Origin of the sequence: Hyphomicrobium sp. (assembly GCF_019753045.1) — a bacterium.
Taxonomy (GTDB): domain Bacteria; phylum Pseudomonadota; class Alphaproteobacteria; order Rhizobiales; family Hyphomicrobiaceae; genus Hyphomicrobium_B.
The window spans coordinates 56,652-111,896 of the sequence record NZ_JAIELN010000020.1 but is presented as its reverse complement, the minus strand read 5'-3'; the positions used below and the strand labels follow the sequence as shown (position 1 = coordinate 111,896).

At 58.3% G+C, this 55,245-nt stretch carries 62 protein-coding genes (1 of these 62 cut by a window edge); 46 read left to right on the top strand and 16 right to left on the bottom strand.

Annotated elements, in window-relative coordinates; translation table 11 throughout:
• The 3 genes from K2Q04_RS19680 to K2Q04_RS19670 form a co-directional block, all read left to right on the top strand.
• A protein-coding gene (locus tag K2Q04_RS19680; protein WP_291166732.1) for a LysR family transcriptional regulator crosses the window boundary here: on the top strand, window positions 1–637 show its 3' portion. The gene continues 332 nt to the left of window position 1, outside the view; 637 of the gene's 969 nt are visible here — the last part of the coding sequence; the start codon falls outside the window, past its left edge; its stop codon occupies window positions 635–637.
• A 206-nt stretch (window positions 638–843) separates the two neighbouring features.
• Window positions 844–2,076: a CBS domain-containing protein gene (locus K2Q04_RS19675; protein ID WP_291166730.1), complete on the top strand. Its 1,233-nt coding sequence runs from the start codon at window positions 844–846 to the stop codon at window positions 2,074–2,076.
• A 67-nt stretch (window positions 2,077–2,143) separates the two neighbouring features.
• Window positions 2,144–2,887, top strand: a complete 744-nt coding sequence (locus tag K2Q04_RS19670; RefSeq protein ID WP_291166728.1) for a lysozyme — start codon at window positions 2,144–2,146, stop codon at window positions 2,885–2,887.
• 11 nt (window positions 2,888–2,898) lie between these two features.
• On the opposite strand, the gene K2Q04_RS19665 is transcribed toward K2Q04_RS19670, so the two are convergent.
• From K2Q04_RS19665 to flgF, 3 genes are all read right to left on the bottom strand, one after another.
• Window positions 2,899–3,486, bottom strand: a complete 588-nt coding sequence (locus tag K2Q04_RS19665; protein ID WP_291166726.1) for a hypothetical protein — start codon at window positions 3,484–3,486, stop codon at window positions 2,899–2,901.
• A 62-nt stretch (window positions 3,487–3,548) separates the two neighbouring features.
• Window positions 3,549–4,919 (bottom strand): FliI/YscN family ATPase, encoded by a 1,371-nt coding sequence (locus K2Q04_RS19660; RefSeq protein ID WP_291166724.1) that lies wholly within the window; start codon window positions 4,917–4,919, stop codon window positions 3,549–3,551.
• A gap of 22 nt (window positions 4,920–4,941) precedes the next feature.
• Window positions 4,942–5,664: a flagellar basal-body rod protein FlgF gene (gene flgF / locus K2Q04_RS19655; RefSeq protein WP_291166722.1), complete on the bottom strand. Its 723-nt coding sequence runs from the start codon at window positions 5,662–5,664 to the stop codon at window positions 4,942–4,944.
• Window positions 5,665–5,822: 158 nt separating this feature from the next.
• Here flgF and motA point away from each other — a divergent pair, with 158 nt between their 5' ends.
• From motA to K2Q04_RS19545, 22 genes are all read left to right on the top strand, one after another.
• Window positions 5,823–6,710 (top strand): flagellar motor stator protein MotA, encoded by an 888-nt coding sequence (motA, locus tag K2Q04_RS19650; protein ID WP_291166700.1) that lies wholly within the window; start codon window positions 5,823–5,825, stop codon window positions 6,708–6,710.
• A 72-nt stretch (window positions 6,711–6,782) separates the two neighbouring features.
• The gene (locus K2Q04_RS19645) at window positions 6,783–7,760 is read left to right on the top strand and encodes a FliM/FliN family flagellar motor switch protein (protein ID WP_291166698.1); all 978 of its coding nucleotides are present in this window, start codon (window positions 6,783–6,785) and stop codon (window positions 7,758–7,760) included.
• An 80-nt stretch (window positions 7,761–7,840) separates the two neighbouring features.
• Entirely contained in the window at window positions 7,841–8,272 is a 432-nt protein-coding gene (gene fliN / locus K2Q04_RS19640) for a flagellar motor switch protein FliN (RefSeq protein ID WP_291166696.1), read from the top strand.
• Window positions 8,273–8,280: 8 nt separating this feature from the next.
• Complete coding sequence (locus tag K2Q04_RS19635) at window positions 8,281–9,294, top strand: FliG C-terminal domain-containing protein (RefSeq protein ID WP_291166694.1); 1,014 nt, start codon at window positions 8,281–8,283, stop codon at window positions 9,292–9,294.
• A 24-nt stretch (window positions 9,295–9,318) separates the two neighbouring features.
• A complete protein-coding gene (locus K2Q04_RS19630; protein ID WP_291166692.1) occupies window positions 9,319–10,404 on the top strand; it encodes a flagellar type III secretion system protein FlhB in 1,086 nt (361 codons plus the stop codon).
• A 15-nt stretch (window positions 10,405–10,419) separates the two neighbouring features.
• The gene (locus K2Q04_RS19625) at window positions 10,420–10,839 is read left to right on the top strand and encodes a hypothetical protein (RefSeq protein ID WP_291166690.1); all 420 of its coding nucleotides are present in this window, start codon (window positions 10,420–10,422) and stop codon (window positions 10,837–10,839) included.
• 112 nt (window positions 10,840–10,951) lie between these two features.
• Window positions 10,952–11,329, top strand: coding sequence for a flagellar basal body rod protein FlgB (flgB, locus tag K2Q04_RS19620; RefSeq protein WP_291166688.1), 378 nt, complete (start codon window positions 10,952–10,954; stop codon window positions 11,327–11,329).
• Between the two features lie 3 nt (window positions 11,330–11,332).
• On the top strand, window positions 11,333–11,755 hold the full coding sequence (gene flgC / locus K2Q04_RS19615; protein WP_291166687.1) for a flagellar basal body rod protein FlgC: 423 nt from the start codon (window positions 11,333–11,335) through the stop codon (window positions 11,753–11,755).
• Window positions 11,752–12,078 carry a flagellar hook-basal body complex protein FliE gene (locus K2Q04_RS19610; protein WP_291166685.1) on the top strand — a complete coding sequence of 109 codons (327 nt, stop codon included), beginning with the start codon at window positions 11,752–11,754 and terminating at the stop codon, window positions 12,076–12,078. Before flgC ends, K2Q04_RS19610 begins: the two co-directional genes overlap by 4 nt.
• An 11-nt stretch (window positions 12,079–12,089) precedes the next feature.
• Window positions 12,090–12,878, top strand: coding sequence for a flagellar basal-body rod protein FlgG (gene flgG / locus K2Q04_RS19605; RefSeq protein WP_291166683.1), 789 nt, complete (start codon window positions 12,090–12,092; stop codon window positions 12,876–12,878).
• On the top strand, window positions 12,878–13,366 hold the full coding sequence (gene flgA / locus K2Q04_RS19600) for a flagellar basal body P-ring formation chaperone FlgA (protein WP_291166681.1): 489 nt from the start codon (window positions 12,878–12,880) through the stop codon (window positions 13,364–13,366). Before flgG ends, flgA begins: the two co-directional genes overlap by 1 nt.
• Window positions 13,367–13,368: 2 nt before the next feature.
• The gene (locus tag K2Q04_RS19595) at window positions 13,369–14,472 is read left to right on the top strand and encodes a flagellar basal body P-ring protein FlgI (RefSeq protein WP_291166678.1); all 1,104 of its coding nucleotides are present in this window, start codon (window positions 13,369–13,371) and stop codon (window positions 14,470–14,472) included.
• Entirely contained in the window at window positions 14,469–15,020 is a 552-nt protein-coding gene (locus K2Q04_RS19590) for a hypothetical protein (protein ID WP_291166676.1), read from the top strand. The genes K2Q04_RS19595 and K2Q04_RS19590 overlap by 4 nt, the downstream gene beginning before the upstream one ends.
• A complete protein-coding gene (gene flgH, locus K2Q04_RS19585) occupies window positions 15,010–15,741 on the top strand; it encodes a flagellar basal body L-ring protein FlgH (RefSeq protein WP_291166673.1) in 732 nt (243 codons plus the stop codon). The genes K2Q04_RS19590 and flgH overlap by 11 nt, the downstream gene beginning before the upstream one ends.
• Window positions 15,742–15,765: 24 nt before the next feature.
• Window positions 15,766–16,251 carry a flagellar basal body protein FliL gene (locus K2Q04_RS19580; RefSeq protein ID WP_291166670.1) on the top strand — a complete coding sequence of 162 codons (486 nt, stop codon included), beginning with the start codon at window positions 15,766–15,768 and terminating at the stop codon, window positions 16,249–16,251.
• Window positions 16,248–16,991, top strand: a complete 744-nt coding sequence (gene fliP, locus K2Q04_RS19575; RefSeq protein WP_291166668.1) for a flagellar type III secretion system pore protein FliP — start codon at window positions 16,248–16,250, stop codon at window positions 16,989–16,991. The genes K2Q04_RS19580 and fliP overlap by 4 nt, the downstream gene beginning before the upstream one ends.
• Window positions 16,992–17,209: 218 nt before the next feature.
• The gene (locus K2Q04_RS19570; protein WP_291166666.1) at window positions 17,210–18,166 is read left to right on the top strand and encodes a flagellin; all 957 of its coding nucleotides are present in this window, start codon (window positions 17,210–17,212) and stop codon (window positions 18,164–18,166) included.
• Window positions 18,167–18,357: 191 nt separating this feature from the next.
• Window positions 18,358–20,052, top strand: coding sequence for a flagellar basal-body MS-ring/collar protein FliF (gene fliF, locus K2Q04_RS19565; RefSeq protein WP_291166664.1), 1,695 nt, complete (start codon window positions 18,358–18,360; stop codon window positions 20,050–20,052).
• The gene (locus K2Q04_RS19560) at window positions 20,049–20,636 is read left to right on the top strand and encodes a hypothetical protein (RefSeq protein ID WP_291166662.1); all 588 of its coding nucleotides are present in this window, start codon (window positions 20,049–20,051) and stop codon (window positions 20,634–20,636) included. The genes fliF and K2Q04_RS19560 overlap by 4 nt, the downstream gene beginning before the upstream one ends.
• The gene (locus tag K2Q04_RS19555; RefSeq protein WP_291166660.1) at window positions 20,633–21,931 is read left to right on the top strand and encodes a MotB family protein; all 1,299 of its coding nucleotides are present in this window, start codon (window positions 20,633–20,635) and stop codon (window positions 21,929–21,931) included. The genes K2Q04_RS19560 and K2Q04_RS19555 overlap by 4 nt, the downstream gene beginning before the upstream one ends.
• Window positions 21,928–23,205 (top strand): hypothetical protein, encoded by a 1,278-nt coding sequence (locus K2Q04_RS19550; RefSeq protein ID WP_291166658.1) that lies wholly within the window; start codon window positions 21,928–21,930, stop codon window positions 23,203–23,205. The genes K2Q04_RS19555 and K2Q04_RS19550 overlap by 4 nt, the downstream gene beginning before the upstream one ends.
• Window positions 23,202–24,728, top strand: coding sequence for a flagellar hook-length control protein FliK (locus tag K2Q04_RS19545; protein ID WP_291166656.1), 1,527 nt, complete (start codon window positions 23,202–23,204; stop codon window positions 24,726–24,728). The genes K2Q04_RS19550 and K2Q04_RS19545 overlap by 4 nt, the downstream gene beginning before the upstream one ends.
• Window positions 24,729–25,042: 314 nt before the next feature.
• Here K2Q04_RS19545 and K2Q04_RS19540 read toward each other — a convergent pair whose 3' ends face one another.
• From K2Q04_RS19540 to K2Q04_RS19530, 3 genes are all read right to left on the bottom strand, one after another.
• On the bottom strand, window positions 25,043–25,288 hold the full coding sequence (locus tag K2Q04_RS19540) for a hypothetical protein (protein ID WP_291166654.1): 246 nt from the start codon (window positions 25,286–25,288) through the stop codon (window positions 25,043–25,045).
• A 112-nt stretch (window positions 25,289–25,400) separates the two neighbouring features.
• Window positions 25,401–25,769 (bottom strand): molecular chaperone DnaJ, encoded by a 369-nt coding sequence (locus K2Q04_RS19535; protein ID WP_291166651.1) that lies wholly within the window; start codon window positions 25,767–25,769, stop codon window positions 25,401–25,403.
• A gap of 158 nt (window positions 25,770–25,927) precedes the next feature.
• Complete coding sequence (locus K2Q04_RS19530; RefSeq protein ID WP_291166649.1) at window positions 25,928–26,308, bottom strand: PilZ domain-containing protein; 381 nt, start codon at window positions 26,306–26,308, stop codon at window positions 25,928–25,930.
• A gap of 387 nt (window positions 26,309–26,695) precedes the next feature.
• Between K2Q04_RS19530 and K2Q04_RS19525 the strand changes: the two genes are divergently transcribed.
• From K2Q04_RS19525 to K2Q04_RS19485, 9 genes are all read left to right on the top strand, one after another.
• On the top strand, window positions 26,696–27,529 hold the full coding sequence (locus tag K2Q04_RS19525) for a response regulator transcription factor (RefSeq protein ID WP_291166647.1): 834 nt from the start codon (window positions 26,696–26,698) through the stop codon (window positions 27,527–27,529).
• Window positions 27,474–28,748 carry a flagellar hook protein FlgE gene (locus K2Q04_RS19520; protein ID WP_291166645.1) on the top strand — a complete coding sequence of 425 codons (1,275 nt, stop codon included), beginning with the start codon at window positions 27,474–27,476 and terminating at the stop codon, window positions 28,746–28,748. Before K2Q04_RS19525 ends, K2Q04_RS19520 begins: the two co-directional genes overlap by 56 nt.
• Window positions 28,749–28,778: 30 nt before the next feature.
• On the top strand, window positions 28,779–30,248 hold the full coding sequence (flgK, locus tag K2Q04_RS19515; RefSeq protein ID WP_291166642.1) for a flagellar hook-associated protein FlgK: 1,470 nt from the start codon (window positions 28,779–28,781) through the stop codon (window positions 30,246–30,248).
• A gap of 4 nt (window positions 30,249–30,252) precedes the next feature.
• Entirely contained in the window at window positions 30,253–31,308 is a 1,056-nt protein-coding gene (locus tag K2Q04_RS19510; protein ID WP_291166640.1) for a flagellar hook-associated family protein, read from the top strand.
• Window positions 31,309–31,349: 41 nt separating this feature from the next.
• Window positions 31,350–31,694, top strand: coding sequence for a flagellar biosynthesis regulator FlaF (gene flaF, locus K2Q04_RS19505; RefSeq protein WP_291166637.1), 345 nt, complete (start codon window positions 31,350–31,352; stop codon window positions 31,692–31,694).
• The gene (gene flbT / locus K2Q04_RS19500) at window positions 31,694–32,110 is read left to right on the top strand and encodes a flagellar biosynthesis repressor FlbT (protein WP_291166635.1); all 417 of its coding nucleotides are present in this window, start codon (window positions 31,694–31,696) and stop codon (window positions 32,108–32,110) included. Before flaF ends, flbT begins: the two co-directional genes overlap by 1 nt.
• On the top strand, window positions 32,107–32,514 hold the full coding sequence (gene flgD / locus K2Q04_RS19495; protein ID WP_291166632.1) for a flagellar hook assembly protein FlgD: 408 nt from the start codon (window positions 32,107–32,109) through the stop codon (window positions 32,512–32,514). Before flbT ends, flgD begins: the two co-directional genes overlap by 4 nt.
• Window positions 32,511–32,780 (top strand): flagellar biosynthesis protein FliQ, encoded by a 270-nt coding sequence (gene fliQ / locus K2Q04_RS19490; RefSeq protein ID WP_092868568.1) that lies wholly within the window; start codon window positions 32,511–32,513, stop codon window positions 32,778–32,780. The genes flgD and fliQ overlap by 4 nt, the downstream gene beginning before the upstream one ends.
• Before the next feature lie 560 nt (window positions 32,781–33,340).
• Complete coding sequence (locus K2Q04_RS19485) at window positions 33,341–34,204, top strand: GGDEF domain-containing protein (RefSeq protein WP_291166629.1); 864 nt, start codon at window positions 33,341–33,343, stop codon at window positions 34,202–34,204.
• A 32-nt stretch (window positions 34,205–34,236) separates the two neighbouring features.
• Here the strand turns inward: K2Q04_RS19485 and K2Q04_RS19480 are convergent, their stop codons facing one another.
• Window positions 34,237–35,103: a PilZ domain-containing protein gene (locus tag K2Q04_RS19480; RefSeq protein ID WP_291166627.1), complete on the bottom strand. Its 867-nt coding sequence runs from the start codon at window positions 35,101–35,103 to the stop codon at window positions 34,237–34,239.
• Between the two features lie 56 nt (window positions 35,104–35,159).
• Window positions 35,160–37,307, bottom strand: coding sequence for an EAL domain-containing protein (locus tag K2Q04_RS19475; protein WP_291166625.1), 2,148 nt, complete (start codon window positions 37,305–37,307; stop codon window positions 35,160–35,162).
• A gap of 250 nt (window positions 37,308–37,557) precedes the next feature.
• On the opposite strand from K2Q04_RS19475, the gene K2Q04_RS19470 reads away from it, so the two are divergent.
• The 11 genes from K2Q04_RS19470 (at window position 37,558) to K2Q04_RS19420 (ending at window position 47,605) form a co-directional block, all read left to right on the top strand.
• Window positions 37,558–37,992 carry a PilZ domain-containing protein gene (locus tag K2Q04_RS19470; protein ID WP_366935772.1) on the top strand — a complete coding sequence of 145 codons (435 nt, stop codon included), beginning with the start codon at window positions 37,558–37,560 and terminating at the stop codon, window positions 37,990–37,992.
• Between the two features lie 705 nt (window positions 37,993–38,697).
• Window positions 38,698–40,845 (top strand): methyl-accepting chemotaxis protein, encoded by a 2,148-nt coding sequence (locus K2Q04_RS19465; RefSeq protein WP_291166623.1) that lies wholly within the window; start codon window positions 38,698–38,700, stop codon window positions 40,843–40,845.
• Window positions 40,845–41,267, top strand: coding sequence for an STAS domain-containing protein (locus tag K2Q04_RS19460; protein ID WP_291166621.1), 423 nt, complete (start codon window positions 40,845–40,847; stop codon window positions 41,265–41,267). Before K2Q04_RS19465 ends, K2Q04_RS19460 begins: the two co-directional genes overlap by 1 nt.
• Window positions 41,264–41,629 (top strand): response regulator, encoded by a 366-nt coding sequence (locus tag K2Q04_RS19455; protein ID WP_291166619.1) that lies wholly within the window; start codon window positions 41,264–41,266, stop codon window positions 41,627–41,629. The genes K2Q04_RS19460 and K2Q04_RS19455 overlap by 4 nt, the downstream gene beginning before the upstream one ends.
• Before the next feature lie 23 nt (window positions 41,630–41,652).
• Window positions 41,653–43,821 (top strand): chemotaxis protein CheA, encoded by a 2,169-nt coding sequence (locus tag K2Q04_RS19450; protein WP_291166617.1) that lies wholly within the window; start codon window positions 41,653–41,655, stop codon window positions 43,819–43,821.
• 5 nt (window positions 43,822–43,826) lie between these two features.
• Entirely contained in the window at window positions 43,827–44,294 is a 468-nt protein-coding gene (locus K2Q04_RS19445) for a chemotaxis protein CheW (RefSeq protein WP_291166615.1), read from the top strand.
• The gene (locus K2Q04_RS19440; protein WP_291166613.1) at window positions 44,291–45,184 is read left to right on the top strand and encodes a protein-glutamate O-methyltransferase CheR; all 894 of its coding nucleotides are present in this window, start codon (window positions 44,291–44,293) and stop codon (window positions 45,182–45,184) included. The genes K2Q04_RS19445 and K2Q04_RS19440 overlap by 4 nt, the downstream gene beginning before the upstream one ends.
• Window positions 45,181–46,224 (top strand): chemotaxis response regulator protein-glutamate methylesterase, encoded by a 1,044-nt coding sequence (locus tag K2Q04_RS19435; protein ID WP_291166611.1) that lies wholly within the window; start codon window positions 45,181–45,183, stop codon window positions 46,222–46,224. Before K2Q04_RS19440 ends, K2Q04_RS19435 begins: the two co-directional genes overlap by 4 nt.
• Window positions 46,225–46,236: 12 nt before the next feature.
• The gene (locus K2Q04_RS19430) at window positions 46,237–46,626 is read left to right on the top strand and encodes a response regulator (protein WP_092868557.1); all 390 of its coding nucleotides are present in this window, start codon (window positions 46,237–46,239) and stop codon (window positions 46,624–46,626) included.
• Entirely contained in the window at window positions 46,623–47,168 is a 546-nt protein-coding gene (locus K2Q04_RS19425) for a chemotaxis protein CheD (RefSeq protein ID WP_291166608.1), read from the top strand. The genes K2Q04_RS19430 and K2Q04_RS19425 overlap by 4 nt, the downstream gene beginning before the upstream one ends.
• A gap of 26 nt (window positions 47,169–47,194) precedes the next feature.
• Window positions 47,195–47,605: a hypothetical protein gene (locus K2Q04_RS19420; protein WP_291166606.1), complete on the top strand. Its 411-nt coding sequence runs from the start codon at window positions 47,195–47,197 to the stop codon at window positions 47,603–47,605.
• Window positions 47,606–47,610: 5 nt separating this feature from the next.
• Here K2Q04_RS19420 and K2Q04_RS19415 read toward each other — a convergent pair whose 3' ends face one another.
• The 8 genes from K2Q04_RS19415 to K2Q04_RS19380 all read right to left on the bottom strand — a co-directional run bounded on the left by K2Q04_RS19415 (window position 47,611) and on the right by K2Q04_RS19380 (window position 54,346).
• Window positions 47,611–48,174 (bottom strand): hypothetical protein, encoded by a 564-nt coding sequence (locus K2Q04_RS19415; protein ID WP_291166603.1) that lies wholly within the window; start codon window positions 48,172–48,174, stop codon window positions 47,611–47,613.
• Complete coding sequence (locus K2Q04_RS19410) at window positions 48,158–48,625, bottom strand: flagellar basal body-associated protein FliL (RefSeq protein WP_291166601.1); 468 nt, start codon at window positions 48,623–48,625, stop codon at window positions 48,158–48,160. Before K2Q04_RS19410 ends, K2Q04_RS19415 begins: the two co-directional genes overlap by 17 nt.
• Window positions 48,622–49,119, bottom strand: a complete 498-nt coding sequence (locus tag K2Q04_RS19405) for a hypothetical protein (RefSeq protein ID WP_291166599.1) — start codon at window positions 49,117–49,119, stop codon at window positions 48,622–48,624. Before K2Q04_RS19405 ends, K2Q04_RS19410 begins: the two co-directional genes overlap by 4 nt.
• Window position 49,120: 1 nt before the next feature.
• A complete protein-coding gene (locus K2Q04_RS19400) occupies window positions 49,121–49,486 on the bottom strand; it encodes a rod-binding protein (RefSeq protein WP_291166597.1) in 366 nt (121 codons plus the stop codon).
• 29 nt (window positions 49,487–49,515) lie between these two features.
• Window positions 49,516–49,932 (bottom strand): hypothetical protein, encoded by a 417-nt coding sequence (locus tag K2Q04_RS19395; RefSeq protein ID WP_291166596.1) that lies wholly within the window; start codon window positions 49,930–49,932, stop codon window positions 49,516–49,518.
• Window positions 49,925–50,689: a flagellar biosynthetic protein FliR gene (locus K2Q04_RS19390; protein WP_291166594.1), complete on the bottom strand. Its 765-nt coding sequence runs from the start codon at window positions 50,687–50,689 to the stop codon at window positions 49,925–49,927. The genes K2Q04_RS19395 and K2Q04_RS19390 overlap by 8 nt, the downstream gene beginning before the upstream one ends.
• Window positions 50,686–52,779 carry a flagellar biosynthesis protein FlhA gene (gene flhA / locus K2Q04_RS19385; protein ID WP_291166592.1) on the bottom strand — a complete coding sequence of 698 codons (2,094 nt, stop codon included), beginning with the start codon at window positions 52,777–52,779 and terminating at the stop codon, window positions 50,686–50,688. The genes K2Q04_RS19390 and flhA overlap by 4 nt, the downstream gene beginning before the upstream one ends.
• A 187-nt stretch (window positions 52,780–52,966) precedes the next feature.
• Window positions 52,967–54,346: a UDP-glucose/GDP-mannose dehydrogenase family protein gene (locus tag K2Q04_RS19380; protein WP_291166589.1), complete on the bottom strand. Its 1,380-nt coding sequence runs from the start codon at window positions 54,344–54,346 to the stop codon at window positions 52,967–52,969.
• 557 nt (window positions 54,347–54,903) lie between these two features.
• On the opposite strand from K2Q04_RS19380, the gene K2Q04_RS19375 reads away from it, so the two are divergent.
• Window positions 54,904–55,131, top strand: coding sequence for a hypothetical protein (locus K2Q04_RS19375; RefSeq protein WP_092869124.1), 228 nt, complete (start codon window positions 54,904–54,906; stop codon window positions 55,129–55,131).
• Window positions 55,132–55,245: the final 114 nt, after the last annotated feature.

Below are 55,245 nucleotides of genomic sequence, written 5' to 3'. Positions count from 1 at the left end.
GCGGGCGCTAACCGGGCCGCTTGCGTCGTTTCTCGTCACCCACGCCGATCACGTGTCTGTGCAATCCGGACTGACGTCTGCGCACGCCGGCGCGCTGCTGACGCGAAACCTCGACCTTTTCATCGGCGTCGACGATATGAGCGACGTCGAAGGGTTCGACCGTCATGAGATCGTTACCGAGCCCTACATTCTTGTGCTGCCGCCGAGGCACAAAATCCCGCGCTCCGTGGCAGACCTCGAGGCCTGCGCGGAGAAGCTGCCCTTTATTCGCTACAGCGCCCGTTCGAAGACCGGCATCGATATCGAGCGCCATCTCCGTCGTCTCAATATCGACTTCCCGCAAGGTCTTGAATTCGATACGCCGTTTGGCGTGAGCGACATGGTCGCGCGAGGCAAAGGCTTCGCGATAACGACGCCGATATGTCTCGCCGAAGCAGACCTCGATAACGGCGATGTTCGGACCGTCCCGTTGCCCGGTCCAACACTTAAACGGACCTTAACGCTAGTGAGCCGACGGCATGAACTCGGGACCCTTCCCCGCGACTTGACCAAGGCCTGCAAGTCGTCGCTCGAAGCATCCACCCTTGCTCCGCTCCGAAGCGCCATGCCGTGGCTGGACGAAGATCTCCGAGCTTAACGAGTTAAGCTAACCGAGAGCCCTCTGAGCAACCGGCGAGGCATACGCGTCGCTGTTGCACTGCAATGCGGTAGATCAATATTTCCGCGGTGCAATTGGGCCGAGTTAATGGCCGATCTCCCTGACTTTACGTCGCGTTGGCGCGGTTCGAAACCAGGAGTACCTTTCTCGAATACTTGAAATCCAGATTGGATAACGACTGGCAGATGACGCTGCGGTCTATCATCATTCGAGCAGACGGTGCTCTTGCTGAAACGGAAGACGTTCGCCGGCGAGCGTTCGCACAAACGTTTTCCGAGGCTGGCTTTGATTGGTCATGCGACCGCGAGGGATTTGCCCTCACCGCAAAGCTTGGCGGCGGCGAGGCGCGAATGGCGTACTACGTACGCTCCATCCTTCGCGGTAAGCCCGAGACTGAGGATTTTTCGCTCCTCATTCAGGCCATGCATCGCCGCGCTTCGAAAATCTTCGGCGAGATGCTTTCCACGACGGCGGTCGAGCCCCGCCCCGGCATTCGCGACTTGATCATCGCAGGGCGCAGCGACGGGCTGCGCCTTGTCCTTGTTTCGCTTCTCGAACCCAAAGATACCGAGCGCCTGCTCACCACGCTTCTCGGCGATCGTGGACGGACGCTGTTCGATGCCGTCGTCTCCGGCGATAAATCCGGAAAGGGCGAGTGCGAGCGGCTTTACGCCGAAGCGCGCACGACGCTGGGAATCGATCCCAAACACGCCCTCGTCATCGAAGGCGGACGCCGCGGCACATTGGCTGCGAAGGCGGCGGGATACGATGTCATCACGACCAGAAGCGCCTTCTGTCGGGAAAGTCCGGCCTTCAGCGAGGACACGGTCATTGTGGACGATCTCACGAGCCTTTTGGCGGCGCGTGATCGCAACCCGCACGATCCGCTGACCGCGGAGGACCGGGAAGATCTTTTAGCGGCTATATACCGTCTGCACGCAAGCAAATGCGAAGGGCTGACGGGACTTGATTGGAGCGATCAGATGAAGGTCTCAGACATTCTGAAGACCAAGGGGTCTGCAGTTAAAACCATCGAGGCAAACGCCACGATGCGCGCCTTGGCGCATAGCTTCAGAAAAGAATCCGTTGGCGCGATGCTTGTTCTCGACAACAAGGGCAGTCTCGAGGGAATCATTTCCGAAAGAGATTTGGCGCGCGGCATCGACGAGTTCGGCATCGACTTGCCCCAGATGCGCGTCGCCAATCTGATGACCCGTTCTGTCATCACCTGTGCACCCGACGATCGCGTGGCAGCTGTCGCCAGCATAATGACCCAGCGGCGCATCCGTCATTTGCCCGTGGTGGTCGAAGGCAAGGTCGTCGGCCTCATCAGTATCGGTGACGTGCTGAAGCACCGGTTGGACGAGGTGCAACTCGAAGCGAGCGTGCTGAGAGACGTCGCACGGTCGCGGCGCTAGATCGTCGTCCTCAGGAAAAACCCTCGACACCAGCTTGCCGCAAGGTATCCATGCCAAAGCAACGGGTATGGTCGACCCAAGCTATCTTGACGCAATAAAGCAGTTCGAAGGCTACACAGCCAAGGCCCGTTGGGATTACGCCCAGAACTCCAACGGCTATGGCACGCGTGCGCGCTTCGCGGGCGAAGTCATCGATCAGGCCGAGGCCGACCGGCGCTTCTCGGACGAGATAAAAAAGGCCGCAGACTTCGTCGATAAATTTGCGCCCGGTCTCGACGACGGCAGCAGAGCCGCATTGACGTCTCTGACGTACAACGCAGGCACCGCTTGGTCGAAAAGCGGGCTTGGCCAAGCCGTCGCGAGTGGCGATCTCGATACCGCGCGCTCGCTCTTCCTCCAATATAATAAGGCTGGCGGCAACGTCTTGGACGGTCTCGTGCAGCGGCGGCTGCAGGAAGTAGCCTGGTTCGGCCAGGGTGGGCCGACCGCGCAAGTCGCCAATGCAAGTCTTGCAGCGATGGCCGCAGCAGCAAGCGGCGCAGCGTCCGTACTGAGCGCGGTTACCGATGCGCCTTCCGCGGCAACAGTCGTGGCAACGCCACGGCCTGTGGTTCAGTCGACGGCATCATCGTCGATCGATTCCGCGCCCACGTCCTTCGCCAGCCTCACCAGCGACCAGGTTCTCCTGTCGCTGCTGTCGCAAATGTCGACCGCGTCAGCGAGAGGCGGGAATGACGACGACACCAAGAAGTCGGAACACCGGGCCGATCAGAAATCCCGGGAAAATGATATTCGGGTCAGCACCGGCTGAGGTAAGGCCAGCTAGCCGAAGAATCTGATCCCAATGGCAATCGCCGCCATCACCGCGACGACAGCAATCGCGGCGTACTTGACCGCGGCTAGGTTTGGCTGCGACGCGTCGTCGGACTTGGATCCGCGCCCGCCGTTGGCGGCGCCCCTGCCATCGGCGGGAAGGCTGCCCGCCTTGCCCATCAGAAACCGCTGCATGAACGTCTGAAGATCGAGCGACGATACCGTTTGGGCGGTCAGCGGGTAGCTTTGGCCGAGCGGCAACGCCGTTCCGTTGGCCGGCAGATCCGCCCGGAAAACCGAATCGTCTTCGACGTAACGGGCGGCAATACGGTTCGGCGTGGATGGAACGTCTCCGCCCCTCGCGGCAGCCCGGGTTGCGTCAGGAGGGACCGAGGCGCCGAGCTGCTCGTCGAGCAACGTCAGCAATACGGGCGCCATGGTTTTGTCGTTGTGCGAGATCGGCGGAGCGATGTTACGCGCCGCGTCGTTGCCCGGCTCCTGCGGCGAGGGGTTCTGATTGCGAAGGAGTTGGCGATCGCCTCGCATCAGCGTGTCTGTCGCAATCAGACGGGCGATGGTATCCGTATTCGTCGCCATGTTTGTTCCGCCTCGGGTGTCAGATCCCTTTTTCGACGCCTACGAGCAAGCCGCGTGAACTCCTAGCGTGGTGGTGCGGAGTTGGGCCGCTGCCCGCCTGGCAACGTCTCGGAAAGATAGGCGAACACATCCGCGACGGGCTCTTCATCGAGATCCTGCTTCACCGCTTCGTAAACGCGCGGAACGATTTCCATCGCGCGATCGAGTGTCGGGTCGGTTCCGGGCCGATAGCCGCTGATGGCGCGGAGATCGCGCGTGTCCTCGTAACGGGAAATGACCTCGATCAGTTGAGTCACGAACTGTGCTTGGTTTTTCGTTCTGATCTTCGGTGCCAAGCGCGATAGCGACGCTAGCGGATCGACGGCCGGAAGCCGGCCCTGGCTCGCGATGCTGCGATCGAGAACGATATGCCCGTCGAGGATGCCTCTCGCGGCGTCGGCGATCGGATCGTTGTGATCGTCGCCGTCGACGAGAACGGACAGGATCGCGGTGATCGTTCCGGCACCTTCTTCGCCAGGTCCGGCCCGTTCGAGCAAGCGCGGCAGGTTGCTGAAGACGCTCGGCGGATACCCGCGAGCGACGGGCGGCTCGTCGGCAGCGAGCGCCAGCTCGCGCATGGCATGAGCGTAACGCGTCAGGGAATCGATAATGAGAAGAACGTTTTTTCCGCGATCCCGGTAATATTCGGCGATGCACATCGCGGTACTCGGCGCTAAGCGCCGCATCATCGGGCTCTCGTCAGATGTGGCGACGACCGAAACGACCCGCGAGCGTGAGGCTGCAAGCGTATCGTCTAGAAAGTCCCTCACTTCCCGGCTTCGTTCGCCGACGAGCGCCAGAACCGTGACGTCGCTCGATGGCGCCCGGCTCAGCATGGCAAGCAACGTCGATTTGCCGACGCCGGAGCCCGCGAAGATGCCAAGTCTCTGGCCCGCGCAGATGGGAGTGAAAAGATCGATCGCCTTGACGCCGGTCGTCAGCGGCGTGCCGAGCCTGTTCCGGCGGAGCGGCGAAGGCGGCGTGCCTTGGATCGTGAACGCCCGGTCGCCGATGATGAGAGGATCGCCGTCGTCGATCGGCTGTCCCAACGCGTTGAGCGTTCTGCCGAGCCAGGATTCGTGAGGCGAAAGCGTCAATTGCCCGGACAACGCAGTGACCCGCGCGCCAAGTTCGATCCTATGATCGGCGATGAACGGCGTGACGTTGATCGCTTCGGCTTCGATCGTCGCGACCTCCGCGAGCACTGGGCCGCCGAGGCCAGCGATCGAAACCGCATCACCGATTGAAACGAATTTTGAAAGGCCGGATACGACCAGGAACGTCGTGCTGATCCGAACGACGCGTCCGGACACCCGGTGCGCCGGTGTTCGCGATGCCGTCGCCATCAGCTCGTCCAACCGGTCGAACGGCGTCGCTGTTGCCTCGGCGGTCAACAATCCCCCCTCCGGCTAGACATCACGAGCCCGCGAGAGTTTTCAGAGAATCGTCGAGCGAGTTTTCGGTGGCGCTCAGCATATTGGTGACGGCCTGGAAATTCCGTTGAATGGTAATGAGGTGCGTCATTTCCAGGATCGGATTGACGTTCGATTTCTCGACGTATCCTTGCACGACGCCATTGTTGAGGAAGTCGATCTCGGGCGTTGGTGCAATGTCGGACACGACCGACGCGCCCTCGGCTCTCGTCAGAATTGCTCCGCGCGGCATCCGGTAAAGCCCGAGCGCGCCGAGATTGTTGCCCGACTGCTCGATCGTGCCAGCTTTGTTGATGGTCGGTGCCGGATCATTGGGATTGAGCTGCACCGGCGATCCGCCGGCGTCGAGAATTGGGTAGCCCGCAAGCGTCGTCAGAACGCCTTCGCTCGTCATCTGCATGCGCCCGTCGCGCGTATAGGCAACTCCGTTCGGAGTTTGGATAGCCAGGAACGAATCGCCTCTCACCGCGACATCGAGGGGGTTTCCGGTCTGCGTAACTTCGCCGGTCTTCATCGAAAGATGGTTCTTGCCTTTCGAAACGAAGCTAACGGGTTCCTTGCCCGCCGGTGTCAGGAGCTCCTCGAACGACATTTCTTCGCCACGGAATCCCACAGTGTTGGTGTTCGCGACGTTGTTCGCGACCGTATCGAGGCGTCGTTGCAGCGCCATCTGAGCAGAGAGGGCGACGTAGATATTCGATGGCATGCGTTGCAATCCGTCTTCGTGGATCTCGTCCTGTCGCCGAAACGTAACAACGCGAACTTGTGGGTGGCTGACACCCCGCGCGCTGGGACGAGCAAGTCCCACGCAAGCCAAAGCGCCCTTTATGGGTTTTCGCCTAAATTGGCATTTGGGATACCCTCGTGACCATTCTGCTCGGCCTGATTATCACACTGGTCTGCATGCTCGGCGGCTTCACCGCTATGGGTGGCCACGTCTGGGTTATCTGGCAACCCTGGGAATACGTCATCATTTGCGGCTCGGCCTTGGGCGCGTTTGTCGTCGCCAATCCGATGAAAACGATCAAGGACACGGGTAAAGCCACGCTTGAGGCTATCAAGAACGGTACGCCGACGAAGGCCGAGAATATCGAGCTTCTTGCGCTGCTCTTTTTCATGATGCGCGAGCTTCGCGATAAATCCCGCGCCGAAATGGAAATGATCATCGATGCGCCCCAGGACGCAGAAGTGTTCAAGCGGTCGCCGACCGTCACTGCGAACGAAGAACTGACGACCTTCATCTGCGACTATTTCCGTCTCATCATTATGGGGAATGCCCGGACCCACGAGATCGAATCGTTGATGGACGAGGAAATCGAAACCGTGCGGCACGATAAGCTAAAGGCCTATCACGCGCTCATTGCCGTCAGTGACGGTCTGCCGGCTCTCGGCATCATCGCTGCGGTTCTTGGTGTCGTGAAAGCCATGGGCGCGATCGACCAGTCCCCGGAGATCCTCGGTCACCTCATCGCCTCCGCTCTTGTCGGAACGTTCGCGGGTATCTTCTTTTCCTACGCGGTCGTCGGCCCCCTTGCGACGAAGGTGAAGCTCATCCGTGAAAAGAATTTGCGATCCTACGTAATCGTCAAGCAATCGCTGTTGGCGTTCATGAACGGCGCTATGCCTCAGGTTGCTATCGAACACGGCCGCAAAGCGATTTCGGCGTACGAACGCCCGACGATCAACGAGGTTGAGACGGCGACGATGGGCGGCGGTCTCGATCGCCGCGGTCAAGAAAGAAAGGCAGCCTGATGTTCCGGCAAGCGCTTTGCGTTTTCTCCGGGCCATCTGCAAACGCGGCGATGACATCGCGAGGCGGCCGATATGTCGAATAGCGCGCTGAACGAAGTCGCAGCCAAGAAGCGGATGGAAACGGAAAGATCGCTCGAGCGCGCGCTTTCGACCGGTCAAAACAGTCCCGATCGCCTGCCGGGCCTGCAGATGATATTTGGTCAGCTGCCGCGCGTGATGACCGAGGAGATCGGCAATCTCTCGCTTTTGCCGCTGAAAGTGCGCCTTCTCGATCTCTCGGCCTCGACCATTGGCGATACCTGCGCACTGCCGCAGGGCGCGTTCGCCGGTGTGGTGCGCGCCGAAAGATGGAGAAGCTGGCTCTATTTTCTCGCCGATCCGGCCGCGACCACACTTTTCGTTGAGGCGGCGACAGGCTGCGAGGGCTTTCCGCCGGGTGGTCTGCGAGCGAGGAAGCCGACCCGAACCGACGCGAACGTCCTGCGTGTTCTGTTCCGGCGCGTTGCGCGTGCCATGACGAGCGCATTCTCGATTCTCGTCGATGTCGGCTTCGACATCGGAGCCGTTGTCGAAAAGATCGAGCTCGAACCGCAGCTGACGACTTCATCGCCCGTCATCGCCGCGCGGCTGTCTCTGGACTACGGCGGCCATATCGGCATCGTAACGATCGTCATCCCACAGGCGGCGCTTGATCCCATCCGCCATGTGCTCGCAGGCCCAACCCCGAGCGAGGCCCTGAACGTCGCGGCGCACCGCACTCGCGACGACCCTGCGTGGTCGAAGCAGCTATCCGAGGAAATCGCTCGTTCCTTCATCGAGCTCAACGGCGTTCTCGAGGAACGCCCCATTTCCCTCGGTGAAGTCCAACGATTCGCCGTCGGCTCGGTCGTCGAGCTGCAGTTGTCGTCGATGTCGCGTGTTCGGCTCGATGCCGACGAAAGCCCGGTGTTCTGGTGCGAATTGGGTAAGCGCGACAACGCGCTGATACTGCGTGTCGATGACGAATTCGATCAGCAGAGGGAAGCCGTGGATGAATACTACGGGCTTTAGCGCGCCCCGCCACAAGGCTGCGGCATGCTTCGAATGTCAGAATTTGAGTCGGAATACCTTAGCACGAGGAAATAGCCGGAATGACGCCGAGTAATGCAGTAGAAGCGGAAGTCGCTTCGGAAGCGACAGAAGCCGGCTTCGATCAAGCGCTGGCCGGTATGGGCGATTTCAGCGAAGCAATGGCCGCGGGCTTGGCGGAAAGTCCGCACAACGCCGCCCATGTCGACGCGCACGCCGATGCGACGGACTTCGGCGGCAACAGCGCCTTGATCATGGGCCTGCCGGTGATGATGAAAGTCGTCCTCGGCTCGACCAAGATGCCCGTCGCGAGCCTGGCGAAGTTGGCAAAGGGCTCGGTGGTCAAGCTCGACAAGATGGTCGGCGATCCGGTCGATATTCTCGTCAATGGCCGCTTAATAGCGCGCGGAGAGGTCGTCGTTCTGAACGAAGGAACCTCGCGCTTCGGTGTCGTGCTGACTCAGGTCGGCGCCCTGCCCACCGCCGGAAAATAGTGACCTACATGCAGTCCATGCGCGACCCGTTGTCAGATTCCGGACGAACGCTGACGGGACCCGAGAAAGTCGGAGTGCTTCTTCTTGCGCTCGGCAAGCAACGCGCAAGCGGTCTCCTCAAAAAATTCAATCCTGAAGAACTGAACATTCTCGTTCGCTCCGCCGAGATCATGCCGACGATTTCAGCGGCCGAGCTCGAAGAGATCGTCCAGGAATTTGAAAGCCAGTTCGGTCAAGGTACGCCGTTTCTCGGTCGCGCCGAAGATGTCAAACGTCTGGTGACGGACGTCATTTCCGAGAACAAATCGACCGGCGATCCCAATGATCAATTCATTGCGCGCCAGGATATTTGGAGCCAGCTCGCCGGACTTCCCGACGATGTGCTGCAGGCGCATTTCCATCAACAATCGCCGCAAGTCGCCGCGTATTATCTCGACCGCCTTGGTAGCGAACGGGCATCTGTAGTTCTAAAGGGCTTTCCGGTCGCTGAGCGCAACGATCTTCTCTACCGCATACTCGGACTCGGCCAGGTCGCACCTCAGGTCGTGGAAGCTCTCGAAAGCGGTTTGAACGAAGAACTGTTCGATAATGATCGGCGCTCTTCCGATAAGCATTTGTCGCTCGCAGGCATCCTGAACAATCTCGACCGCGAGGATTCGGCCCAGGCCCTGCAATACCTTGCCAGCATCAAACCGAAGGACGCCGAAGCGATCCGCAAGATGCTGTTCAAGTTCGAGGATTTGTTGAAACTGCCTGCGCGTGCACTGACAGTGTTGATGGATGGCATTCCGGTGGAGCGCACGGTTCTCGCGCTTCAAGGCGCCGATGCGGAACTGCAGAGCAAGGTTCTTTCCGCGCTGTCGCCGCGGGCTCGCCGCATGGCGGAAGCGGAATTGCAAAGCCCCGCCAACGTTCCCGCGCGCGACATTTCCGATGCGCGGCGAGCGATGGTTGATTCGGTTCTGCGGCTTTCAGCCGAAGGCGCAATCGATATCTCGAGCACGTCCTTAGAAACCGCCTAGTCGGCAGGACGCGGGAGCTCGATCGTGGCCGAAGGGCAGGATAAAGAAAGCCGCACAGAAGAAGCGACAGACAAGCGAATGTCTGACGCTCGCGGAGAGGGCAACATCCCGATCTCGCAGGAGGCCACCAATTTCGCGTATCTTCTCGCGGCGCTTCTGGTCATCTCGGTCCTCGGCCAAGTTTTTCTGACCAACTTCGCTGAGCTTCTGATGGGGTTGCTAACCAACGCCGGCTCCATTCGCCTGGAGAGTGCGGGCGATCTCGGCATGGTTTTCGACGTGGTGGGAAGAAACGCCGCGCTTATGACGGCTCCCATCATACTCTGCTTTTCCGCGGCCGGCGTATTGGCATCGGTGCTCCAGACACCGCCACTTCCAATCTTCAAGCGGGTGACGCCGGAGCTTTCTCGGTTATCTCTGGCGACGGGCTGGAAGCGCATCTTCAGCGCGAACGGATCGTTCGAGTTTCTCAAGCTCACGCTCAGATTGATCATCGTCGCTGCAACGTCCGGCGCGGTCCTGATGCTGCTGTGGAACGAGTTCGCCAATTCGATTTGGAGCGATCCAGCAGCCATTCTCAGGCTGTCGCAAAAGAGCGTCACCCTGTTGCTCACGTCGCTGGCGGTCCTTTCGTTTTGTCTTCTGATTTTCGATCTGCCTGTCACGCACGTGCTTTGGCGCCGTCAGCTCCGAATGGCGCCGCAGGAAGTCAAAGACGAACGAAAGCAGTCGGAAGGCGATCCGCTCATCAAGGCGCGGCGGCGTTCCATCGCCCGATCCCGCGCACGCCAGCGCATGCTTCACGCGGTGCCGCGTGCAACCTTGGTCATCGCCAACCCGACTCACTTTGCCGTGGCGCTCCGCTACGTCCGTTCAGAAGGCGGCGCACCGCGTGTCGTCGCCAAGGGGCAGGATCTCGTAGCGCTCTCGATTCGCAGAATTGCCGAAGAAAATGACATTCCAGTCATAGAAGACAAGGCCCTCGCAAGGTCCCTCTATGCAAAAGTGAGTGTGGATCAAATGATCCCGGTCGAATTCTACAAGGCGGTCGCCGCGATTCTCCTTCGCCTTCAGGCGGGGCGAAACCGGTCCGGTCCGGTACGTGCTTAAAGGGAAAAGGCGTTGATGATTCCATTTCGCATCGATCATTCGGAAGTTCGAGAGAAGATTCTCGGCGAGAGCATCCGTTGCGTCGCATCCGACTTGCGCTTGATCGACCTTCCCGACCTCGTCAGCTATTTGAAAACCGGTCAGATCGCGAGCATTGGCTCGCTTGTGCAGTCCTCGATCGAGCTGTCGTTCAAGCCGGAAACGTTGACCTTCGGCCACGCGGGCGATGTCTACCTGGAGTGGGGATCGCTGCCCCGCGTATTACTCGATATGGAATTTCACCATCAGTCCGTCCACGTTTATTTCAGGCTGATCCTCGAGGCCGAGGAGGCGGGCGTCGAAATCACCTACATCTCTTTCGAAGGCGAATCCGTCAGCCCAGGCCGAAACACGACGAGGTTGCACGATGCGCTCGGAGAAGCCCGCCTCAATTGAGGACGCTTAAGGCGTGCCGCGCGAGAAGTTGCGGCCGCACAGCCGACTGTTCAGGCCGACGCAAGGGAGCGGGTGCACATAGGAAAGTGGGGCCACCTAAGGATCGCTTTTCATGCAGCCCATGCAACTTTTCAATCTGGCGTTTCGCCAAAATGAGTGGCTCGCGCAGCGCCAGTCGGTGATTTCGTCGAACATCGCCAACGCCAATACGCCCGGCTACAAGGCGAAAGACGTCGAAAGTTTCGAAGACGTGATGAGCAAATCCGTATCGATGACGGTGACCGACGGACAGCACATGGCCTCGGCCGATATCGGTAATTTGCGCCAGCAGGAGAGCGGTTTCGGTGAGGCCGAGATTCTCGTTTCTGGCAACGACGTCAATCTCGAACAGGAATTTCTCAAGTCTAACGAGGTCATGCGCAGTTACACGATGAACACGCAGATCATGCGGACGTTCGACGGGATGCTGCGATCCGTGACGAAAGGCTAATCCATGAGTGATCCGCTTATCGCCGCCAGCAGGGCCGCGTCGAACGGCCTCTTCGCTCAGTCGACCCGTATGCGGGTGCTGTCGGAAAACATCGCCAACGCCGAAACGACCGGAAAGACCGCGGGGTCCGATCCCTATCAGCGCAAGACGGTCAGTTTCCAGTCCGTCACCGACGATATGGACGGCATCGACATGGTGCAGGTCGACAATATCGACCGGGATACGGCGCCGTTTCGCACTGAATACATGCCCGGGCATCCGGCTGCCGACGGAAAAGGCTTCGTCAAGTTACCTAACGTCGACATGCTCGTCGAGCTGGCCGACATGCGCGAGGCGTCGCGTTCGTATACCGCCAACACACAAGTCATCAAACGGGTCCGCGAGATTGTCTCGATGACCCTCGATCTATTGAGGCCGAACTCATGAGCCTGAGCATCGCAATGCTATCGCCCGATATCAACCGCATCGGCGGCGCTGCGGCGTCGAAGGGCATCGGCGGGGCGCCGAACGTTTCATCGGGAGCCGCGCCGCAAAGCGATTTTGCGCAAACCTTGGCGAGCATGGCAGCCGACGCCATCGGAACGGTGAAGACAGGCGAAACAACAGCTATCGCCGGCATGCAAGGTAAGGCACCGCTGCAGCAAGTCGTTCAAGCCGTCATGGAGGCTGAGGAGGCACTCCGCACTGTTGTTGCCGTTCGCGACAAGGTCGTGAGCGCCTACCAAGAAATCAGTCGTATGCAAATTTGAGGTCGTAAGTCATGAGAGCGCTTTCAATTGCTGCGACGGGCATGTCGGCGCAGCAGACCAACGTCGAAGTGATCGCCAACAACGTTGCGAACATCAACACGACAGGCTTCAAGCGCTCGCGCGCTGAATTCGCCGATCTGCTCTATCAGACGGACCGCGCCGCCGGCACGGCTGCGCGCGATGACGATACCATCATTCCGGAAGGCAATACGATCGGCCTCGGGGTACGGACCGTCGCCATCCGCAATCTTTCCATGCAGGGTGCGCTGGCATCGACGAACAACAAGCTCGATCTCGCGTTGAACGGGCGCGGTTACTTCCAGGTCCAGGGCGAGAACAACGAAATTCTGTATACGCGCGCCGGTGCTTTCAATAAGAATGGGACGGGGCAGCTCGTCACGCTCGAGGGCAACCTCGTCATCCCGAATATCACGATCCCGAACACCGCGACGGACGTGGTGGTCAACGCTGCCGGCCAAGTTTATGCGGTCATCGGCGCGACCGGAACGCAGCAGCTTCTCGGGCAATTGTCTCTCGCGAATTTCGCAAACGAGACCGGCCTTGCGCCACTCGGCGGCAACCTCATGCGGGAAACGCTGGCATCCGGGAGCCCCGTGATCGGAAGCCCCGGCGACGAAGGCTTTGCGACGATCCAACAAGGCTATCTCGAAAGCTCCAACGTCGACCCCGTAAAGGAAATCACCGAGCTGATTTCCGCGCAGCGCGCCTATGAAATGAATTCAAAGGTCATTTCTGCTGCCGACGACATGTACAACGTCATCACCAAGGATATTCGCTGATGATTGGGTTGCGCAGCATGCGGAACACGGGCGGCTTCGCGGCAGCGGCGCTGCTGGCGATTTTCGCCGCCTCTGCTGTTGTGCACGCGACGGAAGGCGGCCGCACGGTTTTCGTTCCGCGCGCTGTCATTTATCCGGGCGACGTCATCACGTCGGAAGCACTCATGGAGCGCAAATTGCTGGTTGCCCCAAATAACCCGCCGGTTTTTGGGGAACGTTCGGAAGAGCTGCTGGGCAAGGTTGCTCGCCGCACGTTGTTGCCGAATGAGCTGATCCCAGGAACGGCCGTCAAAACGCCGGACCTCATAAAGCAGGGCAAGACCTACAAGCTCACCTATGAGTCCCAGTTCGTATCGATCATTGGTGTCGGCGTGCCGCTGCAATCCGGATCCGTCGGCGAAATCATAAACGTTCGCAACCCAGACACGGGCCTCATCATCAAGGCTCGCATCAAGGCCGATCAAACATTGACGGTGGACGATCAATGAGATTGGCCGCTGCACTATTCTTTTTTTTTCTCAGCCTGGCGCACGTTGCCGAGGCCGGCACGCGCATCAAGGACATAACCGACCTCAAAGGTGTCCGAGTTAATCAGATCGTCGGCTACGGCCTTGTCGTCGGCCTGAACGGAACGGGCGATACCCTCAGAAATTCGCCGTTCACGCAGCAGTCGGTTCAGGCGATGCTGGATCGCATGGGCGTCAACATTCGCGGATCGCAGTACGAGCCGCGGACGCGAAACGTCGCCGCCGTTATGGTCACGGCGGAACTCCCGCCGTTTGCTTCCAAAGGCTCGCGTTTCGATGTAACCGTTTCATCGATTGGCGACGCCAAGTCGTTGGCCGGCGGCTCGCTCGTGCTGACGCCGCTCGCCGGCGCCGACCAGAAGATCTACGCGGCCGCACAGGGCCAAGTGACGATTTCGGGATTCCTCGCGAAGGGCGCGGCCGAGTCGATAACATCGGGAATTCCGACACGCGGCAGAATTCCGAATGGTGCCATCGTCGAGCAGGACGCTCCGGGCGCCTTCAATGAGGACATGCCGCTCGAATTCGAGCTCCGCAATCCCGACTTCACGACGGCTGTCCGCATCATGGACGTCATCAATGACTTCGCAAAAGACCGCTACGGTATGCCGATAGCGCGCGCGAAAGATCAGCAATCGGTAATGATACGCAAACCGCCACGCATGCTGTCTTCTCGGCTGCTTGCGGAAATAGGCGAGCTTGAGGTTGACCCGGATCAGTCGGCACGCGTCGTCATAGACGAGCGCACCGGCACGATCGTGATCGGCAGCGAAGTGCGCATTTCAACCGTTGCGGTTGCTCATGGCACCATCACCGTCCGTGTTACGGAAACGCCCAAGGTCTCTCAACCGGCTCCATTCTCCAATCGAGGAGAGACGGTCGTTGTTCCCGATACGGAGGTCGATGTGCACGAAGCGGGCGGGGCCGTGCAGATCACGCGCGGAGCCAATCTGCGTGAACTCGTCACGGCCCTCAACAGAATGGGTCTGAAGCCCCTTGGAATTATCGCAATCCTGCAGGCCATGAAAACAGCGGGTGCGCTGCAAGCCGAGCTGGTGGTGCAATGAGATTGTTCACTCGCCTGATCTCGGCCTCTCTCGCTCTGATGTTGCTTGCGCCGGGCGTCGGCGCGGAAGACGCAAAGCCGGACGACAAGGAATTGGAAGTTCTGCAAGTGCCGCCGCCGTCGACCCCCGAGTTGAGCCCGGCTCAGCAGTACTGCTCAAACGTTCTGGACGAAGCGACCGCCGCACAAATCGCGCAGCAGACCCGCAATCTGGAAAAGGCGCAGAAGCAGCTTGATGAGCGTATCGGTCTGCTCGCAGAGAAAGCGGAAGTTCTGAAGAGCTGGATCAAGATGCGCGAGGATTTCACCGTGCGCGCGACGGAATCGCTGGTCCAAATTTATAGCAAGATGAAGCCCGACGCCGCCGCCGCGCAACTTGCGGCAATGGATGAGATGGTCGCCGCCGCGGTCGTGTCGAAGCTCACCCCGAAAGTGTCGAGCCTCATCATGACCGAGATGGAAACTGCCAAGGCGGCGCGACTATCGGCCGTCATTGCGGGAGCTGGAGAGATTGCGGTTCACCCGGAGCGCAAGCCCAATGTGCAGTAAAATACGTTGGGCAGCGCCGGCAGTTGCATTGCTCTCTTTGCTGCTGACGGCGTGCGCCGATCAACTGCGCGAAATCGGCCGCGAACCGACATTGTCGCCCGTCGGAAGTGGCTTGGCGCCGGATCGTACGGCGCATGTCGATCTTCCCGTTACGCCTGTCGCTTACCACTCGGGAAATTCAACGTGGCAGGATTCCGGGGCCGATCTCTTTCGTGACGCGCGCGCCTTGCACGTTGGAGACGTCGTGACGGTGAAAATTCAAATCAACGACAAGGCGTCGCTTGATAACAACCTGAACCGGTCGCGCGATGCGAGCGTAGGCCTCAAGTCGTCAGCGGACTTCGATTTCGGCTTCGGCGGCACGGGCCCCTCCGGTTCCGGTAAGCTCGACGGCAGCCTCGATCGAACGACGTCCACGGGTTCAAAAGGTGCGATCGCGAGATCTGAAAGCATCAATTTGCTTGTCGGCGCCGTCGTCAGCCAAGTGCTTCCAAACGGAAACCTTGTCGTGAGCGGATCGCAGGAAGTGCGCGTCAATTATGAACTTCGCGTGTTGAACGTTCAGGGCGTGATTCGTCCGCGCGATATCGCGACCGACAACACGATCTCCTACGAGAAGATTGCCGAGGCCCGCATTTCCTACGGCGGCCGGGGAACTGTGATGGAAATCCAGAAGCCACCGTATGGCCAGCAGATTCTCGACATCGTGTCTCCGTTCTAGGTAAGGGGCGGGGGGCGTCGGCACATGGCGGAAGACAAAGGCGATGCAGGTGGCGGCGCCGCGGACTTGGTAAAGTCGGCTATTGCCGCGGTCATCATCGGCGCGGCCGGCGGAGGAGCGTTTGGCTATTTCGCGTTGCCGGATGCCGCAAGCGCGCTGGCCCCGCCGCCCGCCGAAACGATAGAAGAGAAGACGCCGACAGCAGGCCGGTTTCCGAAGGACGCGCTGGCGGTCGAAATTTCTTCCATCATCGCCGACCTTGAAACGACACCGAAAATGAGGGTCCGCCTCGATGTCTCGATCATCGTCGCGTATGGAACGCCCGAAACCACGACACTGAGGAATGAAGTGAAGGAGGATGTGATCGCCTATCTAAAGGGGCTCACAATATCCGACTTTCAGGGCGTAAGAGGATTCCAGAACCTGCGCGAGCAACTCGACGACCGTGCAAGAGTACGCGGCCGCGGCGCAATCCTTGGTCTGTTGATCGGCGGCTTGGTGCTCGAATGACAGTACGCAGAATTCTCGCCGCAACCGCGGCCTTGGCTCTGTCTTCTGATGCCGCGCTGGCCCAGGCGGTTGATCTTCAGACTTTGTTTCCAGCGGGAGATGCAAGCGTCTCAGGCCGTATCGTCCAGCTTCTGGTGGTGATGACCGTTTTATCGGTCGCCCCTGGTCTGCTGATGATGGTGACGTCGTTCGCGCGATTTGTGATCGCGTTTTCGTTTTTGCGGGCAGGCCTCGGCCTCCAAACGACGCCGAACAACCTGATCATCATAAGCTTGGCGTTGTTCATGACGCTGTTTGTTATGGCGCCGACGTTCCAGCAAGCCTGGGACAATGGCGTCAAACCGATGGTCGAGAACAAAATCAGTCAGCAGGAGGGGTATACCCGCACCACCGCCCCATTCCGTGCATTTATGCAAGCCAACGTTCGCGATAAAGATCTTGCTCTTTTTCAAGAAATGTCTTCAGAACGTTTCGGCGAGCAAAACAAAGCCGAATCAGATGATTTACGCGTCCTGATCCCGGCTTTCATGATTTCGGAAATTCGGAGAGGTTTCGAAATAGGTTTTCTCGTAGCTCTTCCGTTTCTCGTCATCGATCTTGTCGTTGCAACGATTATGACAGCGATGGGCATGATGATGATGCCACCCACGGTGGTGTCGCTGCCGTTGAAGGTTCTGTTTTTCGTACTTGTCGACGGTTGGACTCTACTCGTCGGAGCACTCGTTAAATCGTTCGTCTAGGTCGATGAACGCTGTGAAGTTAATCGCCTAGGCGGTGATTAACGTTTGGTCGCCAAAAAGTAACTATTGGGAAACAAGTCTCAGCTATTTCAAGTTTGATGACAGAGTGGTCGCCGACACCTGCGCCACAGGCATGATGCCGATCTGTCAAGCCGGAAGACCCGGCATGTCCCCAGTGTGCGTGCGCTTTTTTAGTGCCGAGTAGAAGGACAAGGGACATGGGCATGAGCAGTATCAATACCAATCTTTCCGCAATGACCGCACTTCAGTCGTTGCAGCAGACCTCTAAAGACCTCCTGACGACGCAGAATCGCATCTCGACCGGCTTGAAAGTTGCTTCCGCTTCGGACAACGCCGCTTACTGGTCGATCGCGACGACGATGAAGTCTGACAACGACGCGCTCTCGACCGTTCAAGACGCGCTCGGCCTGGGCAAAGGCACAGTCGACGTTGCATACAACGCGCTGAACCAGTCCATCACGCTCGTCAGCCAGATCAAGGAAAAGCTGACGGCAGCCGCTGCTCCGGGCGTTGATCGCGCCAAGGTTCAGTCGGAAATCACGCAGCTCCAGGAGCAGCTCAAGGGTATCGCTGCTACGGCGAACTTCTCCGGCCAGAACTGGGTCTCGGTTGACTCGTCGGTCTCCGGCTACAGCTCGACGAAGTCGATCGTGGCTTCGTTTGCTCGTACAACGACGGGTACCGTTTCGATCGGCACGATCTCGGTTGATACGTCGAAGTCGATTCTCTTCGACTCCTCGACCGCTACAACCGGCGCCACCGGCGGCATCCTCGACTCGCAGCGCGGTACGACGGGCGCCATCGTGACGACTGGCGGCACGTCGGTCATGAGCATCGACATCAGCTCGCTCACGGACAGCTCGACCGACCAGGCGACGCTGGTTTCGTACATCGCTGGCGTCGATAGCGCGTTCCAGGAAATGACCACGGCAGCTACGAACCTCGGCGCAGCCCAGAAGCGTATCGACCTTCAGACGAGCTTCATCTCGTCCTTGCGGGATTCGATCACCACGGGTGTCTCCCAGTTGGTCGATGCCGACATGAACCAGGAGTCGACGAGATTGCAGGCACTTCAGGTTAAGCAGCAGCTGGGTGTACAGGCACTCAGCATTGCGAACCAGTCGAGCCAGAACATCCTCTCGCTCTTCCGCTAATGACTGAAGCTCGGCGCCTATCGGCGCCGAGCCCTTCACAACGCTCAGTCTAGCCTAACTGACGCATCAGACGGGCCGCATCCCCGAGGCAACGCTCCGCAAACGCGGAATGCCTCGCGGGGGCGGCCCGTCACCTTTGCACAAGGTTCCCTCTCTACCGTCGGCATCTAACTTTGCCGGTAAGGTTGAAGATGGATTGGCGTCAATTCGAAAATCTGTATCAGAGCTTGAAAGGCCTTGGCCGCCAGCGCCTTATGGCTCTCGGAGCCGCCGGCGCGTTCGTCTTCGCACTGATAACGCTGGGCAGCTACTTCGCCTCCCGCTCGAGCTACGACACCCTGTACGTCGGCCTGACGCCGTCGGACATAAGTCGCATGGGCTCGGTGCTGAGCGAGGCGGGGATAGCCTTTGAAACCAGCATCGACGGCACCAAGCTGAGCGTGCCTGTCGGTGAGACCGCGCAAGCGCGCGCACTTCTTGCCGAAAAGGGCCTGCCGGGAAGCCAGACCGCCGGATACGAGCTGTTCGACAAGCTCGGTGCATTGGGTCTCACCTCGTTCATGCAAGAGGTTACCCGCGTCCGCGCTCTCGAAGGAGAGCTTTCGCGCACCATTCAGTACCTGAAGGGTATCCGCGCCGCTCGCGTGCACATCTTCCTTCCCGATCAGAACGCGCTGCGCGTCAAGAAGCAGCCGCCGTCTGCATCCGTCGTGATTAGAACCGACATTTCTGGCGATGCCGCTGCGGCCCCCGCGATCAAGCACCTTGTGGCGTCCGCAATTCCCGAAATGACACCGGACCAAGTTCAGGTGATCGGCACCGATGGAACGATTCTCGGAGGCGGCCGCGATGTAGCGGGCGATGCGCCCGTCCAGATGCTCGAATTGGAACGCACCGTTGCCCAGCAAGTGCAGGACAGCGTCCGCCGCACACTGGCGCCCTATTTGGGTCTCGATAATTTCGAGGTCAGCGCGATCGCACGCCTGAACATCGACAAGCACCAAACGACCGAAACGAATTTCGATCCCGAAAGCAAGGTCGAGCGTTCGACCAGGTTCATCAAAGAGGCGCAGAGCTCGCAGGACGCTTCAGGAAAGACGAACGTCAGCGTCGAGCAGAATATTCCCGGCGAGGCGCCTCCGGCTAAAGACCAGACCAAGAAAGCCCAGGATCGCAAGGAAGAAACGACGAACTACGAAATCAGCTCGAAGTCCGCTTCCACCTCGAGCGAGGGATATAAGGTCGATAATCTCTCGGTCGCTGTGGTCATCAATAAGAAGCGCCTCGCCGACGTCATCGGCAAGGACGCGAAGGCGGAAGACTTCGACAAGCAGGTCGCCGAAATCGAAAAGCTGGCGCTCTCGGCAGCCGGCATCGACAAGAAGCGCGGCGACCTTATCAGCGTCGCGGCAGTCGACTTTGCTCCGACGCCATTCGACGAAGCATCGTCCGCCTCTGGGTGGGCGCCGTTGCTGATGAACCTTGCGGGAACGGGAATAAAATCGCTGACGATACTTCTCGTCGCCGCCATCGTGGTGATGGCGGGCTTCAGACCCGTCATGCGTACGCTGCTGTCGAACGGAACAGCCGTCGAGGGACCGGGCAACGTCGCAGCGCTCCAGTCTCCGCTCGCGTCGATCACCGGATCCGGGGCTGCACCCATAGATATGCCTGAGATGGCATCGCCATTGTTGGAGCCGGGGGCCAATCCATTCGAGGGCGAAGGCGGAATGGGCATGGGCATGGGCATGGGCTCCGGCTTTGGAACCGGTCTATCGTTTGGCCGGTCGCTCGCGCTGGGGCCAGTCGAAAAGCTCGGAGCCATCATCGATAGTGACGAGGAGCAGGCGACAGCCATCCTGAAGCACTGGGTCAAGAACGGATGACGGCGAGACTTCACAGTTCGGCGTTTTCGCTCCTGTCCGACTTCGATCGCGAGAACGGCGAAGCCAAAATCGATTTTGAAGCCGAATTAAAGTCGGCGTTCGAGGACGGTTATCGGCAGGGTCACGCCGATGGAAGAACGGAAGCAGACGCCGATGCGGAGCTTCGCCTTACGGAAGCGACGAATCTTCATTCCGAGCAGCTCGCTGAGGAAAAGCAGAACTGGCAGCGCGACTGCGCCGACGTCCTGGCCGCGCGTCTGGAAAACGTCACGAAACTTATCGAGCTGAGCATCGAGGAGCGTGTAGCGGCGCTGCTGCGCCCGTGGCTCATGGATCGGTTGCGCGAACGCGCTTTGCAGGATCTCGAGAATGCAATTTCACGGGCTCTTGTTGAAGGCGCGAAAGTTCACGTTGAGGCGCCAGCCGAGATTGTCGAACGCCTTCGCGATCGATTGCCGACGGAAGGTTTTCAAATCGGATACTCCGAAAGTCCGAACAGCGATATACGCGCTCACATTGAAGACACCAAGATCGAACTCAATGTTTCTGCGTGGATTGCGGCGCTTGAGGCGATAGCACCATGAGCAACGGTCAGGAAGACGTTTCATCGCAACCGCTCGTCATCATTCGGCGGCGGCGCAACCCCGACGAAGCACACCACGGCGGAGTTTGGAAGATCGCCTACGCGGACTTCATGACCGCGATGATGGCCTTCTTCTTGGTGATGTGGCTGATCAATGCGGCGGACAAGAAAACTATCGTCCAGGTGGCCGCCTACTTCAATCCGATGCGGCTGACGGACCGGTACGCTGCGCCGAAGGGCCTTGAGGACTTGACGGAAACGGCGACGAAGCCAACCGAAGAGCGGGGCAAAAAAGGCTTCGAAAAGCAGGTCATCAACAGCCAGCAGAAGCAGGAAGCCGAGCAAGAGAGCAAAGAACGTACTGGCGACGCTATGGATGAAGCGGCGCAGAAATCGAGCGCGGCCGCCGGTGGAAAAAGCACCGAAGCTCAAAAGGAACAGGCGCTTTTCGATAATCCGGGCGATCTTCTCGAGAAGCTCGCGGACGAGGCGCGCGCCAATTCGCCGACGACGGCCGCAAGCCCCGCGGACGGCAACATCAGCGATCCGTTCGATCGCACCAATCGGCGGGCCGGGAAATCTCAGGACACCTTGAAGCCGGCGCAGCAGCCGGCGACCGCAGCTCCCCCTCCCAGCGGGGCGAAGGCCGTTACAGCCAACAATTCGAAACCGCCGTCTCCAGAGACCGCCAAGCAGACGCCGCCCGTTCCGCAGGCGGCGAACCAACTCGATAAGCCGAAGCAACAGGACGTCGTAGCGAAACAGACGCCGGCGGCATTGGATCAGACGAAGAAGGAAGACAAGAAAGAAGAGAAGACGCACGATAAAGATAAAGACGAAAAGGCGAAAAAGCTCGAAGACCAAATCACAAGCGCGATTGCGAATATCTCGAAAGATCTGCCGCAAGTCGAGGTAAAGGCAACTCCAGAAGGAGTCCTCATCAGCCTGACGGACGACGCGCATTTCGGCATGTTCGAAGTCGGCTCGGCCAAGCCGCGCCCCGAACTCGTGCTCGTGATGGATAAGATCGGAAAGGTTCTGCAAGCCCAGCCGGGAACGATAGTCGTCCGCGGTCACACCGATAGTCGCGCCTACAGGAGCGGAAACTACGATAATTGGCGGCTCTCTGCGGCGCGCGCGCAAATGGCTTATTACATGCTCGTGCGAGGCGGCGTTCCCGAAACGCGTGTTACAGCCATCGAAGGGCGCGCCGACCGCGACCCGAAAATTCCGTCCGATACGTTGGCGGCACCAAACCGCAGGATCGACATCCTCGTCAGAGAGGATCAGAAATGAAGCGCCTTGCGCTGATTTCTGCTGCTTTGTTCGTTGCGTTGGCCGGCGCCGCAGCCGGCGCGGCGTTTTACTTCCAGCCTGCATTCATATTCGGTGAGCCGAAATCGGATGAGCCTCTCGCTCATGCCGTGCCCTCGTATGCCGCAAAGGCAGCGAACGAGACGCGGGCGAGGGACGCCACGCTCCGCCTCGTCGAGCAATTGGGTGCAATCCAGGACAAAATTATACATGGAGACCGCGCAGCGCTTGCCGACCAGGCGCGACTGTTGAGGGATATCGCCGGTGAAGTTCGCCAATTCGGTCCGGAAGATTGGAGCGACTACATCAACGTGCGCACGAGCTTGCTCTATGTATTGAGCGGCGGCGATGCGCACGTTCTCACCCCATTGATCGATAGCAATACGCTCGGAACGGCCGATCAGAAATTGGCGGCTGGAATCGTGAGTTTTGCCCAAGGACAGCCGAGGGCTGCTCGGAAGTTATTCATGGAGATCGACCCGAGGTCCCTCGACGTCAGCTTGGTAGGACCGTTCGCGTTGGCTCGCGCCTCGCTCTATCTCGACGACAGCCAGGCGAAGGCGATCGAGTTGCTTGATGATGCGCGGCTTGCTTGCCCACACACCGCAATCGACGAGGCCGCCACGCGAAGGGAAATCCCGATTCTCATTGGCATGGGAGACAGGAGCCGCGCGCTTATGCTGACGACGAGCTACGTCCGCCAGTTTGGAAAGTCCATTTATGCGTGGAAGCTCTTTCGCGATTTCGCGGAAGCAACGGCAAAGCGCAGCGATATGGATGATCCAGCGATCGTCAATAAGTTGGCCGATTCCTTCGATGATGAGGACATGCAGGTTGCGTCGGAACTGTTTATCGATGTCGCCGGGGAAGCGCTTCTACAAGGCAAATTGAAGCTGGCCCGGGCCGCGGCCGACAGAATTCTGAAGATCGCAAGCGCAGCACCTGAAACATTGGATAAGGCTCGCCTTTATCGGGCAGCGGCCGAAGCGCCTTCAGCAGATGCGGGAGATGCCCTGAGGGCACTGAATCAGATCACGGCAGATCGGCTTTCCGACGACGATACGGAAATTCGCGAAGTGGCGGGCTTTATCGCGAAGAGCGTAGTTGGCGATGAAATAGCCGCTGGCCGCGATGACGTCAAGAAAGCGCGGGCGGGTGCGGCGCTCCCGATCCTGCCGAAAGCAGCAGCTGCCCTCGGCAAGGCAGATGCCCTCTTGAAAGAAGCCGATCAGATCATTGCACGGAGTGAAAAATGACAGCCCCGGTCAGAGGCGCCGCGCCAGACAAGGTCGATCAACTTCTGCAATCTGTTCGTATGCGTGTCGGCTCGCATCGCGACACAGCCAAGCAGTCCCGGGAAGGCGACGATAAGCCTGATGACGTGACGAAGGATACTACCAAGGCCAAAGCGTCTTCGTCCGACAACTCCATTAGACGCAGCGATAGCGTATCGACGCGAAAGCAGGGCAGTTCGAAAGCGGACGATGGTGATTCGTCGTTCGAGGAAACATTCGATAGCATCGGTCAGCAGGAAACGAAGGCTAACACAAGCGTCGAGCGAAGTGATAATGGGCCGCCGATTACGATTGCGGCTGTCGTAAATGGCCCCGTCGACCAGGCACCCGATAGTGTCGAGCAGCAGCCTTCCGATAATATGCAGCGTGCGGCGCGGCCCGGAAATCTGTTGCTGCAGGATAGCATCGCTGCATTGCTCGACGCGAAATCGCGTCAGGTTCCGAGTGACGATAATACGAAGTTGGCACAGGCCGCCATGCCGAATGCGATGCCGCTGGAGCATAGGAATGAGATCGGCGATGTAACGCCTGCGGTCGTCAATAGCCAAGAGACACATTGGAATTTCGCAGAGACAACGGTCGCGGCCGCTGCTTCGCAAGTTTCCAGGCTGGCGCCCGAGGAGCGCATCACGCTGCATCCTCTCGCGTCCGCGCCCTTCTCGCTGCCTCGTCCGCCGACGATGGAGCAAAGGAATCCCGACCCGTCAGTTAAGACATCGAATGACTCGCTGCCTCAACTGCAGCCGCAAGCCGTCTCGGCAGCCGCGATGGATACACGGGACAACTCCTTCCTCGCCGACAAGGATCAAACCGGCGCACGCTTTCAACAGCAGGCGACTGGCGATGTAGTGAGCAGCAAGGTCGCGAAAGCGGATGCATCCGATTCCAACGATCGGATCTTTTCGATCGAGCCCAAACCCTCGCAGCAGGGACAGCCGAGCGTAAGCGCGCAAATTCGCAACGGTGTCATTGATGCACTCGCTGGCAAAGCCGCAGCGTTGGCTCCGAATACCACTGCTATGGACCTTCAGGATCGCGCTCCGGCTCCGACACCGGTATTGCGATCGCTTGATTTGACGCTCTCTCCGGCAGACCTCGGTTCTGTGAGATTGCATCTCAGCCTCAAGTCGAATTCGCTCGCAATCGAAGCTGAAGCTTCAAAGGCAGCGACAGCGAAAATTCTCAACGACGATCGCGCATCGCTAGAGCGAGGATTGAGAGATGCGGGCTACGACGTCGCCAGTTTGAAGATCACCGAAGCGTCTTCGAGCAATTCGGCAAGCTCGAACGGGCAAACGAGCGGATCGCCGTTCCGCGACGGTGATCAGGCGCGCTCCAACTTCACGGGACGGCAAGATGGGGATGCGCAACGGCGCGATGGCTCATCATCTGATCAAGCGGCGCGTCGCCAGAAGGATAACTCACAACAGACATCCGCCGGCGACTTACCGAATAGCCGGCAAGGCAACGCAGTCTATATCTAGGTATCGTTAGATGACGCAGCAGGAACTGACAGGTACCGGTCTGCATGGCCCCTTCTCGCTCGCTGCTGACGCGATCGATGAAGAGCTTGTCGAAAATTGTCCTGGCGCTTACGCGCTCGGTTTTATCGATTACCTTGGCCGCTTTTCGATTACTTATGTCGGCAGCGCCGGAGAAAATTTGAAATCGAAACTGAAAGCGCACATCGGAACGGCATCGCAGTTCAAATTCCGCCACTTCGCGGAACAGCGGCTAGCCTTCGAAAAAGAGTGCGAAATGTTTCATCAATTTCTGCCGAGCGGAAACTTCTTACATCCTAGCCGGCCGCACGGTACCGAATGGTCATGTCCGAGGTGTCGGCGTTAGTCGACGGCTTCGCAATGAGGTCGAGAACATCTGCGAGGGCTTGATAATAGCCCGAATGCCAATAAGCGCATTCCGCCGTGCCGTGATCGAGATGCAATTGGGGTTGCAGTTTCTCTGCCCAGTCACCGCCAAGACGAGAGCCGATGCCGGCCATACGAGCTTGCAACGCACCGAGGTCTGCACCCACGTCTTTCATATTCGTCCCTCACCGCACTTCGCCGGTTATTCCACTGATTGTGAAAATACACGGCATTGATGGGAACATCGCCAACAAAGCTGTTTGCATTTTAGCAAATTTCGCTCGGGTCCTAGCCGCGAGATTTGCGTAACCCGGCAACATATCTGTCGATGAGATCGTTGGCGATCATCATGCGTTGGGTTGCAAGTGCCCTGAGTTCTGCCGGAACCCGGTCGGGATGATTGCGCAAGGCGAACTCGCGTCGAAGACTTGCGACGTCGGCCTCCGGGACACCTGAGCCGAGACCCAGCTCGAGTAATATTTTGTTAGGATCTAACGAAGCATCGGGCTCAATTTCGCTGCCGCCGTCGTCGCCATAATGTTTGGGATTGGGTTGAGTTAAGCGAGCGGCTGCTCCGGCCCGCGCAGCAGCGAAGTCCCACGCGGCCTCGAGGCCGCTCATCGAAAATCGGCGCGACGAACTTGGCGCGCTGAGCATCTCATCCTCTCGACGGATTAGGTCGTCGATGAGAATGTCGAAGTTTGATGGAAGCGGCGCCCGCGATCGCATTAGCTTAGCCGGGTAAAGGAAGGCACGAAGTGATCCTACCTTATATTTGGCGCGGCTTGCGGAGCGCTGACAGCTTTCGGATGAAACTAGGGCCGGCGCGCGGACTTCTGAAGTTTGACGGCTTTGCCGAAATATTCTCTGCCGAGATTTTCGAAATCCAATCGCTCGTCCACGTCGCTGACAGGAGTGGCGAATTCAACGCCGATATGTTTTTCCCGTAGCCACGACACGGTGCCGGCAATGACGGTGCCGTCGAATAGCGTCAGCGTTACAGGCTCATCGACATTCGGCACAACACCGTCGAGGACGCTGATCTTCGCTCCAGTCTCGGAAAGATCTGTCAAATCACAGATCAAATGCGAATTGCGAAAGCGCAGGGCTACGTGCTGACGTGCAGAATGCCTCTCGCTGGCCCGGCGCTCATCTGACGACAGGACTTCTTCGGCGATAACTCCAGGAGCGGTCATACTGCGGAAGAGCTTTCGAATTTTCGTCTGCCTCATATTACGCACCTGAACAAGACCCGCTCTGCTCGCTGCAATTAAAACGTAATTCTCCAACCGCTTTTCCGATTCCTCGAATTCACCTCTTGGTCTTGCGGTGGAATATCTATTCAACCGCAATTAGCTTACGGAGCTGAGTGAAAAACTCATAAAATTATATGGATTTTGAATTGGGTAATGAGTGCGCCGGAACGTCGGATGCTCGTCGCGCATGTATCTGCATCGAGTGTAACTTCTGTGTGATTTGGCGTGTCTTTTGTGCCCCATGCAATAATGAAATAATTGTTAATAAGACACGTGAATCACTGTATTTCCTTTTATGCCAATGATTTGCGGGGCCTGGGGGGCAACATGTTCGTTGTACTTGACGACCGTTCGACGGTCGCGGGAGGGTATGTTGCGTGTTTCGAACGCGAGGGTATTGCAGCTACAGCTGTAGAGCCATCCGAGTTCTTCGAGTGGTTTGAACTCATCAACGATCAGGATGTCGCCGTTATCGAGGGATTTTTGCTCGGTACGGTTTCAAGTCGCCGGCAGATTTCGGCGCGGGTCCGGTCGCGTTGCAGGGCGCCGCTTATCGGCTTGATCGAAGCGAGGGCGCTTAGCGAAACGCTGGAGCTCTTCTCGCTCGGTTTCGATGATGTGCTCGCGAAGCCATTTCACGTCCGGGAGATATTGGCCCGCTGTGGCGCGATCCGCCGTCGAATGCAGATTACGGATGAGTGCGTCGATGTCGGCGGCATACGGATCTTCTTTGACGGCCGCGATCCAATTGTGAATGGCGAAGTCCTTCCATTACCGCGGCGCGAACGCCGGATTTTGGAATGCCTCGTCCTAAGCCGCAATACGCGGATTACCAAAACGCAGATATTCAACCGTGTATATGGAATCTTTAATGATGAGATTCACGAGAACGTAATTGAAAGTCACATCAGCCGGCTTCGCAAGAGACTGAAGCAGAAGCTCGGATACGACCCGATCGATTCTCAGCGCTTCCTCGGTTACCGTCTGAAAGACTTCGCTCTCGAAGACGCTTTGCACCCTGTTCAAGGGTCGGCAGCAACCAGTCTCACGCAAGGCACAGATGCTTTGCTTGCTCCGAGCATCATGCGCGACGAGGAGAATGTCGATGGGTCTCTACGGAGTAATGACTACCAGCGTCTCGGGAATGTCTGTCCAGTCTGACCGAATGGGTACGGTTGCGGACAACATCGCGAATATCAACACGACTGGTTACAAGGCCTCGTCTACTGAATTCGCGACGCTGATCGCGGCAGGCAGCGTTGCAGAGTATGTGCCAGGCTCCGTTTCGACAATCGCGCGTCGCCTCGTATCGCAGCAAGGTGACTTTACCTACACGAAGTCGCCGACCGATCTTGCTATCAGCGGCAACGGCTTTTTCATGGTGCAAAGCGACGCCGGCACGCCCTATCTGACCCGCTCGGGCAACTTCGTCGCCGATGCCAACGGTGATCTCGTAAACGCCGCGGGTTTCAAACTCCTGGGCTACAATCTCCTGGATGGAAGCTCGAGTTCGGTGGTGAATAGCGCGGCCGGCCTAGAGGTTGTGAGCACCAGCGGCTTGGGTATGAAGGCAACACCTTCGACGAGCGGCAAATTTGGCGTGAACCTTCCGGCCGACGCGGCTGTGACCGTTGCTGCCAACTTGCCGGCGGCAAATGCCGCCACGGCGGAGTACGCCGGCAAGACCTCGATCGTCGCCTATGACAATCTCGGCCATCAGGTCACGCTCGATGTTTATTCTGCCAAGACCGCCAATAATACATGGCAACTAGCCGTCTACGACGCGTCCGGCGCGTCGGCATCCGGCGGATTTCCCTATGCCGCAGGCTCGCAGTTGGCGACGACGTCGGTGACGTTTGACGCCACGACGGGTGCGGTGACAACGACAAGCCCGCAATCGCTGAGCTTCAATATTCCCAACGGTAGCGCGTTCACTCTCGACGTCAGCAAGATGACGCAACTTGCGGCGAACTATTCTCCGCAAACAGGCTCCAACGCGCCAAGCGCGAACGGTAGCCCACCGTCCGCGGTCGATCGCCTCGAAATCAGCAACGAAGGAATTGTCACGGCTGTTTATGCTGATGGCTCGCGCATCGATGCGTTCAAGATCCCACTTGCAACCGTAGCAAGCCCCGACAACCTTACGGCAATCTCCGGCAACGTTTTCGCGACGAATAAGTCGTCGGGCGATTTGCAGCTCGGCAACGCCAACGACGGCGGCAGGGGAAAAATCATCTCTGCTGCACTGGAAAGCAGTACTGCCGATCTCGCTTCCGAGCTGACGAACATGGTTCAGGCGCAGCGCAACTACACGGCAAACTCCAAAGTATTCCAAACCGGCGCCGAACTGTTGGACGTTCTCGTAAATCTCGTTCGCTGAACGAATAATTGAAAGGTAAAGGCCCAGCATATGTCGCTTACACAGAGTATCGGCAACGCGCGTTCGAGTCTGTCGACCGTTTCCGAGCAAATCTCGGTGGTGTCGCAGAATATTGCGAACGTGAACAATGCCGACGCGACGCGTAAGGTCGCAAACGTCATAACTGGGTATGGTGGCGGCGTCAGCGTCGCTGGCATTTCGCGGACTGCAAACAAGCTTCTGCTTGATACTTATTTGAGCGCGAATGCCAGTAATCAGACTCAAACCGTGGTCAATTCAGCACTCGACCGGCTTGAGAACACGGTGGGAGACACAGACTCTGAAAGCTCACCCGCGGCTCTCATCTCCAAACTGAGTTCGGCGCTACAAAACTATTCGGCTGCGCCTCAGAATGGAGCCGTTGCAGCGACAGTCGTCTCGGCGGCTCAGACGTTGGCAACGGCTCTCAATTCCGCCACCCAGTCCGTCACGGATATCCGAAATCAGGCCGATACCGACATTGCGACGTCGGTCTCCAACATCAACAATCTGCTCGCTCAATTCGAGAAGCTCAATCAGAGCGTCGTTAAAGGAACGAGCAGCGGCGCAGACATCACGGACGTCCTCGATCAGCGTGACGCCGTCCTGAAGCAGTTGTCGACGGAAGTCGGCATACGCACCGTTTCGCGCGCCGGCGGCGATATGGCGATCTATACCGACAGCGGCGTCACATTATTTGATAAAACCGCTCGCCAGGTTACGTTCGCTCCAACCTCAAATCTTTCGCCGAGTTCGGTCGGCTCTCCGGTCTATGCGGACGGGGTTCCGATCGCGGGCACCCCGCATACGATGTCGATCAGTTCCGGCAAGCTCGCGGGCCTCGTCGACGTTAGAGACAACATCACGCTCGCCTATCAGAGCCAGCTCGATGAGATCGCTCGCGGCTTGATCGAAGCAACCGCCGAGACCGATCAATCCGCGACGCCGACTCTTCCGGCCGCCGCTGGTCTATTTACATACGGTGGCGGGCCGGCAATTCCTGCGTCCGGAACGGTCATCGCAGGCCTTGCGGGCTCGATCAAAATCAATCCGACTGTCGACCCTTCGCAAGGCGGAAACGCGCAGCTTGTGCGAGACGGCGGCATCGCCGGAACCGCTTATGCGTACAACTCGACGGGTGCTGCATCCTACACGGATCGAATTCAGCAGCTGATAACGAGTCTCACCGCATCCCGTTCTTTCGACCCTTCGTCCCAGCTGCCGCCAACGGCATCGGTCTCCGATTACGCGAAATCTTCCGTGTCCTGGCTAGAAGCGCTGAGACAATCGGCGAGTTCCGAAGCCGAGTCCCGGCAAACCCTGGCCGACCGGGCCAGCTCCGCCCTGTCGCGGGAAACGGGCGTGAGTTTGGACGAAGAGATGACCAACCTTCTCGACCTCGAGCGCACCTTCCAGGCCTCTTCGCGGCTGATAAATACGGTCGATAACATGCTTGCAACCCTCCTACAGTCGATCAACTAACATCATGATCACAGCATCATTCATATCGTCGGCTGGCCTCTCGGACGACACGCGTCGTTCAATCGCTCGCCTGCAGTCGCGACTTGTCGATATCCAAAAGGAGATGGCGACCGAAAGGCATGCTGACGTCGGAGTAACCCTTGGCGCAACCACAGGCGTCAGCGTTTCCATGCGGCAGGACCTGGAACAGATCCAGGCCATCCAGAAATCGAACAACCTCGTCCTGAATCGCATGGACGCGTCGCAATCCGCTTTGCAGACCGTAGCGAAAAGTACATCGTCGTTCCTGTCGGCTTTGGTCAGTGGCGGCTCGGCGTCGACGTCGCCAGAGACACTCATTCAATCGGCTCAGGCCGGCATGCAAACACTGCAGGACCAGCTCAATTCGTCGCTTGACGGGCAGTATCTTTTTGCCGGCATCAACTCCGACGTCAAACCGATGGACGATTTCTTCGGATCTCCTCCGTCAGCTGGGCAACAGGCAGTAACGAACGCGTTCGTCACGAAGTTTGGCTTCGCTCCGAGTGATCCCGCCGCGGCCAATATCTCGCCGTCTGACATGCAGGATTTTCTCGATAACGAGTTCGCCGATCTGTTCTCCGCTGCAAATTGGTCAAGCACGTGGTCGGGAGCGTCCGACAAATCAGTAAGCAGTAGGATTTCTCGCACCGAGATCGCCAATACTTCGGTAACAGCAAACGACAGCAATTTCCGCTCATTGACCCAAGCTTTCACGATGTTCGCAGGCTTGGGCTTCGCCAACCTCGGAAGCGGGGCACAGCAAGTCATCGTATCGAAGGCGCGAGATCTCGTCGCCAACGCAACGGGCGGACTTACTCAGGTCCAATCGTATCTCGGCGTGACGCAGAAGCGCGTCTCCGACTCAAACGACCAGATCAGTTCGCAGATCGATTTTCTCACGAAATCCATCGGTGACCTCGAGCAGGTCGATCCCATTGCTTTGACAACGCAGCTTTCGGACGTTTCGACGGCGCTTCAAGCAGCGTACTCGATCACCAACAAGCTGAACAATCTCACCATCATGGACTATCTCACGTGAGCATAGGCAGCATCTAATATCAGGCTTCCGGAAGGCAGAAGATGTACAAGTTCTCATACGAAGAGACGTTGAGTGAATCCGGCAGCCGGCAACGCGAGAACGAGCGGCTGGCCATCGAGCAGTCGGTCGCGCTCCTCAGGACCGCAGAAATGGCGGGACCGCAGTCGCGTGAAGCGATCGATGCCATTTTCTTTCTCAATCGGCTTTGGAGCTTTTTCCTCGACGATCTCGCGAAGCCCGAAAATGGGTTGCCGGATGAAGTCCGGGCGGGGCTCATCTCGATCGGCATTTGGATGCTCAAGGAAGCCGATGCGATCAGCAAAGGCAACTCGCGGAATTTCGCGGGGCTGATCGACGTCTCGAATGTCATCGCGGAAGGGTTGTGATGGCCGGCGGCTTGAAAATTACGCTGCGTGCCGGTGAGCGCCTCTTCGTCAACGGCGGAGTCTTGCGCGTCGACCGGAAGGTCAGCATCGAACTCATGAACGATGTCATTTTCCTTCTCGAGCAGCATGTGATGAAGCCCGAGGATACGACAACGCCGTTCAAGCAATTGTATTTCATGATCCAGATGATGCTGATCGACCCCTCATTGCACATGAAGGCGCAAACGATGGCACGGGAGTCCGTCGCCAATCTGCTCGGCAATATCAGCGACAGGATTCTGAGGCAGGGCCTGCTCGACACCGCGGATTTGCTCGATAACGATCGCCCGTTCGAGGCTTTGAAGAAAGTCAGATCGCTGCTTCCGCACGAGGCGGCTGGAATGAACACTGAGGAACAGAGCAAGGAGGTCGCATGACAACGGTTTCGTCGACCAACGGCACGACCGCTCAAACCGCCACCCAGGCGGCAGCAAAGTCAAACACGCTCAACTACAACGATTTCTTGAAGCTGATGATCGCTCAGATGAAGAATCAGGACCCTCTGAATCCTACGGACTCGACACAGTACATGTCGCAGATCGCTCAGTTTTCAGGCGTCGAGCAAGCCATCAATACGAACTCCAAGCTCGATCAGCTCCTCGTGAATTCGAACATCTCGCAGGCCAGCACCATGATTGGGCTGACGCTGAAGGCACCGGATGGCACAACGGGTGTGATCCAATCTGTTCGGATCGATTCGTCCGGCTCAACGGCTATTCTGACCACCGGCAAGGAAGTGCCGATCTCTGCCGGAGTAACGATAGGCTTCCCGACGTCATGACGGAAGGTGACGCGCTTCAAATCGTCCAACAAGCGATCTGGTTGACGATTGTATTGGCAGGGCCCGTCGTCGGCTCTGCCATGGTAATCGGCGTAGGTGTCGCGTTCATTCAAGCGCTGACGCAAATTCAAGAAATGACGCTGACTTTCGTGCCGAAAATCATCGCGGGCTTTCTGATCCTGCTGCTGACAGGTAGCTACAGTGGCAACTTGCTAAAGGTGTTCACTGAGCAACTTTATTTGAGAATCGCGCTCGGCTTTAAGTGACTGGCGTGCGTCAGATGACAATTAAAAATGCTTTTTGCAAACGATAGTTCTCTGGGCAATCACAGAAATCATCAATAAGAGTATTGCGCCTAATGACGACTCATGGTCCGTAGGCTGAAGCATGCGTTCCATTGAGTGGAGCGTCGTTAGTCATTCTCGCTTGACGACATCGGGAAAAAATCCGGCGCCATGCGGATCGTCACTAAATCTGCCCAAGGTTTCCGCTCGGAAACCGAATGTTTGATAAATCTCAGGCAGATGTTCTTTTCAGCGAGGCTAACCCCCTCGCCACTTTAGAGCTGAGCAAGATTATGAGCGCATCTGCACTTAAGCAATTGCCTTCGTCTGCCATCATCATGTTGGGAAGTATCGCGGTAATCGGCTCAACCTTTTTGCTGTGGCATCTGCTGATGCACACGCAGATCGAAGTTTCCGCGATATCGAGCTGGTCGGACGTTTCTTGGCAAATTGCTGAAGTGGATTCGCGAGGCCGCATCGTGCGGCTAGGTTCTCATCCGTTTGCTCTAGCCACCTTGTTTGGAGTTGTCGCAGCGGGATGCATGTCCTTCGCTTGGGGGGCCCTCCAGTTCTTCCGCGGCGGAATTGCTGCGGATCGTCAAATTGACGAGCGACTGTCGGAGCGTCTCGAAAAAGTCGGACAGGAACTGGACGACGAAGTCTTTTCAGTGATGCGCCTACTGAAGGAGCATCTCGAGCTGAGTGGATCGCATTCCGACTCCCTGACGAAGGTTAGCAACACGCTCGTAGCGTCGACGTCGCCCGAACGCGTCCGTTCGATAATCCAGATGCTGATCAGCGAGAACAAGAAAGTTCAGAATGAAGTGCGTGATCTCAATACGCGCTTACAGCAATCGCAGCAGCAGATCGAAAAGTTAAGGATCAGCCTCAGCGATAGCCACAAATTGGGAATGCTTGATGCCGTCACGTCGCTGAAGAACCGGCACTGGTTGGAGATCCACCTTCCGAAAGAGGTTGACACCGCCAATGAAACGAAGGGCGCACTCTCGTTGATCATGGCCGACGTCGATCATTTCAAGCGGATCAACGACTCGTTCGGGCATGCCGTGGGCGACGAGATATTGAGGCGCTTCGCCGAGCTTCTCTCGAAAAACATCAAGGGCCGCGATACGGCCGCTCGCTATGGCGGAGAAGAGTTCATTATCCTTTTGCCGCAAACCAGACTTGAAGGCGCGAAGAACCTCGGCGAACAGATCCGGGGCGAGCTTGAAAGCAAGAAATGGATGCACCACAGAACGGGGCAGCCAATCGGTAAGGTCACCGCGTCCTTCGGCGTTGCAGAATTACGTCCTGGCGAAGATTGCTACGCGCTCTTGGATCGTGCCGACTCCAAGCTTTACGAAGCAAAGGCGGCAGGCCGCAATCGTATTATCGCCGACGAATAGAGCGCCCGCCGCAAATCTCTAAATACGAACGCTCAACGTGCTATCAACGGGTCGCCGTCGGCCAATGGCTCATCGAATTGTACGCTGACCCGCTTGTTTCGGGCCCAGACGACAGTCCCCTTCAACTTTTGACCGCTGCGAAGTTCGATGAGAACCCGCTCCTTCAATGCGAGGTCCCGCTCGCAATCCAGGCCGATGCCGCTCTTCGAGATATCGCGTGCAAATGCAATGGAGCTGCCACCTTTGTCGCTGATCTTGCACGGTTGCAGCAGGACATATCTCGGTGTCTTGCGACGTTGTGGCAAAACAGGGATGGCGGCTTCGCCAAATTGATTGACGCAACTGTACGAGCCCGACTGCGCTTCCTGCAAGAATTTGCTGAGAATGAGCGCGTTTCCGGTGTAGATGCCGTTGAAACGCCAGCGTGTCTCAGGTTCAAGTCGGCGTACCGCAATTTTGCAGTCTTCCGCCAGCTTCCGCCACAGCGCTGTAATTTGCTCCAGCTTCGCGAGCGATATGCCTGAGCCGGCAAAGGCGCCGGCCTGGTCTATAAGCGGCATCGCGAGCTTCTTGGCGTCCAACAGATCGAAATAGATCTTGCTGATCGAAGCGGCGAGCTCGCCGGAAATTCCGATCTCCTGCCACGCCCGTAGTGCGACATTGATAATTGGCGGCTCGACGGGGACCAAGTTGCTGCATGATCGAAGTATCCATGTGCGTCCGAGAGCAAGCGCTGCATTCATGCAAGCCGCGATGCCCCCGATCTGCAGTGCCGTCCAATGAAATTCACAGATGAGCGCTTCGAAAAGCGCATTGCCTTCATCCGGTTCGTCGGAAATCCGCGTTTGCGGTAACGACGACCGCCGTGGTTCCGAAATCTTAAGCAGCGTCCTCAGCACAGGTCGGTTCTCTCGAATAAGATCGAAGTCGTTGGACGCACGGAGTACAAAGGTCTTCAGAGAGGCTTGGAGAATAGCGTGCGAAGCTTTGCGGCGGGCACCGCCCGCGAAAAGAGAAAGCCTTGCGCCTCTACGCACCCTTCGGCCCGCAAACGATCAAGCTGTTGTTCGGTTTCGACGCCTTCGCCGACGCTTGTCATGCCGAGATTGTAGCCGAGTTGGATAATGGATCGCCGCAGCGTCGCGGAGCGCTTGACGTTCGCGACGGCAGAGACGAACGAGCGATCGATTTTGATTTTATCGAACGGAAAGCTCTGCAGATAGCTGAGTGACGAGAAGCCCGTCCCAAAGTCATCGATCGCAAATCGGACGCCCATTTTGCGCAGACGCTCGAGTGTGTCCGATGCAACATCCCGATCTTTCATGAGGAGCGTCTCAGTAATCTCGAGGATGAGACGCGAGAGGGGAAGCCCTCGGCACGCGTTCGTGACCTTCTCCACGAGATCCTGGCCGCGGAACTGGGCAGGAGAAATATTGACTGCAACCCAGATGTCGTCAGGCCAGAGGCTCGCCTCGGCGCATGCTGTTTTCAGCACCCAATCGCCGATCTGACCAATCAACCCGCATTCTTCGGCGATCGGAATGAATTCGGACGCCGGAATGAGCCCCCTTACCGGATGCGACCAGCGTATCAATGCCTCGCAGCCGACGATCTTGCGCGTTTTGACGTTCACGATCGGCTGATAGTGAAGCTCGAACTTGCTGTTCGCGATCGCCTCGCGCAGCCCCATGATGATTTGGTGCCGCGTCTGCAATCGTTCATGCATCGAGTGTTCGAAGAAACCGAATGTGCCTCTGCCGACCGATTTGGTCCGGTAAAGGGCCATGTCCGCATTCATCATCAGTTGGCCGACTTCGATGCCGTCGGACGGTGCGACGGCAATGCCGATGCTTGTTCCGATCGAGACCGTATTCTCTTCGAGAACGAATGGCTCTGCGAAGGCGGCGATGATCCGCTTTGCAAGAGCCTCGATTTCTTCGATTGATCGGGGGGCCATTTGAATGATTGCGAATTCATCGCCGCCGAGCCGCGCGACGGTATCGGTTTCTCGGATCTCGGCCCGAAGCCTTTCAGCCACGGCGATCAACAGAGAATCTCCGATAGGATGACCAAGCGTGTCGTTGACGGACTTGAACCGGTCGAGATCCAGACAATGCAGCGCCAAGGATGACCCGTTCTGTACCTGCTTTAGACCGACCCGGATGCGTTCCTGGAAAAGTGCGCGGTTCGGCAGGCCCGTCAGAACATCTTGGTGCGCAAGCCGCCCGATAGTTTCCTGATACCGCTTCCGCTCCGTCACATCGAGGTGGGCAGTCACGAACCCGCCGCCGGGCAATGCCGTGCCGCGAATCTCAAGGTAGGTTCCGTTGGGCCGTTGCCGCTCGAAGATATGTGTCTCGCCCTTGCGCGCGCGCTCGAGACGAGTGAGCACCTGTTCCTCGACATCCCCCGGACCGTATTCTCCGCGATTGGCGTTGAAGCGGTAAAGCTCCTCCAGCGTTGGAGGAGCGTTCTCAAAGAGAGAATCCGGATATTCGAGCAGCTCCCGCTGCTTTCTGTTGCAGAGGATTAAGCGAAGGTCGCGGTCGAAGACTGTGAGGCCGCCGGGGAAGCTGTCGACCACGGCCTGCAGCAGGGCGTTGCGTTCCTGGAGTGCCATGTGAAGCGTGACGGCAGTCGTGATGTCGATCTGAAACGACAGGAAGCCCTTGCTCTGGCGATCTCTGCCCTTGAGCGGAACGATGATAGAATCAACCCAATAGAACGAACCGTCTTTCGCCCGATTTTTCACGGGTGCGCGCCAAGTCTCGCCTTTGCGAAGTTTTCCATAGGCGTCAGCCCAGAATTTCTTTGGGTGGTGCTCGGAATTTAGAATCGAATGGTCTTTGCCGACGACTTCTCCAATGCTGTAGCCGCTGATGCGCAAGAACTCGCTGTTCGCATGAAGGATGCGGCCCTCGGGATCCGTGATCGAAACGATACCCACCTGATCAAGAGCGGACACGAAGGCCTTCGCATCCGAGCTGGTGGTGAAATACGGACTGGTCGCATCCTTCTTGCGACCCCCTTTTGCAACAGGAGCGTTATAGGCAAGTCCGTCGAGATTGAAAGCCATGACGCCTTTAACCGATGAGCCTCGCATTGTTCCGCCCCGCTTTTTATACCGGTCGTAGTTGATCCCTTCGGATAGCCCTCGACCGAGAGGCAGCCCTTAATGGCAATTCCGTATTCTAAAACCTTCTTTGGCAATCTAGGTTAGCATTATGCCTCCGTCCCCGACTGGAATCGGTGACGGCCCACCATTCCAACAATTAAACGTAATGTCTTAAGGCGAGATTAGCTCGCTCAGCCGGCGAATCGTATAGAGCTGATATGGTCCGCCAACGGATGAAATGCCTGTAGAACAGAAACGGAATCCACGTACTGCGATCAAGAACCGCACAATTATATGCACCTTATTACGGCTTTGTTTTCTCACGCTGATGTACGGCTTTCGGAGAAGGGTCGTTAACAGAATTAAAATACCGAGAAGAGCTTTGGCAATAGAGCGTTCCCGAGATCTGCGCAAATTTGGCCGGCGGCCGGTATTCAAAGCCGCCGTTATCGAACTTGGCGATGGGCAAAGGCTTTCCGGAACAGTCCTGGATTTATCGGACGGAGGAGCGCGAATTAAACTCCCCGAGCCTCACCGGCTGAATGGCGAATTTTATTTAGAGATCCCGGGTGACGATTTGATTGTGAAATGCAGGCTCATTCGCATTGATGATGCGATAGCCGGTCTTAGCTATGTCAGGCCGCCGAGGCGGCTTTCATGGGTGAGGAAATAGCCGAAGATATCGGGGAAAATAGCGCCACCGAACCGTCCGTGGCGCAATAATAAATGGAAATTAACGTCTGAAATGCACGCGGAAATACAGGCGAGTCAATAAATAGCCCGTGCTGGATTGTTTCAAATAAACACGCAGCGGCGATAGTTTCGTAAACCAATTCGACAGTTTTTCGGACTAATTATCGTGCACAGCTGCTTGATTGGTAAATCATAGGCATGACGCCGCGCAGCTGAGTCGGCAAGATCCGACATGTTCCAGGCTTTTAGAAAAAAGCAGGAACTACCGATGGGGCACGATAATTCGCGGCCGCTTCTTTCGTCAGTCCCGAAAGATCTAACGATCGCCGATCATTTCCACCGATGCAGCCTCCGCTGCTTTGGGGGCGATTGCTCGCGTCAGCTCCCCACTCTTTGAGAGTCTCTGCAACTCGAATTCATCAACGGCATTGCGTGCGCCCGCGCCGACGCCGAATCGCACCGCTAGAAACAAGATCAACGCTCCGAGGAAACAGGTTCAGCTATGGTCATAGGATATATCAATAGCAAATGGTCGATGCCGCGCCGGCTTGCCCTGATATCTGCGGTATTTTTAATTCCATCGCTGATCCAGCTTTACCTCTACACACAAACCCAGCTCGTGCAGATCCGCACGCTTGACCGCGAAATCGATGGGGGCCGGTTGGCTTCGGCGGTTTGAACGAAGATGTCCGCCGATGAAAACTCAGGTTCGGGCAACGGCGAGTTGGCAAAACTCTCGGACATTGCACAAAGTCTCGGAGTGCAGCCGAGCGTAAATGCTCTCGAGAACGCCCGGTCAGGGGACGAACGAGTGCGTCTCGGCGTCGATCTTTTGGATCAGATCGCCAGCTCATCTGGTCTCGCTTCGGATGCCGCGCCGGCCAGTTTCCACGCGCAAGACCTGATTGTGCAGCGCTTGCCGGGAGTAAAGCAGGCGCTACTTGATCTGAAATCCACACTTGATACCGCGGGTCCGGCAGACGACCAGACCAAGCTTGCAATTAATTACGCAGTGTTGCGGAGAACCACGGAGAAGTTCCGCGGCTCGCTGAATAAACTCATGGCGTCTGATGCTTCGAGCGAATCGAAGAATGCGCTCGGCGACACGAGCATCAGGCTTTTGACGACGCTCGATCAGATCGCCGCGAAGGTCAAAGCGGCCGACTATCGGCGGGCCGCGATTGGTAGCGACGTGATTGCATCACTGAGCGACGCCAATAGCCTCGTCGGAGCGTCTGCTGGTCAGGTCAGCGACCTTTTTGAGCGTCTCGCTGAAGATCACGCCAGCGCCGCACGCTCCTCCCTTTACCGGATGCTCGCGCTGCTGATCGCGGCAACCGTCGCTGCGGTTGTCATGGTCGGTCTCATCGCCAAGGGCATTTCGCTCCGGCTTTCGAACCTGGTCCGCGCGATGGATCAAATCAGCCATAAGGATTTGAGCGTAGAAGTCCCGTATCTCGCCGACAGCAACGAAAACGGCATGATCGCGAGTGCGCTCGCACGCTTCAAGGAAGCCGTCATCGAAAATAAGTCGATGACCGACGCCGCCGTCGATGCAGCCAAACAGCAGCAGGAGCAGAGCGAGCACTATGCGAAAGAGCATGAGCGCTTCATGGACGCGTTCACCAGCGCGGCCGAGCGTATAGCGAGCGGCGACTTCACGCATCGGATTACCGAGAAGGTCATCCCGGAGTACGAGGCTATCATCAGCCAGATGAACCTGATGATGGGTCAGCTCGAAGCCGCGCAAGCCTCTAAGATCGAGGCGGAGGGCCAGATCAATGTCGTGGTTCAATCGCTCGGAACCTCGCTGTCGGAACTCGCGCAAGGAAACCTCGAGACCTCGGTATACGCCGACATCGCTCCGGAGTTCGCGAAGCTGAAGACAGACTTCAACTCTGCGGCTTCCCAGCTGAGAAGCACGATCGAGCTCGTGAAAAAAGGTGCCGCCAGCATCAAGCTCGGTACCGAGGAAATATCGCAAGCCTCCGACGATCTTTCGCGGCGCACGGAAAACCAGGCCGCAAGTCTTGAGCAGACGGCAGCTGCCGTTAAGGAGATCACGGATACCGTCAACAAGACGGCTCGCGGTGCTACCCATGCTCGGGAAACGGTGTCGATTGCCAAGGCAGACGCCGAGAAGAGCGGAGAAATCGTTCGCAAAGCAATTTCGGCGATGAACGGCATCGAGAGTTCGTCGAAGCAGATCAGTCAGATCATCGGCGTCATCGACGAGATCGCGTTCCAGACGAACCTGCTCGCTTTGAACGCTGGCGTCGAAGCAGCACGTGCCGGCGACGCTGGCCGAGGCTTCGCGGTCGTCGCATCCGAAGTGCGAGCCCTGGCGCAGCGTTCTGCCGAGGCGGCAAAGGAGATCAAAGGTCTCATTTCTGCTTCGACCGGACAGGTCGCACAGGGAGTTCAGCTCGTCGGTGAGACCGGCTTGGCGTTGACTCGTATCGTGACCCAGGTCGCGGAAATCAACACCATCGTCACGGACATCGCCACCAGCGCCAACGAACAGGCGCACGGACTTGAGCAAGTCAACACGGCCGTCAACGAGATGGATCAGGTCACGCAGCAGAACGCCGCGATGGTCGAAGAAGCGACGGCTGCAACGCAAACGCTCGCTCAACAGACCGAAGATCTCGTTCGCCTCGTAAGCCGCTTCAGCACAGGCGACGAGACGGTCATCGAAATGTCGACCCGGCGCGAACAGCCGAAGTCGCTGCCCCGCCCGCAGCGCGCGCCTGCAAAGTCGAAGATTGCTGCTGCCGGAGGCATGGGCCGGCGCAATGTGGCCTCCTCTGACGCCGGCTGGGAGGAATTTTAATGGCGCGCGCTAAAGCGAAAGCGGGCGCCAACGGTCCCCGTACGAAGAGCGCGGCGCGTAAGACTGCAAAGTCGAACCGTAAGGATGGTGCGGACGTCGCGCAAATAATGGAAGTGGCCGCCGAAACGCCAAGCCCCGTTGAAGACGCCAACCTCGTCCTCCCGGATTCATGCGATTCGTCGTCGGCGGCCGCCCTCAAGGATCTGCTGGTCGCTCGTCGTGGCGCTCCGCTGGTCGTTGACGCGAGTCAAGTGAACCGGGTCGGCGTGCAGGCGTTGCAGGTTTTGATGGCCGCGGCAAACACCTGGCGCGCCGATGGCCAGAGCTATGCGGTGACAAATCCGAGCGCCGCTCTTCTCGACACGATCGCGCTCGTTGGATTGTCGGGCGACCAATTTCTTCTCGAAGGATTTTCCCCATGATGCAAACGATACTAACCGTCGACGATTCCCGGACGATGCGCGACATGCTGAAAATGGCACTCGCAGAAGCGGGCTTCAATGTCGTGCAGGCTGTTGACGGCGTTCATGGCCTGGAGGTGCTTCAGACATCCATGCCGGACGTTATCGTAACCGACATCAACATGCCGAAGATGGATGGTTTCGGACTTATCGAGGCTGTGCGGAAAGATAGCCGCTACCGCAGAGTGCCGATCCTTGTTCTCACCACCGAGAGCGATGCCGCGAAGAAAACGCGCGCGAAGGAAGCTGGTGCGACAGGGTGGATCGTAAAGCCGTTCGAACCGACGAAGCTGATTGCCGCTATCCGCCGTGTCGCCGCCTAATTCGAAATAAAAGAGCATAAACGATGACCGTCGATACGATGGCCGCAATCCGCCAGACGTTCTTCCAGGAGTGCGAAGAGCAACTCTCGGAAATGGAACTCGGCTTGCTTGCAATGGACGAAGGCAACGCCGATTCCGAAACGGTCAATGCCGTCTTCCGCGCAGTCCACTCGATCAAGGGAGGCGCGGGCGCTTTCAAGCTGACGGCGCTCGTGCAATTCGCGCATACGTTCGAAACGGCACTGGATTACGTGCGAAGCGGCAAGCTTCACCCGTCCGCCGATGTAATGAAAGCGATGCTCCGCGCCGCTGACGTTCTGGCCGATCTCGTGGCGGCATCTCGTGACGGCAAGGAAATCGACGAGTCGAGCTACGCGGGCGTCGCTGCAGACGTTAAAGCGCTGACGACAGTCGAAGGCGAGGAAGAAGTCGAGGAAGTCATCGAGTTCCAGCCGACGGTCATAGATTTCGGTCTTCCCGATGTGGCGCCGGAGCCCGCCGCGGCGCCAGTACATGAATATCGTGTCGGCTTCACGCCTCGGCCGGAACTCTACCTCAATGGAAACGAGACGGTACTGATCGTCCGAGAGCTTTCGCGACTGGGCAATGCCGAAGTCAGCTGCGATGTGTCCGCAGTGCCGGATCTCGATACGATCGATCCCAACGGCGCATATCTCTCTTGGAACATCAAGCTTTCATCGGAAGCACCGATCGAGGCCGTTCGCGAGGTGTTCGAATTCGTCGACGGAGAAGCCGAAATCTCAGTCGAAGCCGATGGTCAACCCGAAGTTTCGGACGCAGCTATTGCCGCGCTGTTGGCGCAGGCGCTCGGCAACGCGCCCCCGGCAGAAGCCGAACCGGCCGCGACCGAAACGAATTCTGAAGAACATGTACAACCGGCCCCCGCGCCAGTCGAAGTGATTGCGAGCGAGACATCTGCTGCGCCTCAAGTGGCAGAGGCGTCAAAAGCCGTCGCCGTCCAGACGCAGACGACCATCCGCGTCGAGTTCGATCGTGTCGACCGGCTGATCAATCTCGTCGGCGAGCTTGTTATCAATCAGGCGATGCTGTCTCAGCGCGTCATCGAAGCGAATTTCGCCGGTTCATCATCGGTCATCATCGGTCTCGAAGAACTGGAGCAGCTGACGCGCGAGATACAGGAAAGCGTGATGGCGATCCGCGCGCAGCCTGTTAAGCCGCTCTTTCAGCGCATGTCGCGCATTGTGCGTGAAGTGGCGGATGCCACGGGCAAGCAAGTTCGCCTGAAAACCGACGGCGAAGCGACGGAAGTCGACAAAACCGTCGTGGAGCGTCTGGCGGAGCCGCTGACGCACATGATCCGCAACGCGGTCGATCATGGCATCGAATCGCCCGAGGAGCGCATTGCAGCCGGGAAGTCCCCCGAAGGGAACGTTCGTTTGAGCGCTGCTCACCGTTCGGGCCGGATCGTCATTGAGATTTCGGATGATGGCGCCGGCATCAATCGGCCGAAGGTACGCGCATCCGCGATCAAGAAGGGCCTGATATCGCCCGACGCGCAGCTTTCCGATAGCGATATCGATAATCTTCTCTTCCTACCTGGCTTCTCGACCGCCTCCACCATCTCGAACATCTCAGGCCGCGGCGTCGGCATGGACGTCGTCAAGCGCTCGATCTTGGCACTCGGCGGCCGCATATCGATCTCGTCGCGACCGGGGCTTGGCTCGACGTTCTCGATGAGTCTGCCGCTGACGCTCGCCGTCCTCGACGGCATGGCCGTGTCGGTCGCAGGCCAGACGCTCGTCGTGCCATTGACGGCGATTGTCGAGACATTGAAGCCGAAGAAAGGCGAGATTCATGCCATCGGCGCAGACAGCCGGGTCATGGCCATCCGCAATACTTTCGTACCGCTCATTGATGTCGGAACGCAGATGGGCTTCCGCGACACGCCGGCAGACCCGGAACGCAGCGTGGCGATACTGGTCGAGACCGGCGGCGGCGCGCGCAACGCTCTCTTGGTCGACTCGATCCAGGATCAGCGCCAAGTCGTCATCAAAAGTCTCGAAGCAAACTACGGCACAGTTGAAGGTATCGCGGCCGCCACGATTCTCGGCGATGGCCGCGTAGCACTTATTCTCGACGTGGACGCTTTGGTCACGGGTTCGTTCGAAGAGCAGCTCGGCGGCGACGTGCACTATGGAACTGGAGGATAATGATCATGCAGGACGTCGGTTCATCAGCCAACTCCGCAAACCGCGAGTTCGTCGCTTTCCGCGTGGGAGCGCAGGAATTCTGCATCGACATCATGGGTGTTCGCGAAATCCGTGGTTGGACGCCCGCAACGCCGTTGCCGCACGCCCCCGCTTACGTGCGCGGCGTAATCAACCTGCGCGGCGCAGTTCTTCCGATCGTCGATCTCGCCATGCGGTTTGGTATCGGCCTCACCGAACCGACAGCGAGAAGCGTCATTATCGTCGTGCAGGTCTATCAGCAGGTCGTTGGCCTGCTGGTGGACGCAGTTTCCGACATCCTGACCACTTCCGAAGCCTCCATGCAGCCGACGCCTGACGTCGCGTCGGATCTGGCAAAAACTTTTGTCAAAGGCGTCTATGCTGTTGAAGGCCGCATGATCAGCATCGTCACGCTGGAAAGCGTGCTGCCGATAAGCGCCAAGGCGGCCGCATGACATCGGCATTGGGGAGTTCCTCGTCGCGCGATTCCGGAGCTCTCGTAACAGGTGAGTTCGCGTTTTCGGCCGCAAATTTCCGCGAGATAGCAGACATCGCGAAGGCGGAAGCCGGCATTGACCTGCCGCAGTCGAAGGCGACTCTCGTATATTCGCGGCTTGCAAAGCGTTTGCGGGCGCGAGGGATCGCGACATTTACAGATTACTGCGCAACGGTACGCGCCGATGCAGACGAGCGCGGCAGCATGATCGCAGCGCTAACCACTAATGTGACGCGCTTCTTTCGCGAGCCGCATCACTTCGAGCATTTGCGCACCAAGATCATTGAGCCGCTTGCCGAGCATGCTCGCCGGGGCGATCGCGTCCGGCTTTGGTCGGCTGCGTGCTCGACCGGACAGGAGCCATATTCCATGGCGCTGACGGTGCTCTCGGTCATCCCCAACGCTGCATCGCTCGATGTCCGCATCCTTGCGACTGATCTCAATCCTCACGTCGTCGCGCATGGAAGGAAGGGGGAGTATCAGAAAGAGGAGGTGCGTGATGTGCCGCCGGATCTGCGCTCCAAATGGTTCGAGCCCGTGCCAGGTGACAGCCGCGGCACGATGCTGAAAATCTCCGACGAGGCACGCTCTCTCGTTTCGTTTCGTGAGCTCAATTTGATGGGGACCTGGCCGTTCAGCGGCCCGTTCGATGCGATATTCTGCAGGAACGTCGTCATTTATTTCGACCGCGATACGCAAAGCATGATTTGGAACCGTTTGGCGCGTCTGCTGCGTGACGAGGGCGCGCTGTACATCGGACATTCCGAACGTATGTCCGGACCCGCAGCCGCAATGTTGTCCAGCGATGGCATCACCAGCTATCGCAGGAAGGGCGGCAAGCCATCATGAGAAAAGTTAGAGTTCTCGTCGTCGACGATTCCTCCACCATGCGCGGGCTGATCGCCACAGCGCTGACAAAGGATCCCGATATCGTCGTTGTGGGCGAGGCCGAGGATCCGCTTCAGGCGCGTCAGGCCATCAAGGCGCTCAACCCTGATGTTGTCACGCTCGACGTCGAGATGCCGAATATGAGCGGCCTGGAATTTCTCGAAAAGATCATGCGGCTTCGACCGATGCCGGTCATCATGGTCTCGACCCTGACGAAACGCGGTGCCGAGGAAACGCTTAAGGCTCTCGAGATGGGCGCGATCGACTGCATAGAAAAACCGCGTCCGGGAAATGAGCACAGCTTCGAAGAGCTGCCATACAAGGTCAAGATCGCAGCCTCTGCCCGCGTGAAGCCACTGGTCAGAACGGAAGACAGCCATCGGCAGGCAAGAGGCAGCCAATCGGCACATGAGTCGTATGTGTCTGACGGCCGCGTGCTTGCGATCGGCGCTTCGACTGGTGGCGTTGAAGCTCTTCTGGAACTGCTGTCCGGATTTCCCGAGAATTGTCCGCCGACAGTCATAACTCAGCACATGCCGCCGGCATTCACGCACAGCTTTGCTGACCGTCTCGATAGACTCTGCGCACCGAAGGTTCAGGAAGCGACCGACCGCGCAAAGCTCTTGCCGGGAAACGTTTTTCTCGCGCCGGGAGGAACGCGCCACCTCGAAATCACGCCGGATCTTCGGTGCCGTTTGAAGAGCGGCGAACGTGTCAACGGGCATTGCCCGTCGGTGGACGTGCTCTTCAACTCCGTAGCGCGCTCTTGCAAGGGGAACGCAGTCGGCGTCATCCTGACCGGCATGGGAAAGGACGGCGCGGCGGGCCTGCTCGCAATGCGTCAGGCTGGTGCGAAAACATTCGGCCAAAACGAATCCAGCTGCATCGTCTATGGAATGCCGAAAGCGGCATTCGAAGTCGGTGCCGTTGAAAATCAGCTGTCCCTCGACCGCCTTGCGGCAGCGATAATTGCAGAAACGTCAATGAAGAAGAAACACTAGGAGGCGAAAATCATGCCCTCAATGCAGCAATTGCAGATTCTGGTCGTTGATGACACGTCCGTCAGCCGGGCGCTTCTAACCGACGGTCTTGATCAGATCGGGTTGAAGAACTTCAAAGTCGCCAAAGACGGCGAAGAGGGGCTGAAGATGATGATGACGGCGCCCTGCCATCTCGTCATTTCGGACTACAACATGCCCAAGATCGACGGCATTCAGCTTTTGCGTGCGCTGCGCCAGCATGCGCCCACAAGCAAGGTCGGCTTTATCCTTGTAACGGGTAAGGGCGACAAAGCTCTTATCGACGAAGGCAAGAAGTGGGGCCTCAATAACTTCCTCGCTAAGCCGTTCGCTGTGCCACAGCTCAAAACGTGCATCGAAGCTGTTGTCGGTAAGTTGACATGACGTCCGCCGTAAAGACGGAAAATCGGGTCCACATAATTCAAGGCGAGTTCTTCGTCACCAGCGACCGGAATGTCATGGTGACGACGATCCTCGGGTCTTGCATCGCTGCATGTATTCGCGATCCGCTCGCGGGAGTCGGCGGTATCAACCACTTCCTGCTTCCGGGCAATCTCAACGGTACGTCGGGAGCAGACGAACGCATGGGCGTCCATCTGATGGAAATGCTCGTCAACGGCCTCCTGAAGGCCGGTGGCCGGCGTGATCGGCTGGAGGCGAAATTGTTCGGAGGCGCCCGGACGGTGCGCTCTCACTCCGACATCGGAAAGCACAACGCGGAATTCGCGCAACGCTTTCTGAAAGCCGAAGGTATTTCCTACGTCGGTGGCAGCACCGGCGGTTTACAGGGGCGGCGCATTCAGTATTGGCCGGTTTCAGGACGTGCGCGGCAAATTTTGCTCGCGGGTCCAGCACAAATCGAAAAGCCCGTGCAGATGCCCGCTGCAACTGTCGATGTCAACGCCGGCGAACTCGAACTTTTCTGATCGTTTTTTTGGGGGGACTGGACGAGATGAACGACGGCAATCGACAGCAAGATGGATCGCGGCTCACAGGTGTGCCCGTACCGGAGATCTTGACGACGGTCTCTGAAGAAGTGCGGATGATGTCGGATACCGCCAGCGATCTTCAGGATCTTATCAGCAACCTCGTCGTGGCCGGAGCGTTCGGCGGCTCGCAATCCCTGTACGAGCTGCAAAGTCTCGATAGGCTCTGCCAGAATCTTGGTGCGGTTGCCGACTTTCTCGCTGGCATCTCGAAAAGCTCGTCCCTCGATTGGAAGGTCGACATTGCCGATGCCGCTCACGCGGTAAAGCTCGCCGATCTTTCTGATCGGTTGACCGGGCGGCAGACGGCAAGCGATCCGTCCAATGAAGAGACGGGCGAGTTCGATGATTTCGGCAATTGGCCTATGACGGGCTGACCCGCTTAGGATCCGACGAATTCGCGTGCGGCTGCAAGCGACGCAAAGCGCCGTCGCCCGATAAGCGTATCGATCTCGATGGATCCATCGTCATATTCAAGATATTCGCGGCCAGCGAGCTTTCCGCCAATGACGGGCTTTCGCGGCTCCGGCAGCGGCGGTGGTACCGTTGCGGCAGGCAGCGCAGGCTTGCGTGCGTCGCTAGCAGGTGCTTGCCAGAAATTGAGTTGCTGCCCGATGCGGATCATTGACCCGCGGCGCTCGATGATAGGAGCGAGCTTCATCGTCACCGCAGCGATCAGGATGCTTTGCATGACGGCGAGCGCCATCAGTCGATGAATCCAGATCTCGGGCTCATCGGACAACAGCGCCGAATAGCCGATCGCAAAGATCAGCACCGATAAAAGTCCAAGACCGGCGAATATCGCGAAGGCGGCCATTCCTCCGTGCTGCCGCGCAGTCACCGGCTTGCCGGAAAGCCCGGCGTCGCGTGCTAGCCGAAGTTTGAGCTCGGCGGCTGTTTGGCGGAAAACGGCATCGAAGCCGAAGTTACTATCGATTGCGCTCATTGTTTTTCATCATGTCCGCTTTTGAGAGATAGGTCCAACTATCGATCATGATGTCCTTGATCACATCCCGGCCGAGCCGCTTGTTGGCTCCAGCCGCGATGTTGGCCGCCAGATCTTTGATGGCCTGCTTGCGTCCGGTTCTGATGTCGTTCGGCGTGGTCTCGTAGATCTGCCGAAACGCTTCATCGGCCACGAACACTTCCGGTTGGATAGTGCTGAGTTTTACAAGTTCGGTATCCGCCGTGAACTGCATGCGTGTCACGACATAACCCATGACTTCGCCGTTGGTCAGGATCGGTACGCTGACCATGTGAGTTTTCATCATCTGCAGCTTGGGGCCCGTGTCCTTCGCCGTATCCGTCTTCGCACTGGACTTCCATGAAACGGCGCCATAGACGCCGCCGATCGTGGAGAGACAGGCGATGAATGATAGGACGAGGAGTCGGATCACGTCGGGCTCCGTTGCGGTCCGATGTGACGAGTATAAGTGCCGTCCGATTCCGCGCTCTGGATGGCGAGGGACAGCATCGCCGTGATTTCCTTGACCGCATCGAGGTGAAGGCAAATCTTGCGAAGATTGACGGCGAGCTTGGCGCGGAAGGCCTGAAGCTGCAGATTGAGTTCGTCATCGACGTCGGCCGGTTTCAACCGCCGCATGGCCTGGCTGAGATCGACGAGGCCCTGGCTCTTGCGATCGTTCGAAGCCTTGAGATCGAAGTTTGGCGCTTTGTCCAAAGCAGCGATTTCCTCGTCGAGGCAACTGTCGATACGCTGGATCACCTGGATCACAAGTGCGCGCGCGGCTTCGATGTCGTGCGTAACGGCGCGGCTGGGAATCACCGTCCGTAGACCGCGACCGCTTTGCACAACAGCGCCGGCGCGCGCGACGGCTGCGGACGAAGGTTGTTGAGATCCGGCTTTTGCTTCCGCCGCCGCATTGCTCATTTTACTGTCCTCTGGAACCGTCGGGTTCCGGTTTGATAATCATTTGCGCGATGCCGATCGTTCCCGATTTCGACAGAGTGGTCGCTAAGGTATCCACCATCATTCCCCGCCATACCGTTCCCGCGGTGCCATCGCCGAAGAGAGATTCCGAATCCTTCGGCATGCACTCTTCCAGCATCTGCCGGAGATACATTGCCTCGAACTGTTGGCCGGCTTCCTTGGCCTTGCTCTTCTGCGTCTGTCCGGATTGTTCCTGCGCGGCGGTGGCCCCGACCGATCGAACGTCGGCAGATGGCGTCGGCCGGACTGTCTGTCGGGCGGTCCACATGGCCTGATCGGCGGCAGCTGTGGGCGAAATGATAGGCATAGCTCGTTTCGGTTGCGGAAGATGAAATCTCACGATGAACGAGTAGACTTACCCCGGCCTTGCGCCGTCGTAGCTTGCTGAAATTCGAGCAAAGCCTCGAGTTCCCGCTGCTCGGACTTGCGGGATTCCTCGGCTCGGACGTCAGCCAGCAAGGAATTCGCCGCACGCGTACGGGCTGCAGCCGCGGCATAGCGAGCGAGCACCGCCGCATGTTCGTTCGAGAGACGTTGAAGGCGCCGCTGAATGTTCCCAAGGCTCCGCGACATCAGCGCCAGAAAAGGCTCGTGGACCGCGGAAGGATTGGCGAGGGTGGCGACGATCTCTTCCTGCGAGCTCCGAAGCTCACTGATTTGGCGCGTCAATTCGCCGACCCTGGCTCTCTCGGTGGTCTCGAGATCATGAAAGACGTCGACGAGCCGACGGACCTTTTTCGATGATCTAGCCATTTTGGCCAAGATTCTGGATTGCCTGCGTCACCAGGGCGGAAAAAATCTCCATGGCCGATTTGTCGATCTGCAGCAACAGAAAGAGACCGCCGAGCACGACGAACGGCGTCGATACGAAATAAATCGGTATCTGCGGCACCATCTTGTTCAGGAAGCCGAACGCGAGATTGACCGTCAGAGAATAGACAATGAGCGCAGCGCTTAGCTGCAGCGTCAACTTGAAGGCGATCCCGACCTGCCCGACGATCGTCTGCAGATTTGGCGGCGCCGCGATGGCTACCCCGACTTTGAAGGCGTCGTATGACCGTTCCAGCATCCGAATGACGTTGATGTGCTGATTAGTGATGAAAAAAAGCACGACGGCGGGTGTCGTTATGAGAGACGCGAATGGCGAAGAAGGGTCGTTGTTGTCGATTGAACGAGAGAAGACCGATCCGTATCCGGCCAAGTTCGCCATGGCCGTCGCGACGAACTCGAGGGCCATGAATAGAACGCGCACCAGAAATCCGAGAAGAATTCCGGTTGAGGTTTCGATCATGATCATGCCGAGCAGGTTGCTCGGTGTTTCCCCCGCCGACGGACGAACGGAATCGTATACGAGCGGCGTAATGGCGAGAGAAACTGCGATGGCAACGAAAAGTCGAAGTTGAACCGGAATGCGCTCGCTCGAAAGTCCGGGCAGCAGCATGAAGCAAGCGCCCACGCGACAGAAGACAAGGAACGGAACCAGAATGGTTTCGTGAGTGAACTCGGTCATGAAACGGAGCCGAGCGACTGAATCTGGACGCCGCGGCTGATCTCGAGATGAGAGAGGACAGGCAGCGTTCCGTAGAGACGCTCCGTAACCGTGTGAACGTAGGGGCGCGTCTCCGCGGCAGTTACGAGTACGAACTGATGGCCAGCGTCCATGAGCGGCTGAACCATTCGGCTGAGATCGCCTCCGAACTGCTCGATGAGACGCGGCTCGATGTCGAACTCGACGACTTCGCCCTTGGCATCGCGCTTGAGCGCTTGATGGAAGGCAAGCTCCCAGCGATTTCCAAGCCGCACGACCTTGAGATAGTTGCCTTCGCTGAGATCGCCGCAAATCTGGGACGCGAGGCGCATGCGCACGTGTTCGGAGATTTGCTCGGCCTTGCGCGAGAACGGTGCGATCTCCGCGACGGCTTCGAGAATGAGGTGCAGGTTCCGGATCGAAATGCGCTCGGCGAGCAACATTTTGAGGACGCTCTGCAGGCCGGAGTACGAGATCTGTGCCGGGCAGATTTCTTCCAGCAGCTTGCGATACTCGGGGTCGAGCCGCTCGAGAAGCGCGCGAAGATCGCGATATGAAAAGAGCTGCGCCAAGCTGTTGCGTATGACTTCGGCAACGTGCGTGAGAAGCACGGATGTATTTTCGACCGGAACGAAACCGTCGCGCTTCAGCGCGTTCGTGAAGATGTCCGGTATCCACAAGGCCTTCATGCCGAATGCCGGTTCGCGCGTCTCGTCGCCCGGCGCCTCGGGCTTTGGGCCGTCGCCGACGACGACGAGCACGTCCCCGAGCCGAAGCTCGGCAGTCGCGATCACCGTTCCATGAACCTTGATCTGATAGCTCTTCGGCGGAACGGAAAGATCTTCGACTAGCTTGATGTCCGGAACGACGAAACCATACTGCTTGGCGAACTTTCTCCGCATCTTGGCGACGCGCTGAGGCAGATCGCTGGTCGTACGCATCAGGACGGTAGAAATCTGCTTGCCGAAGCAGATCTCGATTTCCGTTGTCTTCAGCTGTTCGCGGATGGACTGACGCGATTGCTCTTCGGCGGACGGAACTTCGCTCTCGGATCGTGCTTGGGATGCAGCTTGCGCGCTTTCTTCTCTCTGGCGAACGACTCGCATGCTGATGAATGCGAGGGCGCCGCCGATAGGGGCGAATACATACCAGGGCAGGCCCGGCGCCAGTGACAGCAGCAACATCACGCCGCCTGTAACCATCAATGCGCGGGGATAGTTGCCAAGCTGGCTGACGATGATGCCTTCGGTCGAGCCCTGCGTGCCGCCTTTCGACACGAGAAGACCGGCGGCCAGCGCCACAATGAGGGCGGGCATCTGAGTGACGAGGCCGTCGCCCACGGAAAGCAACGTAAACGTCTTCGCTGCTGTATCGAATGACAGGTCATGCTGCGTGACGCCAATGATGATCCCGCCGAAGACGTTGACCGCCGTGATGATCAACCCGGCGATGGCGTCACCGCGAACGAACTTCGAGGCGCCGTCCATGGCGCCGAAGAATTGGCTTTCTTCTTCGAGCTCCCTGCGTCGCCGGATGGCTTCCTTTTCGTCGATCGAGCCGGCCGCGAGATCGGCGTCGACCGCCATCTGCTTGCCGGGCAGCGAATCGAGCGTGAAGCGCGCGCCGACCTCGGCGATACGCGTCGCGCCCTTCGTGATGACGACGAAGTTCACAGTAATCAAAATGATGAAGACGATGATGCCGATGACGAAATTGCCGCCCATGACGAACTGGGCGAAACCTGCGATGACGTGGCCGGCGGCGTTCGGTCCCTCGGCGCCTTGCGAGAGAATAAGTCGCGTCGTCGCGACGTTGAGCGACAGTCGGAGCAGCGTCGCGATCAGCAAGACGGTCGGAAAGGCGGAGAATTCGAGCGGCCGGCGTATCCACAATGCGACCATCAGGATGACGATCGACAGCGCAATGGACAAAGCCAGCCCAAGATCGATCATGAACGCCGGAAGCGGCAGGAACAGGATCATCAGAATGGCGATGACGCCCACCGCTAGACCGGCGTCGCGTTGACCCAATTTTAGGTCGACGCCGCTCTCAACGGCTTTCGTGGCTGCCATGATCGAAAAAATCCCCCAAGCTTTGGGGGCGAGCTTCCTACCCGAACCTTGCGCGAGGTCGTCATCGGTCGCCAAACAGCGGAGAAAAACGCGGAAATAAGAAATTTATACGGAATTCAAAAGGATGGTTGGTGCCATTGCATCACCAACCCGTCATGGTGACAGGTCTCTCGGTGCCGGGACGGGTCTATTTTGCGGCTTCGACGGAATGCACCGGCGTTTGAACGGGTGCAGCCTTTGGTTCGCCCTTGGCAGCGTCGAGCCGGCCGCGGCCAATGCCGGAATAGCTGAGCCCGAGTTCGCGAACGGCGTCGGCATCGAAGACGTTTCGCAGATCAACGATGGTCTTGCCGGCCATGCGCGCCTTGAGCGCTTCGAGATTGAGTGCGCGGTACTCGTTCCACTCCGTCACGACGACGAGCACGTCGGCGCCTTCCGCAGCCTGATCGGCACTATCGCACCAGACGATGCCGGGCAGCAAAGGCTCGGCATGACGCCGGCCCTGCGGATCGCAAGCCCGAATGGTCGCACCGCGTTCCTGCAGCATGGGCACGATGACGAGGCTCGGCGCGTCGCGCATATCGTCGGTGTTCGGCTTAAAGGTCAGACCCAGGACCGCGATCGTCTTGTTGCGGACCGAACCCCCGGCAGCTTCTTCGACGCGGATCGCCATGGCGAGCTTACGTTCGTGGTTGACGCGTTCGACCTGCTCGATGATCGACACCGGCGCTCTCGCCTCCCGTGCCGTACGGATAAGGGCCGAAACGTCCTTGGGAAAACAGGAGCCGCCGTAACCCGGCCCCGGATGAAGAAACTTATCGCCGATACGCCGGTCCTTGCCGATTGCAGAGGCAACCTCCTGAACGTCGGCGCCCACGCTTTCGCAGAGGTCCGCAATCTCGTTGATGAAGCTGATCTTAAGCGCCAGGAAGGCGTTGGCCGCGTACTTCGCGAGTTCTGCCGATTCACGCTCGACGAACATCACCGGTGAGCCGCGCAGCGCCAGGGGCTTGTAAAGCCGCTCCATCACGTCGCGCGCACGATCGTCATCGGTGCCGACGAGGACCCTATCGGGATGCGTGAAGTCCTGTATCGCCGATCCTTCGCGGAGAAACTCGGGGTTGGAGCAGATGGCAACGTCGGCATCGGGACGCTTTGCCTTGAGACGCCGCTCGATCTCGCGGCTGGTTCCAACCGGCACGGTGGATTTCGTCGTGACGACCGTGAAGCCGTTTAAATGAGGGGCAGCCTCTTCGACGGCTGAGAACACATAGGAAAGGTCGGCATACCCGTCGCCGCGCCGCATCGGCGTTCCAACCGCCAGGAAGACGACGTCGGCGTCCGCAACGGCCGGTGCGAGCTTCTCCGTGAACACCAGGCGGCCGGCTTTGATGTTTCGCTCCAACAAAGCGTCAAGTCCGGGCTCATAGATGGGGGAACGGCCCGCCTTGAGGTCTGCAAGCCGGTTCGGGTCCTTATCGACGCAGGTAACGCTCCAGCCGAAGTCGGAAAAGCAGGCGGCAGAGACGAGCCCGACGTACCCCGCGCCGACCATACAAATCTTCATACTACAGGCCCCCCTTCCCCTGCTGAATTCGTGCGCCGACCCTGACGAGGTGTAGCATCGGATCGGTATGTGGGAAATTGCCACGCCGGTGCATGGCATTGCCCGAAAACCCCCAGATATCCGGCCAGTAGCGGGAAAAGATGGCGATCCTCGCACCGTGTCCGATCAAATGAACGTAGTTCGGCGTTTATAGCGGCCTCGCCCGGCGGGGCAACGTTTGGCGCCTGACCTCATAAGCATCGAAGTTCTTGTTATTTGACCCGAAGCCTCGATCAAGGCTTTCATGCGTCTGTCGGCACGCTGCTGTGCCGGCCGCGGTGATTTCGAAAGCGACTTGCGCCGCGTCATCAAACGCTAAGCCCTACGAAGTGCTCGTGGGCTCCGCAATGGAGACCGCTATGAAAAACCTAGACCCTCGCTCTAATGCCTCTCGCGCGATGATGATGGGCTGCATGTGTATGCCCGGCTGCTGTTGAGATCACGCAGCCCGGACTGAGCCATTTCAATCGAACAATCGCACTTAAGAGGACGCTGGCGACCGCCGGCAGAGCAAAGACATGTCTAAATCTTACGTCATCGAGGTCGGCGACGACCAAGCAGGACTTATTATCCGTGAAGAAGGGGAACACGAGTATCTCTTCCACGCGGCACTTAACGAATACAGCGCGCTCGAAGGGCGCCGCTTCGCAAATCCGCTTCTCGCGGAACGCGCAGCGATCGCTCATTCGGTAAGCCGGCGTCGTCGCCGCGCCTCGGGCCGCGTCGCGGAGGCGTTCGCCCTATGAGCCGAAGCAACAACACATCTAGCCAGCCGGCGGTTGAGGCACAGCAGGTGAATGATTTGGCGAGACCCTTCACATCGGCCCCGTCGCGACACCTGACGTTAGTGGTGAACCGCG

Coding starts and splice junctions, on each gene's coding strand:
- K2Q04_RS19675 (WP_291166730.1), top strand. CDS start 844: ATGACGCTGCGGTCTATCATCATTCGAGCAGACGGTGCTCTTGCTGAA.
- K2Q04_RS19670 (WP_291166728.1), top strand. CDS start 2,144: ATGGTCGACCCAAGCTATCTTGACGCAATAAAGCAGTTCGAAGGCTAC.
- K2Q04_RS19665 (WP_291166726.1), bottom strand. CDS start 3,486: ATGGCGACGAATACGGATACCATCGCCCGTCTGATTGCGACAGACACG.
- flgF (WP_291166722.1), bottom strand. CDS start 5,664: ATGCCATCGAATATCTACGTCGCCCTCTCTGCTCAGATGGCGCTGCAA.
- K2Q04_RS19645 (WP_291166698.1), top strand. CDS start 6,783: ATGTCGAATAGCGCGCTGAACGAAGTCGCAGCCAAGAAGCGGATGGAA.
- fliN (WP_291166696.1), top strand. CDS start 7,841: ATGACGCCGAGTAATGCAGTAGAAGCGGAAGTCGCTTCGGAAGCGACA.
- K2Q04_RS19635 (WP_291166694.1), top strand. CDS start 8,281: ATGCAGTCCATGCGCGACCCGTTGTCAGATTCCGGACGAACGCTGACG.
- K2Q04_RS19625 (WP_291166690.1), top strand. CDS start 10,420: ATGATTCCATTTCGCATCGATCATTCGGAAGTTCGAGAGAAGATTCTC.
- flgB (WP_291166688.1), top strand. CDS start 10,952: ATGCAGCCCATGCAACTTTTCAATCTGGCGTTTCGCCAAAATGAGTGG.
- flgC (WP_291166687.1), top strand. CDS start 11,333: ATGAGTGATCCGCTTATCGCCGCCAGCAGGGCCGCGTCGAACGGCCTC.
- K2Q04_RS19610 (WP_291166685.1), top strand. CDS start 11,752: ATGAGCCTGAGCATCGCAATGCTATCGCCCGATATCAACCGCATCGGC.
- flgG (WP_291166683.1), top strand. CDS start 12,090: ATGAGAGCGCTTTCAATTGCTGCGACGGGCATGTCGGCGCAGCAGACC.
- flgA (WP_291166681.1), top strand. CDS start 12,878: ATGATTGGGTTGCGCAGCATGCGGAACACGGGCGGCTTCGCGGCAGCG.
- K2Q04_RS19590 (WP_291166676.1), top strand. CDS start 14,469: ATGAGATTGTTCACTCGCCTGATCTCGGCCTCTCTCGCTCTGATGTTG.
- flgH (WP_291166673.1), top strand. CDS start 15,010: ATGTGCAGTAAAATACGTTGGGCAGCGCCGGCAGTTGCATTGCTCTCT.
- K2Q04_RS19580 (WP_291166670.1), top strand. CDS start 15,766: ATGGCGGAAGACAAAGGCGATGCAGGTGGCGGCGCCGCGGACTTGGTA.
- fliP (WP_291166668.1), top strand. CDS start 16,248: ATGACAGTACGCAGAATTCTCGCCGCAACCGCGGCCTTGGCTCTGTCT.
- K2Q04_RS19570 (WP_291166666.1), top strand. CDS start 17,210: ATGGGCATGAGCAGTATCAATACCAATCTTTCCGCAATGACCGCACTT.
- fliF (WP_291166664.1), top strand. CDS start 18,358: ATGGATTGGCGTCAATTCGAAAATCTGTATCAGAGCTTGAAAGGCCTT.
- K2Q04_RS19560 (WP_291166662.1), top strand. CDS start 20,049: ATGACGGCGAGACTTCACAGTTCGGCGTTTTCGCTCCTGTCCGACTTC.
- K2Q04_RS19555 (WP_291166660.1), top strand. CDS start 20,633: ATGAGCAACGGTCAGGAAGACGTTTCATCGCAACCGCTCGTCATCATT.
- K2Q04_RS19550 (WP_291166658.1), top strand. CDS start 21,928: ATGAAGCGCCTTGCGCTGATTTCTGCTGCTTTGTTCGTTGCGTTGGCC.
- K2Q04_RS19545 (WP_291166656.1), top strand. CDS start 23,202: ATGACAGCCCCGGTCAGAGGCGCCGCGCCAGACAAGGTCGATCAACTT.
- K2Q04_RS19540 (WP_291166654.1), bottom strand. CDS start 25,288: ATGAAAGACGTGGGTGCAGACCTCGGTGCGTTGCAAGCTCGTATGGCC.
- K2Q04_RS19535 (WP_291166651.1), bottom strand. CDS start 25,769: ATGCTCAGCGCGCCAAGTTCGTCGCGCCGATTTTCGATGAGCGGCCTC.
- K2Q04_RS19530 (WP_291166649.1), bottom strand. CDS start 26,308: ATGACCGCTCCTGGAGTTATCGCCGAAGAAGTCCTGTCGTCAGATGAG.
- K2Q04_RS19525 (WP_291166647.1), top strand. CDS start 26,696: ATGTTCGTTGTACTTGACGACCGTTCGACGGTCGCGGGAGGGTATGTT.
- K2Q04_RS19520 (WP_291166645.1), top strand. CDS start 27,474: ATGGGTCTCTACGGAGTAATGACTACCAGCGTCTCGGGAATGTCTGTC.
- flgK (WP_291166642.1), top strand. CDS start 28,779: ATGTCGCTTACACAGAGTATCGGCAACGCGCGTTCGAGTCTGTCGACC.
- K2Q04_RS19510 (WP_291166640.1), top strand. CDS start 30,253: ATGATCACAGCATCATTCATATCGTCGGCTGGCCTCTCGGACGACACG.
- flaF (WP_291166637.1), top strand. CDS start 31,350: ATGTACAAGTTCTCATACGAAGAGACGTTGAGTGAATCCGGCAGCCGG.
- flbT (WP_291166635.1), top strand. CDS start 31,694: ATGGCCGGCGGCTTGAAAATTACGCTGCGTGCCGGTGAGCGCCTCTTC.
- flgD (WP_291166632.1), top strand. CDS start 32,107: ATGACAACGGTTTCGTCGACCAACGGCACGACCGCTCAAACCGCCACC.
- fliQ (WP_092868568.1), top strand. CDS start 32,511: ATGACGGAAGGTGACGCGCTTCAAATCGTCCAACAAGCGATCTGGTTG.
- K2Q04_RS19485 (WP_291166629.1), top strand. CDS start 33,341: ATGTCCTTCGCTTGGGGGGCCCTCCAGTTCTTCCGCGGCGGAATTGCT.
- K2Q04_RS19475 (WP_291166625.1), bottom strand. CDS start 37,307: ATGCGAGGCTCATCGGTTAAAGGCGTCATGGCTTTCAATCTCGACGGA.
- K2Q04_RS19470 (WP_366935772.1), top strand. CDS start 37,558: ATGCCTGTAGAACAGAAACGGAATCCACGTACTGCGATCAAGAACCGC.
- K2Q04_RS19465 (WP_291166623.1), top strand. CDS start 38,698: ATGTCCGCCGATGAAAACTCAGGTTCGGGCAACGGCGAGTTGGCAAAA.
- K2Q04_RS19460 (WP_291166621.1), top strand. CDS start 40,845: ATGGCGCGCGCTAAAGCGAAAGCGGGCGCCAACGGTCCCCGTACGAAG.
- K2Q04_RS19455 (WP_291166619.1), top strand. CDS start 41,264: ATGATGCAAACGATACTAACCGTCGACGATTCCCGGACGATGCGCGAC.
- K2Q04_RS19450 (WP_291166617.1), top strand. CDS start 41,653: ATGACCGTCGATACGATGGCCGCAATCCGCCAGACGTTCTTCCAGGAG.
- K2Q04_RS19445 (WP_291166615.1), top strand. CDS start 43,827: ATGCAGGACGTCGGTTCATCAGCCAACTCCGCAAACCGCGAGTTCGTC.
- K2Q04_RS19440 (WP_291166613.1), top strand. CDS start 44,291: ATGACATCGGCATTGGGGAGTTCCTCGTCGCGCGATTCCGGAGCTCTC.
- K2Q04_RS19435 (WP_291166611.1), top strand. CDS start 45,181: ATGAGAAAAGTTAGAGTTCTCGTCGTCGACGATTCCTCCACCATGCGC.
- K2Q04_RS19430 (WP_092868557.1), top strand. CDS start 46,237: ATGCCCTCAATGCAGCAATTGCAGATTCTGGTCGTTGATGACACGTCC.
- K2Q04_RS19425 (WP_291166608.1), top strand. CDS start 46,623: ATGACGTCCGCCGTAAAGACGGAAAATCGGGTCCACATAATTCAAGGC.
- K2Q04_RS19420 (WP_291166606.1), top strand. CDS start 47,195: ATGAACGACGGCAATCGACAGCAAGATGGATCGCGGCTCACAGGTGTG.
- K2Q04_RS19415 (WP_291166603.1), bottom strand. CDS start 48,174: ATGAGCGCAATCGATAGTAACTTCGGCTTCGATGCCGTTTTCCGCCAA.
- K2Q04_RS19405 (WP_291166599.1), bottom strand. CDS start 49,119: ATGAGCAATGCGGCGGCGGAAGCAAAAGCCGGATCTCAACAACCTTCG.
- K2Q04_RS19400 (WP_291166597.1), bottom strand. CDS start 49,486: ATGCCTATCATTTCGCCCACAGCTGCCGCCGATCAGGCCATGTGGACC.
- K2Q04_RS19395 (WP_291166596.1), bottom strand. CDS start 49,932: ATGGCTAGATCATCGAAAAAGGTCCGTCGGCTCGTCGACGTCTTTCAT.
- K2Q04_RS19390 (WP_291166594.1), bottom strand. CDS start 50,689: ATGACCGAGTTCACTCACGAAACCATTCTGGTTCCGTTCCTTGTCTTC.
- flhA (WP_291166592.1), bottom strand. CDS start 52,779: ATGGCAGCCACGAAAGCCGTTGAGAGCGGCGTCGACCTAAAATTGGGT.
- K2Q04_RS19380 (WP_291166589.1), bottom strand. CDS start 54,346: ATGAAGATTTGTATGGTCGGCGCGGGGTACGTCGGGCTCGTCTCTGCC.
- K2Q04_RS19375 (WP_092869124.1), top strand. CDS start 54,904: ATGTCTAAATCTTACGTCATCGAGGTCGGCGACGACCAAGCAGGACTT.